The 57,671-nt window shown below is 40.4% G+C and carries 54 protein-coding genes, 3 tRNA genes and 1 pseudogene (2 of these 58 cut by a window edge); 22 read left to right on the top strand and 36 right to left on the bottom strand.

Going from position 1 to position 57,671, the window contains the following annotated elements:
- Positions 1-1,773: the 5' portion of an ABC transporter permease gene (locus F895_RS03290; protein WP_005243480.1), read on the bottom strand. The gene continues 711 nt to the left of window position 1, outside the view; 1,773 of the gene's 2,484 nt are visible here — the first part of the coding sequence; the start codon lies at positions 1,771-1,773; its stop codon lies off the left edge, out of view.
- Positions 1,770-2,474, bottom strand: coding sequence for an ABC transporter ATP-binding protein (locus F895_RS03285; RefSeq protein WP_005243481.1), 705 nt, complete (start codon positions 2,472-2,474; stop codon positions 1,770-1,772). Before F895_RS03285 ends, F895_RS03290 begins: the two co-directional genes overlap by 4 nt.
- A gap of 36 nt (positions 2,475-2,510) precedes the next feature.
- On the opposite strand from F895_RS03285, the gene F895_RS03280 reads away from it, so the two are divergent.
- Positions 2,511-3,140, top strand: coding sequence for an arylesterase (locus F895_RS03280; RefSeq protein WP_010590051.1), 630 nt, complete (start codon positions 2,511-2,513; stop codon positions 3,138-3,140).
- 23 nt (positions 3,141-3,163) lie between these two features.
- On the opposite strand, the gene aac(6')-I is transcribed toward F895_RS03280, so the two are convergent.
- Positions 3,164-3,604 carry an AAC(6')-Ighjkrstuvwx family aminoglycoside N-acetyltransferase gene (gene aac(6')-I / locus F895_RS03275; protein ID WP_005243483.1) on the bottom strand — a complete coding sequence of 147 codons (441 nt, stop codon included), beginning with the start codon at positions 3,602-3,604 and terminating at the stop codon, positions 3,164-3,166.
- A 100-nt stretch (positions 3,605-3,704) separates the two neighbouring features.
- Complete coding sequence (locus F895_RS03270; RefSeq protein ID WP_010590049.1) at positions 3,705-4,319, bottom strand: carbonic anhydrase; 615 nt, start codon at positions 4,317-4,319, stop codon at positions 3,705-3,707.
- Positions 4,320-4,552: 233 nt separating this feature from the next.
- Here F895_RS03270 and F895_RS03265 point away from each other — a divergent pair, with 233 nt between their 5' ends.
- Both F895_RS03265 and F895_RS03260 read left to right on the top strand, forming a co-directional pair.
- Entirely contained in the window at positions 4,553-5,569 is a 1,017-nt protein-coding gene (locus tag F895_RS03265; RefSeq protein ID WP_005243486.1) for an alpha/beta fold hydrolase, read from the top strand.
- 25 nt (positions 5,570-5,594) lie between these two features.
- Positions 5,595-6,599: a hypothetical protein gene (locus F895_RS03260; protein WP_005243488.1), complete on the top strand. Its 1,005-nt coding sequence runs from the start codon at positions 5,595-5,597 to the stop codon at positions 6,597-6,599.
- A gap of 34 nt (positions 6,600-6,633) precedes the next feature.
- Here F895_RS03260 and F895_RS03255 read toward each other — a convergent pair whose 3' ends face one another.
- Together F895_RS03255 and nfuA are read right to left on the bottom strand one after the other, a co-directional pair.
- Positions 6,634-8,643, bottom strand: coding sequence for a ligand-gated channel protein (locus tag F895_RS03255; protein WP_005243497.1), 2,010 nt, complete (start codon positions 8,641-8,643; stop codon positions 6,634-6,636).
- Positions 8,644-8,867: 224 nt separating this feature from the next.
- Complete coding sequence (gene nfuA, locus F895_RS03250) at positions 8,868-9,506, bottom strand: Fe-S biogenesis protein NfuA (protein WP_005243499.1); 639 nt, start codon at positions 9,504-9,506, stop codon at positions 8,868-8,870.
- Positions 9,507-9,659: 153 nt separating this feature from the next.
- On the opposite strand from nfuA, the gene F895_RS03245 reads away from it, so the two are divergent.
- From F895_RS03245 to F895_RS03230, 4 genes are all read left to right on the top strand, one after another.
- Positions 9,660-10,277 (top strand): rhomboid family intramembrane serine protease, encoded by a 618-nt coding sequence (locus F895_RS03245; protein WP_005243500.1) that lies wholly within the window; start codon positions 9,660-9,662, stop codon positions 10,275-10,277.
- A 134-nt stretch (positions 10,278-10,411) separates the two neighbouring features.
- Positions 10,412-12,094: an arylsulfatase gene (locus tag F895_RS03240; RefSeq protein WP_005243502.1), complete on the top strand. Its 1,683-nt coding sequence runs from the start codon at positions 10,412-10,414 to the stop codon at positions 12,092-12,094.
- Complete coding sequence (locus F895_RS03235) at positions 12,091-13,095, top strand: SUMF1/EgtB/PvdO family nonheme iron enzyme (RefSeq protein WP_005243504.1); 1,005 nt, start codon at positions 12,091-12,093, stop codon at positions 13,093-13,095. Before F895_RS03240 ends, F895_RS03235 begins: the two co-directional genes overlap by 4 nt.
- A 352-nt stretch (positions 13,096-13,447) precedes the next feature.
- Entirely contained in the window at positions 13,448-14,575 is a 1,128-nt protein-coding gene (locus F895_RS03230; RefSeq protein WP_005243505.1) for a helix-turn-helix transcriptional regulator, read from the top strand.
- A gap of 13 nt (positions 14,576-14,588) precedes the next feature.
- On the opposite strand, the gene epmA is transcribed toward F895_RS03230, so the two are convergent.
- Entirely contained in the window at positions 14,589-15,572 is a 984-nt protein-coding gene (gene epmA, locus F895_RS03225; RefSeq protein WP_005243507.1) for an EF-P lysine aminoacylase EpmA, read from the bottom strand.
- A complete protein-coding gene (locus F895_RS03220) occupies positions 15,569-16,636 on the bottom strand; it encodes a 4-phosphoerythronate dehydrogenase (protein WP_005243508.1) in 1,068 nt (355 codons plus the stop codon). The genes epmA and F895_RS03220 overlap by 4 nt, the downstream gene beginning before the upstream one ends.
- A 190-nt stretch (positions 16,637-16,826) precedes the next feature.
- On the opposite strand from F895_RS03220, the gene F895_RS03215 reads away from it, so the two are divergent.
- A complete protein-coding gene (locus F895_RS03215; protein WP_005243510.1) occupies positions 16,827-17,201 on the top strand; it encodes a diacylglycerol kinase in 375 nt (124 codons plus the stop codon).
- A gap of 70 nt (positions 17,202-17,271) precedes the next feature.
- Here F895_RS03215 and groL read toward each other — a convergent pair whose 3' ends face one another.
- The 4 genes from groL to F895_RS03195 form a co-directional block, all read right to left on the bottom strand.
- Positions 17,272-18,906, bottom strand: a complete 1,635-nt coding sequence (gene groL / locus F895_RS03210) for a chaperonin GroEL (protein WP_005243511.1) — start codon at positions 18,904-18,906, stop codon at positions 17,272-17,274.
- A 58-nt stretch (positions 18,907-18,964) separates the two neighbouring features.
- Positions 18,965-19,255: a co-chaperone GroES gene (locus F895_RS03205; RefSeq protein WP_005243512.1), complete on the bottom strand. Its 291-nt coding sequence runs from the start codon at positions 19,253-19,255 to the stop codon at positions 18,965-18,967.
- A gap of 175 nt (positions 19,256-19,430) precedes the next feature.
- Entirely contained in the window at positions 19,431-20,198 is a 768-nt protein-coding gene (locus F895_RS03200; RefSeq protein ID WP_005243513.1) for a metallophosphoesterase family protein, read from the bottom strand.
- The gene (locus tag F895_RS03195; protein ID WP_005243515.1) at positions 20,179-21,117 is read right to left on the bottom strand and encodes a diacylglycerol/lipid kinase family protein; all 939 of its coding nucleotides are present in this window, start codon (positions 21,115-21,117) and stop codon (positions 20,179-20,181) included. Before F895_RS03195 ends, F895_RS03200 begins: the two co-directional genes overlap by 20 nt.
- A gap of 397 nt (positions 21,118-21,514) precedes the next feature.
- Here F895_RS03195 and F895_RS03190 point away from each other — a divergent pair, with 397 nt between their 5' ends.
- The 3 genes from F895_RS03190 (at position 21,515) to F895_RS03180 (ending at position 26,570) form a co-directional block, all read left to right on the top strand.
- Positions 21,515-23,344 carry a phosphoenolpyruvate carboxykinase (GTP) gene (locus F895_RS03190; protein WP_005243517.1) on the top strand — a complete coding sequence of 610 codons (1,830 nt, stop codon included), beginning with the start codon at positions 21,515-21,517 and terminating at the stop codon, positions 23,342-23,344.
- 193 nt (positions 23,345-23,537) lie between these two features.
- The gene (locus F895_RS03185; RefSeq protein ID WP_005243519.1) at positions 23,538-24,245 is read left to right on the top strand and encodes a hypothetical protein; all 708 of its coding nucleotides are present in this window, start codon (positions 23,538-23,540) and stop codon (positions 24,243-24,245) included.
- Positions 24,246-24,407: 162 nt separating this feature from the next.
- Positions 24,408-26,570 carry a TonB-dependent siderophore receptor gene (locus F895_RS03180; RefSeq protein WP_005243520.1) on the top strand — a complete coding sequence of 721 codons (2,163 nt, stop codon included), beginning with the start codon at positions 24,408-24,410 and terminating at the stop codon, positions 26,568-26,570.
- An 80-nt stretch (positions 26,571-26,650) separates the two neighbouring features.
- Here the strand turns inward: F895_RS03180 and glpD are convergent, their stop codons facing one another.
- From glpD to glpK, 3 genes are all read right to left on the bottom strand, one after another.
- Complete coding sequence (glpD, locus tag F895_RS03175) at positions 26,651-28,171, bottom strand: glycerol-3-phosphate dehydrogenase (protein WP_005243521.1); 1,521 nt, start codon at positions 28,169-28,171, stop codon at positions 26,651-26,653.
- A gap of 262 nt (positions 28,172-28,433) precedes the next feature.
- Positions 28,434-29,192: a DeoR family transcriptional regulator gene (locus F895_RS03170; protein ID WP_005243523.1), complete on the bottom strand. Its 759-nt coding sequence runs from the start codon at positions 29,190-29,192 to the stop codon at positions 28,434-28,436.
- 52 nt (positions 29,193-29,244) lie between these two features.
- The gene (glpK, locus tag F895_RS03165) at positions 29,245-30,759 is read right to left on the bottom strand and encodes a glycerol kinase GlpK (RefSeq protein WP_005243524.1); all 1,515 of its coding nucleotides are present in this window, start codon (positions 30,757-30,759) and stop codon (positions 29,245-29,247) included.
- Between the two features lie 290 nt (positions 30,760-31,049).
- Here glpK and F895_RS03160 point away from each other — a divergent pair, with 290 nt between their 5' ends.
- Positions 31,050-31,472 carry a hypothetical protein gene (locus tag F895_RS03160; protein ID WP_005243526.1) on the top strand — a complete coding sequence of 141 codons (423 nt, stop codon included), beginning with the start codon at positions 31,050-31,052 and terminating at the stop codon, positions 31,470-31,472.
- A 56-nt stretch (positions 31,473-31,528) separates the two neighbouring features.
- On the opposite strand, the gene F895_RS03155 is transcribed toward F895_RS03160, so the two are convergent.
- The 3 genes from F895_RS03155 to folD form a co-directional block, all read right to left on the bottom strand.
- Complete coding sequence (locus F895_RS03155; RefSeq protein ID WP_005243528.1) at positions 31,529-31,813, bottom strand: GNAT family N-acetyltransferase; 285 nt, start codon at positions 31,811-31,813, stop codon at positions 31,529-31,531.
- Between the two features lie 162 nt (positions 31,814-31,975).
- Positions 31,976-32,644, bottom strand: coding sequence for a class I SAM-dependent methyltransferase (locus tag F895_RS03150; protein ID WP_005243530.1), 669 nt, complete (start codon positions 32,642-32,644; stop codon positions 31,976-31,978).
- Between the two features lie 49 nt (positions 32,645-32,693).
- Positions 32,694-33,542, bottom strand: a complete 849-nt coding sequence (gene folD / locus F895_RS03145; protein ID WP_005243532.1) for a bifunctional methylenetetrahydrofolate dehydrogenase/methenyltetrahydrofolate cyclohydrolase FolD — start codon at positions 33,540-33,542, stop codon at positions 32,694-32,696.
- Positions 33,543-33,694: 152 nt separating this feature from the next.
- Between folD and F895_RS03140 the strand changes: the two genes are divergently transcribed.
- Positions 33,695-33,768: transfer RNA gene (locus F895_RS03140), tRNA-Cys, on the top strand.
- Between the two features lie 8 nt (positions 33,769-33,776).
- Positions 33,777-33,862 (top strand) — tRNA-Leu (locus F895_RS03135).
- Positions 33,863-33,987: 125 nt separating this feature from the next.
- Here the strand turns inward: F895_RS03135 and F895_RS03130 are convergent.
- Positions 33,988-35,748 carry an alkaline phosphatase D family protein gene (locus F895_RS03130; protein WP_005243534.1) on the bottom strand — a complete coding sequence of 587 codons (1,761 nt, stop codon included), beginning with the start codon at positions 35,746-35,748 and terminating at the stop codon, positions 33,988-33,990.
- A gap of 213 nt (positions 35,749-35,961) precedes the next feature.
- Between F895_RS03130 and F895_RS03125 the strand changes: the two genes are divergently transcribed.
- Positions 35,962-36,047: transfer RNA gene (locus F895_RS03125), tRNA-Leu, on the top strand.
- A 141-nt stretch (positions 36,048-36,188) separates the two neighbouring features.
- Here the strand turns inward: F895_RS03125 and pgaD are convergent.
- The 7 genes from pgaD to F895_RS03090 all read right to left on the bottom strand — a co-directional run bounded on the left by pgaD (position 36,189) and on the right by F895_RS03090 (position 42,922).
- Positions 36,189-36,605: a poly-beta-1,6-N-acetyl-D-glucosamine biosynthesis protein PgaD gene (gene pgaD, locus F895_RS03120; protein ID WP_005243536.1), complete on the bottom strand. Its 417-nt coding sequence runs from the start codon at positions 36,603-36,605 to the stop codon at positions 36,189-36,191.
- A gap of 32 nt (positions 36,606-36,637) precedes the next feature.
- Positions 36,638-37,894 (bottom strand): poly-beta-1,6-N-acetyl-D-glucosamine synthase, encoded by a 1,257-nt coding sequence (gene pgaC / locus F895_RS03115; protein ID WP_005243538.1) that lies wholly within the window; start codon positions 37,892-37,894, stop codon positions 36,638-36,640.
- 13 nt (positions 37,895-37,907) lie between these two features.
- Positions 37,908-39,905 carry a poly-beta-1,6-N-acetyl-D-glucosamine N-deacetylase PgaB gene (gene pgaB / locus F895_RS03110; protein WP_005243539.1) on the bottom strand — a complete coding sequence of 666 codons (1,998 nt, stop codon included), beginning with the start codon at positions 39,903-39,905 and terminating at the stop codon, positions 37,908-37,910.
- 256 nt (positions 39,906-40,161) lie between these two features.
- Positions 40,162-40,563, bottom strand: coding sequence for a hypothetical protein (locus F895_RS03105; protein ID WP_005243540.1), 402 nt, complete (start codon positions 40,561-40,563; stop codon positions 40,162-40,164).
- Between the two features lie 364 nt (positions 40,564-40,927).
- Complete coding sequence (locus tag F895_RS03100; RefSeq protein WP_005243541.1) at positions 40,928-41,269, bottom strand: FKBP-type peptidyl-prolyl cis-trans isomerase; 342 nt, start codon at positions 41,267-41,269, stop codon at positions 40,928-40,930.
- A gap of 30 nt (positions 41,270-41,299) precedes the next feature.
- The gene (locus tag F895_RS03095) at positions 41,300-41,830 is read right to left on the bottom strand and encodes a YaeQ family protein (RefSeq protein ID WP_005243542.1); all 531 of its coding nucleotides are present in this window, start codon (positions 41,828-41,830) and stop codon (positions 41,300-41,302) included.
- A gap of 84 nt (positions 41,831-41,914) precedes the next feature.
- The gene (locus tag F895_RS03090) at positions 41,915-42,922 is read right to left on the bottom strand and encodes a CobW family GTP-binding protein (protein ID WP_005243543.1); all 1,008 of its coding nucleotides are present in this window, start codon (positions 42,920-42,922) and stop codon (positions 41,915-41,917) included.
- Positions 42,923-43,400: 478 nt separating this feature from the next.
- Between F895_RS03090 and F895_RS03085 the strand changes: the two genes are divergently transcribed.
- Positions 43,401-43,589 carry a hypothetical protein gene (locus F895_RS03085; RefSeq protein ID WP_005243545.1) on the top strand — a complete coding sequence of 63 codons (189 nt, stop codon included), beginning with the start codon at positions 43,401-43,403 and terminating at the stop codon, positions 43,587-43,589.
- 132 nt (positions 43,590-43,721) lie between these two features.
- Here the strand turns inward: F895_RS03085 and F895_RS03080 are convergent, their stop codons facing one another.
- Positions 43,722-44,243 (bottom strand): acyl-CoA thioesterase, encoded by a 522-nt coding sequence (locus F895_RS03080; RefSeq protein ID WP_005243546.1) that lies wholly within the window; start codon positions 44,241-44,243, stop codon positions 43,722-43,724.
- A gap of 123 nt (positions 44,244-44,366) precedes the next feature.
- On the opposite strand from F895_RS03080, the gene F895_RS19675 reads away from it, so the two are divergent.
- Positions 44,367-45,118 (top strand): IS5 family transposase gene (locus tag F895_RS19675; protein WP_111828215.1). Its coding sequence is split into 2 segments (ribosomal slippage): positions 44,367-44,703 and positions 44,703-45,118, totalling 753 coding nucleotides; the frame shifts between segments, so codons are not numbered across the junction.
- A 161-nt stretch (positions 45,119-45,279) separates the two neighbouring features.
- On the opposite strand, the gene F895_RS03065 is transcribed toward F895_RS19675, so the two are convergent.
- Complete coding sequence (locus F895_RS03065; protein ID WP_005243549.1) at positions 45,280-45,903, bottom strand: MarC family protein; 624 nt, start codon at positions 45,901-45,903, stop codon at positions 45,280-45,282.
- A 67-nt stretch (positions 45,904-45,970) separates the two neighbouring features.
- Positions 45,971-46,387 (bottom strand): J517_1871 family lipoprotein, encoded by a 417-nt coding sequence (locus F895_RS03060; RefSeq protein WP_005243552.1) that lies wholly within the window; start codon positions 46,385-46,387, stop codon positions 45,971-45,973.
- A gap of 324 nt (positions 46,388-46,711) precedes the next feature.
- On the opposite strand from F895_RS03060, the gene F895_RS03055 reads away from it, so the two are divergent.
- A complete protein-coding gene (locus F895_RS03055; protein WP_005243553.1) occupies positions 46,712-47,047 on the top strand; it encodes a hypothetical protein in 336 nt (111 codons plus the stop codon).
- Between the two features lie 168 nt (positions 47,048-47,215).
- On the opposite strand, the gene F895_RS03050 is transcribed toward F895_RS03055, so the two are convergent.
- Both F895_RS03050 and F895_RS03045 read right to left on the bottom strand, forming a co-directional pair.
- Entirely contained in the window at positions 47,216-48,103 is an 888-nt protein-coding gene (locus F895_RS03050; protein WP_005243558.1) for an ArgP/LysG family DNA-binding transcriptional regulator, read from the bottom strand.
- 243 nt (positions 48,104-48,346) lie between these two features.
- Positions 48,347-49,510: an MFS transporter gene (locus F895_RS03045; RefSeq protein WP_005243560.1), complete on the bottom strand. Its 1,164-nt coding sequence runs from the start codon at positions 49,508-49,510 to the stop codon at positions 48,347-48,349.
- A 557-nt stretch (positions 49,511-50,067) separates the two neighbouring features.
- Here F895_RS03045 and F895_RS03040 point away from each other — a divergent pair.
- The 3 genes and pseudogenes from F895_RS03040 to F895_RS03035 all read left to right on the top strand — a co-directional run bounded on the left by F895_RS03040 (position 50,068) and on the right by F895_RS03035 (position 52,531).
- Positions 50,068-50,664 carry a LysE/ArgO family amino acid transporter gene (locus F895_RS03040; protein ID WP_005243561.1) on the top strand — a complete coding sequence of 199 codons (597 nt, stop codon included), beginning with the start codon at positions 50,068-50,070 and terminating at the stop codon, positions 50,662-50,664.
- A gap of 833 nt (positions 50,665-51,497) precedes the next feature.
- A pseudogene (locus F895_RS20355) lies at positions 51,498-51,732 on the top strand (integrase); the annotation flags it as partial.
- A gap of 52 nt (positions 51,733-51,784) precedes the next feature.
- On the top strand, positions 51,785-52,531 hold the full coding sequence (locus F895_RS03035; protein WP_026040214.1) for an IS5 family transposase: 747 nt from the start codon (positions 51,785-51,787) through the stop codon (positions 52,529-52,531).
- A gap of 58 nt (positions 52,532-52,589) precedes the next feature.
- Here the strand turns inward: F895_RS03035 and F895_RS03030 are convergent, their stop codons facing one another.
- From F895_RS03030 to F895_RS03010, 5 genes are all read right to left on the bottom strand, one after another.
- Positions 52,590-53,378 (bottom strand): retron system putative HNH endonuclease, encoded by a 789-nt coding sequence (locus F895_RS03030; RefSeq protein WP_005243563.1) that lies wholly within the window; start codon positions 53,376-53,378, stop codon positions 52,590-52,592.
- Positions 53,362-54,744, bottom strand: a complete 1,383-nt coding sequence (locus tag F895_RS03025) for an AAA family ATPase (protein ID WP_010590140.1) — start codon at positions 54,742-54,744, stop codon at positions 53,362-53,364. Before F895_RS03025 ends, F895_RS03030 begins: the two co-directional genes overlap by 17 nt.
- Before the next feature lie 143 nt (positions 54,745-54,887).
- Positions 54,888-56,015, bottom strand: coding sequence for a beta family protein (locus F895_RS03020; RefSeq protein ID WP_005243567.1), 1,128 nt, complete (start codon positions 56,013-56,015; stop codon positions 54,888-54,890).
- Between the two features lie 5 nt (positions 56,016-56,020).
- Positions 56,021-57,244: an ImmA/IrrE family metallo-endopeptidase gene (locus F895_RS03015; RefSeq protein ID WP_005243569.1), complete on the bottom strand. Its 1,224-nt coding sequence runs from the start codon at positions 57,242-57,244 to the stop codon at positions 56,021-56,023.
- Positions 57,234-57,506: a type II toxin-antitoxin system HigB family toxin gene (locus F895_RS03010; protein WP_005243572.1), complete on the bottom strand. Its 273-nt coding sequence runs from the start codon at positions 57,504-57,506 to the stop codon at positions 57,234-57,236. The genes F895_RS03015 and F895_RS03010 overlap by 11 nt, the downstream gene beginning before the upstream one ends.
- A gap of 164 nt (positions 57,507-57,670) precedes the next feature.
- On the opposite strand from F895_RS03010, the gene xseA reads away from it, so the two are divergent.
- Position 57,671, top strand: partial view of an exodeoxyribonuclease VII large subunit gene (gene xseA / locus F895_RS03005; protein ID WP_005243573.1) — a 1-nt sliver only. It continues 1,259 nt past the right edge of the window; just 1 of its 1,260 coding nucleotides falls inside the window; its start codon straddles the right edge of the window (only 1 of its three bases is visible, at position 57,671); its stop codon lies beyond the right edge, outside the window.

A 57,671-nucleotide genomic window follows, 5' to 3' on the forward strand; every position in this document is an offset into this window, starting at 1 on the left:
CCCTATTTTGCTAAATTTGGCAACGCCTTGGGTAATCACATTGTCTTTAGGATAATGATCTGTTTGAGTCAAATTCAATTCACGGCGCAATGAATTGTTTTGCCTGACCAGTTCGGGTGCAAAGGCATGACCATTTTTAGCAACCAAACGCCCACGAATATTCGGATAAAGTGGCGTTGACTGCCAACCATTTTGCTCAATTTGCTGTTTAAACTGCGGCATATCAAATGGTGGCAGACCATAAACAAATTGATTCGGCGTCCCCACTGGCAATTGTTGTTGCCATCGTTGTAATAGGTCAGTTCTTAGCACACTCAAGACTGTAATCAAGCTCAAGCCTAAAGCCAATGCTGTGACCTGCAAAGCGGTTTGATGTGGAATCCTTACATAGGCAGCAAGAGGATGTTTCAGTTGTTTAATCGTCTTGAGTAGCAGCCAAATCACCACATACAAAATCACGCAAAGCAACAATATTGCGCTTAACACCAACAGGCTTAATTGTAAGTTATCACTCAACACCAAACTAAATAGAATCAAACTGACAATACCAATTGCGAACATTGCCAGATAAGACTTACGTGAACGCTCTTGTTGGCGAATCACCCGAATCGGAGGAGTATTTAACAATTCCCAAATGCTCGGCAAAATAAAGCCAATCAGCACCATCACACTGGTAAAAATTGCAATCGGTAAAGCATAAAGCAAATCAGCCAGTGCAAAGCTCAATTGCAGCTGTGGAATCAGTTGCAACATCAATTGTAGCAAACCATAGCCCAACGCAATTCCAATTAAGCTCCCCAGTACAATTGACAAGGCACTGACGATGCCAAGCAAGGCAATATACGCCCATAAAATTTGTCGCTTACTCGCACCTAAACAACGCATCAACGCAATATGATCCTGATTCTGTTGCACATAACGCTGACTGGTTAAAGCAATCGCGATACCACAGAGCAAAATGGTCAATAAATTGGCAAGCTGTAAAAAGGTATCCAGATTTTCGATCGGTTTCATCAAACGGCTATTGGATTGGCTGGCATCTCTAAGTTTCAGCGAACCCTGCTCACTCTCCAGCTGTTGATCTACTGGCTGATCAATCTCCTGTTCAAGCTTTTGAGATTGCTGAAAAGCTTTTTTAAAGGCTTGGGTTTGCTTTGGCTCTCCTGCAAGGAGCAGTCGATACTCAATTCGACTCCCGACCTGAACAGCATTGGTTTTGGCGATATCAGCCTGATGAATAATCACTGTAGGAGAAAAACCAGAGAAACCCATTTCCTGATTGGAATCACGCTCAATAATGCCTGTAACCTTAAACTGACCATCTGCGATCGCAAGCGGCTCACCTAGTTTGGTCTGCAACAGATCCATCGCCCACGGACTTAGCCAAACCTGACCTGGCTGTATCGTTCCTGCATTGGGTTGAATCTGTAATTGGCCACGTAATGGGAAATGATCATCTACCGCTTTGACATTGACCATCACAAACTGATCTTGGTTATGTGCCATCGAACTAAATACAGTCACTGCTGCATGTTGTAACTTCAGCTTATCTGCCTGTTGCAGCCAAATGAGTTGAATGGGCTCCTTATCAGATAGAACCAGATCTGCACCCAACATTTCAGCTGCTTGTAACGCAACAGCATTTTGCACTTGGGTATTACTGAACTTAAGTGCCGTGGTTGCACTGATTGCCAAAGACAGCGCAATAATCAGGAGATATAAACCACCTGTACGAAAACTTTGCTGCAGTAAAGGTTTCAGCACTGAACTCATATCCCCTCCGGCTGCTTGACGATTTCCTGAATTTGACCATCAACCAGTTTGACATGCCGTTGGCAAAGTGCAGCCAAGTTTTGATCATGAGTGACCAGGACTAAGGTCGTACCTAACTCCTGATTTAAATCAAATAACAGTTGCTCAACCTCTCCCGCAGTTTGTCCATCCAGATTGCCTGTCGGCTCATCAGCAAAAATGATTTTCGGCTCCGCAATCAAGGCACGTGCAATCGCAACACGTTGTTGCTCCCCTCCGGATAGTACTTTCGGTGTTTGCTGTGCTTGTCGAATCAGGCCCACCCGTTCCAGCCATAGCAAGGCTTTCTGTTCCGCCTGCTTGAAATTAAAATCAGGCTGCAAGCGTAGTGGCAGCATCACATTTTCCAATGCGCTTAACTGGGGTAACAGTTGGAAAGACTGAAATACAAAGCCAATATTTTCTAAACGAACACGGGCCCGTTGTTCTTCCGTTAAAGTATGCACAGCTTCCCCACACACCCATAATTCGCCCAGACTTGGTCGATCCAGTGTCGCAAGAATGCCCAATAAGGTTGATTTTCCTGAACCTGATCGACCTGTAATCGCAATCTGTTCACCTTGATAAATGTCTAAATCAATGTCTTTTAAAATGCTGAGACTTTGCTGATTGATTTGAATATTTTGTGTAACTTTTTGGGCAGAGATAATCGGTTGTGGCATGATGTCACGTATCCTTTAGGACAAATTTGAAATACGATGCAAAAATCTAAAGTTATCTGGTCAGTATCAAAAGCAATTGGGATCATCACAATGTGTTTGACCCCAACATGGGTTTCAGCAAAGACTATTTTAATTTTGGGTGATAGCCTCAGCGCAGGTTATGGCATTGATGTAAAGCAAGGCTGGGTTCAGTTATTACAACAACGCTTAGACCAACAGTATCCGAAACAGCACAAAGTGGTCAATGCAAGTGTCAGTGGTGAAACCACCAGCGGTGCATTGGCAAGACTTCCGAAACTGTTACAAACCTATAAGCCAGAAGTCGTCGTGATTGAGCTTGGAGGAAATGATGGCTTACGGGGCCAACCGCCACAAATGATTCAAAAAAACCTTGCACAATTGGTACAGCTTAGCCAAAAACAGAAGGCCAATGTTTTATTGTTTGGTATGAAAATTCCGCCGAACTATGGAACTGCCTATAACACTGCTTTTGAAAATAATTACAAAGTGGTTAGCCAACAATATCAAGTAAAGCTGTTGCCCTTCTTCTTAGAAGGCATCGCTGGGCATAAGCATTTAATTCAAAATGATCAAATTCATCCCAACGCCAAAGCGCAACCCATGCTGTTAAATTTAGCTTATCCTTATATTAAAGGCGCTTTATAAATCACGCATTGATTACTAGCGCGTCAGCCAATGTGTTTCTTGAAATAAACCACACGTTCAGTTTCATGAAAACCAAGCGCCTGATGCATCGCATGGCTAATACGATTGTCGAGGGCTGCATCCGAGGCAAATTCAGTACATCCAAACGGTTTTGCCCATGCTTCTACTTGTTGAATCAGATGTGTTGCGATGCCTGAACGTCGATAATCAGGAAGGACATAAATTCCTTCAAGAAATGCAACTGGTGAAGTTTGCGTGCCATTTACATATTCATATCGAATCGATGCTTCCAGCATGGCAATCGCTTGTTGAGTATCTGAATATGCAAGTAGCTGCAAGCTTTGTGTCTGTTGAAGTAGCTGCTGCATTTGCTGTAAATGTGCCTCGTCATGATCAGGCCAGAGCAGTTTTCTCAATCCCAACCAATCTGCCATCAGGGATTCAGATACAGGCATAATATTCATTGCAGAATGCTCTTTGGGTTGAAACATCCAGATTTTATCAATGAAGGATATAAAGCATTAATCATAAAATTATGGCGAGTTTCTCAACTCGCCATCTACTTTAAAAATCGAAGAAACTAACTTCGCCCGTTTCTAGCGAATATTCAGCTCCGACCACGATCATTTTGCCTTTCTCAATTAAACTTTCTAACACAGCAGAACCGTGACGTAGTTGATTCACTGAGGCAAATACATTGGAACGAACTGCATGGGCCGAGAGTTTTTTCAAATCGTTTTTCAATTCGGTTTGCATCAAGATTTCAACCGAAGGACGCACACGATTCACGATCGACATCAAATTCGATGACGGGGGTTGCTCTGGATGCATCAAGGTATCAATGGTCGCTTGAATCGCTCCACAATGGCTATGGCCTAAAACCACCACGACTGCACAATCATAGCGCTCTGCCGCAAACTCAACACTGCCCACCTGTGAAGGTGCAACAATATTGCCCGCAACACGGATTACAAACAGGTCACCTAAACCTTGGTCAAATACCATTTCAGCAGGTACACGTGAGTCAGAACAGCCTAAAACAATGGCAAAAGGATTTTGATCACTTGCCATTTCGGCACGTTCCTGATGAGACAATAATCTTTGTTGAACTGCCTCTCCTTTTACAAAACGGGCATTACCAGCTTTTAAACGATCTAATGATTCTTGTGCGGTGAGCATGCGTGTATCCATTTATAATTGACCTGAGCGGACAGTTTAATGTGCACCTGTTTGAAAGTCACTGACAAAAATAAAAACTCTCAGAACACTTGCTAATCTTTTAATCAGGAAAATAAAGGAAAAATGATGATTTCATTGGCAAGAATTTCCATACAGCTGTAGATTATGCAAATGACTCCTTTCGCACTTTCCCCAATAATCCATGAGTGTAAAAATAGATCAAGGATAGAGCAATGAATACAAAAAACCAATTTGCCATGCCCTTTCGCAGGACATTAACTGCGGCTTTACTGGCATGCAGTTTGACTACAATCGCGATCAGCACCACGCAGGCTGCGGAAATTGAGATGAGTTTCCAAAATCTGCTCCAACAAGAACGTACTTGGGCTGGCTTACAAAGCAAGACCTTAAAGGTAGGAGATATCACCTGGTCTTATAGTGAAGGCGGTCAAGTGGGTAAACCTATTGTCATTTTAATTCATGGCTTGGCTGGCAGTCGAGACAACTGGAATCGTGTTGCACGCGCCTTAACTGCAAACTACCATGTCATCATTCCAGACCTACCCGCCAGCGGTGAAACACAGGTTCCCAAAGATTTTGACTATTCAGTACCTAACGTAACTGAAAAATTACGTCGTTTTGTCGAAGCAGCCAATCTGACAGGGCCAGCTCATGTTGCAGGTCATTCATTAGGTGGTTCAATTGCCATGCTATATGCAGGCCAATACCCATTTGAAACCAAAAGCCTGTTCTTGATTGATGCTGCGGGGGTCTATAAATCTGCTAACACGCCTTATCTTAAAGACCCAACCCAAGTAAAAAACATGATTGTGAGTAAGAAAGGTGACTTTAACTTCTTAATGCAACAAGCCATGTTTACACCACCGTTCATTCCAAAGGAAATTGCACAAGCACAAGAGAAAATGATGATTGGTCAAGTTGAACAAACCAAGAAAATGGTCGACCAAATCATTGCTTTGAATAAGCTGTATACACCGGATTCATTTGCCTTACTGGCTCGCTCAATCGATGCACCAACCCTGATCCTATGGGGAAAGCAAGATAAGATTATTAATGTTGAAGTAGCGCCTGAGTTAAAATCGCTCCTGAAGAATGCCCAAACACCCGTAATCTTGGACAATGTAGGTCATATGCCGATCTTGGAAGCAGATCAATTGGTGGTACAGCAATACCTTCCCTTTTTAAGCAAGATTCAGGTACAAAAGCCAGCAACCTCTTCTTCACCCTAAATTTACCGTAACGATTTGAGATTTTATGTCTAAACAGCCAATGATAGAACAACTGATTGATGCACAACTTGACTTTTTAGAGCATGAGTTTGCACAAGCAGAAACCATTCAACATGAGTTTAAGCAGTTCTATCATTGGTTGCGCTTACAACAGTTAGGACATCTGTGGTCATTTGAACAAATCTTTGACCTGATTGAAAAGCAGATTTTAGCTACACCTGCCAGTCCATTTTTAGTCGAACAAATTGCTGAACATATCCGTTTTGCCTTGATTCATCCCATCAATGATCAAACTCGCATTGAAGATGTGATTCCAGTCCTCACCATTGATTCGATTGCGCAATACGTAGCCAGCAAAAGTGGACATCGCCAACGCCTGATTAAAACCATCGTCAATAACCCTGCTTTTTCTGCACTGATCACCCAACTGATTCAACACTCTATCCAAGACTATCTGGATAATTCCATGTCTAAGCGTGTGCCAGGTGTGGGACATTTTATGAAAATGGGGAAATCGGTCTTAGAAACCGTGACCGATTCAAATCTAAATGAAGCGATCGGAAACTACTTACAAAAGAATATTCAAAAAATCAGTCAAATGAGTGAAAAGGTATTAAACCAGCACTTCAATGATGACAAGCTATATCATTTTCAGGCCAATCTCTGGCATAAAATCAAAGTGATGCCTTTATCTGTATTGAAAAATTATATCGAAGTCCAAGACCTGCCGCAGACCGTGGGCATGGGACATGAGATTTGGGAACATATTCGTCAAACCCCTTACCTGAAGCAACAAGTGCATGATGGCGTCTATGCATGGTATGCCCGTAATCAGGAACGTAGCTTTGATCTTTTACTACGTGATCTGAATATCGACGAAGCGTTGATTGAAAATGAGCTCAGTCATTTGCTCAGCCCTGTTTTACAGCAAGTGATTAGCACGGGTTATTTAAGACAGCGTGCACGTGCTTATTTAGAGAAATTTTATTATTCTGAGCCAGTCAATCAAATTTTAAATAAAAAAGGATAAGGCATTTTCTGCCCTATCCTTTTGCTGCTTCGACTTAGAAACTATATGTCACGCCAAGATTGTAACGGCGGCCATCTAAGACATAGTTATAGGTATCTTTATCAATTTCTTTGTCAAATAGATTATAGATCCCTGCTGCAACTGCGATATTTTGTGTTGGCTTATAGTTTAACCCGACATCCACCATGGTATAGGCAGGTTTGCCTTTCGCCATTGCAGTGCGGCTTAAATAATCCGAAGTTTTACTGCGGTAGTTAACACGGCCCCAACTTGAGAACTGGTCATTAATTTCCCAGTCCGCAGTCGTATTGAACATATGCTTTGGCATTTCATTTAAAGGCTTGCCTTTGTTGATACCACTTTTTTGCTCGGTATCGGTGAAGGTATAATTGGCACTCAAGTTGACATTTGCTAAGACTTGCCAGCCAAAGGTCGCTTCTGCACCACGCATACTGGCTTTATCGACATTTTCACGCAAGCTGACAAAATCAAACTTCTCGCCTAACCAATCACATTTCATCTCACCAAGTTTACCCTGACAAGTTCTGACTTCAGTGATCTTGTCTTTAAATTCACTATTAAACAGAGTGAGCCCTGCGTTCAGGGTATCCAAATTATCCCAATTAAAGGAAACCTCATAGTTGACACTTTTCTCAGGTTTTAGATTTGGATTTCCAACAATTACCCCTTTACTTTGTCCACCACCCGTTGCTTGGCCCCATTCCGCAACTGTGGCACGAAGTGCTGGTGTTTTATAGCCTGTAGAAACACCACCTTTGATCACCCAATTATCATTGAGCCCCCAAACTCCATAGACTTTGGGGCTCCAGTGATCGCCAAACTTTTCATCTTTGTCTAAACGCAGCGAGGTTGTTAAGCTAAAGTCATCCACGATATTCCAGGCATTCTCAGCAAATAAGGCCCAACTATAACGATCAAGGTTCGAAACGGGTTTTGCCCCGCCCACACTTAACTGATTGCCTTTGTCATCCAACTCTTCCTTTAAGTACATTCCACCAAAGCTGAGGCTATTACGTCCTAAATTAATTTTATTGATGGTATTAACGGTGGTGTTGGTCGCTTCCATATTACGAGATGGGTTTTCATTTTCTTCACGCTGAATATAAGAATGTGTTTCAACTGCAGCAATCTTGCCACGATGGGTTAAACTATATTCAGTACGATAATAGTCAGTTAACGAATTTACAGGTCGGTTCCGTCCTGTTTGTACTGGAGAAATACTTTTCCCAACTGTTGCATCTCGATTTTGAATCGAACGCTGGTATTCAAGATCAATGCTATGATCATTGTTGGGTGTCAGACTGAATGCCGCCCCACCCGCACGAATTTTCTGTTTGCTATACCCACCGTAAATTTTATCTTCATCACGCTGAGAATACAGTCCATTGGCTTTAAAAGATAAAAGATTCGCAATTAATGGGCCTGCAATATATGCATTGCTCTGGTATTGATTTCCTGAGTCCGAGTTTTCTTGTAATGTCGTATCGACCTTAACCGAGCCAGTCCACGCGGTGGCATTCTTTTTGGTGATGATATTAATGACACCACCCATTGCATCTGAACCATATAAACCAGACATTGGGCCACGAATCACTTCAATACGCTCAATCGCCCCAATATTGGGCAACCAGCCCTGTTCAATCCCGGAGTTATCACTATTTGGTCGTACCGAGCGTGAATTTAATTTTTTCCCATCCACCATAATCACGGTATAAGCACTGCCCATACCTCGGATACTGATATCACTTGAGCTTCCCCCGCCTGTAACCACCACCCCGGGTACATCTTTCAAGGCATCGGTTATATCGCGATATGCTTTTTTGTTGATTTGTTCTTGCGTCAGTACTGAAATAGATGCTGCTGCTTTTTTAATATCCTGCTCAAATCCACTTGCCGTTACCACGATCTTGTCTAATTGCACTGCATCTTTATTGGTTTGAGTTTCTGCTGCATGTGCAATTGTCATCATACCACTCAGCACGGAAATGGTAAGCAATGATTGACGCACGATTGTATTGGACATATTCCCACCCGATTCAAAAAAATCTTAAGATCTGCTTAAAAATTGATGAAGATTCTAACAAAAAACAAATAAAACTCAATACAAATGATAATTATTATTATTTAAATATTCATTATTTTCTAATACATCTATTTATGAAATAAAGAAAAAAGCCCCCCTGTTTTGATCAAAAAATAAAAAAAGCCCTTTAACAGGCTTTTTTTATTACGGTCACTTTCAAGCAATTATTTAAAATAAGCGCCTTCAGCCTGCGTATGATCGGTTTGATCCACTACGCGCTGTAACTCAGGCACGTGTTGTCTCAACGTTGTTTCCACACCTTGTTTTAAGGTGACATCAATTGCAGAACAACCTTGGCAACCCCCACCAAATTTCAGCACTGCGGTCAGGCCATGTTCCGGGCTATCCTGTACTTCAACTAAACTACAGTTACCGCCGTGCCCTGCTAAACCTGGGTTAATTTCAGATTGCAGCACATAGGTAATACGTTCTTCAATCGATGCATCTGGCCCAACACGTGGCACTTTTGAGTTCGGTGCGCGGAACGTTAATTGACCACCAAAACGGTCTTTGTTGTAGTCAATCACCGCATCAACCAAATAGGGAATTGATGGCGCGTCGACATAAGCAGGAAAGTTAGGATAATCCTGTTTATAGTCTGTTGGCACCACTTCTTCAGGTGCGCTATATGCCATACAACATTCAGCACGTGGAGTACCCGGATTCTCTACAAAAACACGAACGCCAATCCCTGGTGTATTTTGCTTTGCTAATAAATCACCTAAATACTCTTGTGCAGAGGGAGTAATTAAAAGGTTTGGAATTTCTTCTGCGACAGCAGTGTTGGTGTTCTCAGTCGACATAACAATAATCCTCAAGCTGATGTCGTTATATTAACCGAAGATGGAGGGTAATAAAAAAAAATCAACCATTTTTGTAGGAATTCTATGCAAGATCATTGTTTATTAAGTTTTTAATGGCATTATTGCTTAGACACTGATCAATTTAAAACCTATATGTTACCTCTACCCTTTGGTCACACTGTGACTCTGATCATTATTACCGTTGCAATCTCCTTATTGGCCTTCTCCAATCAGGCGGTGATGAACCGTTTAATTTTCTGGCCTCCTGCCATGCAGCGTGGACAATATGATCGTTTTATCACGCATGGCTTTATCCATGCCGATGGTATGCACCTCCTGTTCAATATGATTACGCTGTTTTTCTTTGGCAATATCATTGAAAGCTTCTATCGTCAGTTTTTCTATGACATGGGCTTTGTTTTATTCTATTTGGGCGGACTAATTGTTGCCATTTTACCGAGCTACATAAAACATCGCGACGATGCACGATGGGCGAGCTTAGGGGCTTCTGGTGCGGTTTCAGCAGTCCTGTTTGCTTATATCCTGTTCCAACCTTGGAACTTGATCTTCGTGTTCTTTATCCCAGTTCCTGCCATTATTTTTGCCATTTTATATGTGGCTTATAGTATCTGGTCAGGTCAACGCGGCAATAGCAATATTAATCACAGTGCTCACCTGTGGGGAGCTGCCTATGGTGTGGTCGTGACCATTATTCTGGAACCAAGAGTGGTTCCGCATTTTCTCAATCAGCTCACCAAAATTCCATTTTAAAGCATTCCAGAACAAAGCCCCTCGCTCGGGGCTTTGCTTTTTTTAAGATTAACAATCAAATTTTAATTATTTTTATCATAAAAATCATCACTCTAAACTTGCCTTAATCCTTATAGAAAATTAAGTCGATTCTCATGTCTCGTAAAAGCCTCCTGAGCACGCTTTCAATTGCATTATTTAGTCTGTCAATTTCAGCTTGCAGTAATAATGATTCTGATAATTCCAACACTGTCGTTGAAACCAAAAAGCAACCTAACATTTTATTCATCATGGCCGATGACTTAGGCTATTCAGATTTAGGGGCTTTTGGTGGAGAAATTCGTACTCCAAACATTGATGCCCTGACGCGAGAAGGCCGCATTCTAACCGATTATCATACTGCACCAACCTGTTCTCCAACCCGCTCGCAATTGATTTCGGGCACAGACCATCATTTGGCTGGTATTGGTGCCATGGCTGAACTTACACCACCGCACCTAAAAGGACAGCCAGGTTATGAGGGCTATTTAAATGAACGCTCACTTTCCATCGCAGAGGTGCTCAAAGACAATGGTTATCGCACCTATATCAGTGGCAAATGGCATTTAGGCTTAACCGATGCAAGCAATGCACATGCCAAAGGTTTTGACCATTCCTTTACCTTGTTACAAGGTCTAGACCTACATTTTAAACAAGCGCCTTCGGCCTATAAACGTAATGCAACCTATACTGAAGATGGCAAACCCGTCCCAATTTCATCCTTGCCTGATAATTTTTTCTCAACCGATTATTACACCGATAAACTGATTAGCTATTTAGACTCAGGTAAAAACTCTGGAAAGCCCTTTATTGCCTACGCAGCCTATACTGCTCCACATTGGCCCTTACAGGCACCCACCGAATATCGTGACCGCTATCGTGGTGTTTATGATGTCGGCTATGATGTGATTCGAGATGCACGGATCGCCCGCCAGAAACAACTCGGACTGATCCCCGCCAACTTTACAGCTGCAGACCCTATTGCCACACAAAATGCACCACAAAAATACGGTAAATGGAATGAACTTTCACCTGAGCAAAAGGCCTTGGAAGCACGCAGAATGGAAATCTATGCGGGTATGGTCGAAAATCTGGATGCCAACATCGGTCGGGTCATTCAATATCTAAAACGCAATAATCTATATGACAATACTCTCATTTTCTTTGTGTCTGACAATGGCGCCGAAGGTTTTATCCGTGGTAATTATGGGGCTGAATCTGGGTTTGATAATAGCGTTGATAATGTCGGAACCTCAAGCTCTTACCATTATGTCGGGCCACGTTGGGCAGAAGTCAGTGCTGCACCCTTTCACCTTTGGAAAGATACGGCAGGCGAAGGCGCAACAACCGCACCTGCGATTGTAAAGCTACCTGATCAAAGCAAAGCGCAAGCAACCTATCATGGCTTTGCTTCCGTTCTGGATGTTTTCCCAACGGTTCTTGACTATGCCAACATTGCCATTCCACAAGGCCAATACAAAGGTCGCCAAATTAATACACCAAGTGGCTATTCTTGGAAAGCCATACTTGAAAATAAGGCTCAAGCAATTCGCCCTGTGAACTTTAGTTTTGCTGATGAATTACATGGCAGTAAATATGCACGTCAAGGAGACTGGAAAATCGCCCTACAAGGAACATCTGGACTTGGGACGGGTACATGGGAGCTCTACAACCTCAAAAATGATCGAGGAGAAACTCGAAATCTTGCGCAGGAGAACCCAGCCAAGCTGCAAGAGTTGGTGGATGTCTATAATAAATACACCCAACAAAATGGCGTCAAGGAATACTTCCTTAAATGAAACTCTCGCCCATTTTAATCTCACTCTGCAGCCTGTCCCTTGTGGCAGGCTGCAGCAAAGTTGCCCCAGACACCACAACGTCCCATCGCCAAACGGCGACCGCCACAGCATCCCTTGGCTCATTGCCGCAATGCCAACAGTATTCCGGCTTACCCCATGCTTGGCAACACAGTAAAACTGCGGGCATGGTTTGGATTCCGAAAGGAACATTTCAACTCGGTTCCAATTTAGCCTACCCTGATGAGCTGAATTTTGGCAAACCACAACGCCAAGTTGAAGGGTTCTGGATTGACCAAACGGAGGTGACCGTGGCCCAATTTGCCAGTTTTGTCAAAGCAACAGGCTATGTCACCGATGCGGAAAAACAAAAACAGGCCGCTGTATTTTCCCCTGATGTCAATCATCCGAATCAATGGTGGCAACTGAAAAGCGATTACTCTTGGAAAACCCCCAACGGCGCTGCAGGTCAAGCTCCTCTTCCCTCCGAACCTGTGCGTTATGTCACCAAAAATGATGCAGAACATTATGCGGTCTGGTTAGGGCGAGATTTACCTTCCGAACAAGAATGGGAGTATGCCGCCAAAGCTGGATCAACAACAGATACCCCTTTACACCAAGCACCTCAAGATACGCATCAACATCCCCAAGCCAATTACTGGCAAGGTGAATTCCCACTTAACAATACAGCGGAAGATCACTTCGACGGTGTAGCGCCAGTCGGATGCTATCCCGCCAATGCCTTTCGATTATTCGATATGATTGGCAATGTCTGGGAGTGGACGTCTTCTGTCTATCACGGCGCACATGATCAACACATGGGCAATTATGCGGAACTGCGACAACAAAACAGCACTGCAACGCAATATGTATTGAAAGGCGGTTCTTTTTTATGTGCTTCTAACTTTTGTGCTCGTTATCGAAATAGTAGTCGTTACCCACAAGAATTTGATTTAGCTGCAACCCATGTCGGGTTTAGAACCATCTTACGCACGCAATCCTGATATCGACTGCTGTTCAGCATTTTTGACGACCTATGCGTAAGAAATTCAATATCGCGTTCAAAGTGAATAAAAAAATAATGCATCAAATTTCTGGTGCATTCTCTTTTGCACTCGTTCTGTTCAAGCTGATTGTTTAGTGATGAAATTGAACCTTTCCCATTACAAAGTAATTATGAATCCAGCTTAAGTTTTTATAGGTTTAGGTATCTTATCGCCTTTTTATTTATACCAAATAATCCACTTCATCCGATAATTGCATAATAAATCACATTTTTTCCAATTAGTAATTTCATTTATTAACAACCGATATAAACTACAAGGATATATTTTATTCTTCTGATGGAATTTTTAGATGAATCTAATCCAACATGGCGCTGTCCTCAAAATATTGAACAAGGTTCAGCATGCTGATGATTGGATGATTTTTCTCGAACAGTTGAACCATTACTTTGATCTGCAGGCATCCCAACTGCTTGCTGTTGACCTAGAGGTACAAGCGCTTTCTTTCAGTGTTCATCACGGCATCAATTTTGATGCCAATCAACTTGAACAAGCCGCACTAACCCAAATCCGCTTGGCCATAGATGATGACCCGCGTTTAAAGAAAATGCTTTTAGGGCCAATGAAGGGATGGATGCATTGCACTCAACATTTTCAAGAACATGAAATTATTCAAACTCAAGTCTATCAACGTGTACTGCAACCGCTGAATCTACGCTTCTGCTCAGCCATTCAGGTGATTTATGATCACAAAGTTTGTGTCATTCTAGCCTTTCTCACCAGTCCTGATCGTGGTGCTTTAAACTGCACTGAGTTAGAACCCGTGTACGAGATTTTGCCGATGCTGCGGCAAAAGATTCAGCAATATCGGCATCATTTTGAATATTCCAGCATGACCTTACTCGGATCACAACTGATTCAAAAAATGAATCAGCCGATCGCAATTATTAATCTGAATGGCGATATCCTTGAAATTAATACTGAGGCAGAACAATTATTAGCATCGAATGAACAGATCCAGATTAAGCAACGCCGCTTTCTGTTAAGTGAGAATAAGCAACAACAATTCGATCAGAACTTGATTGAATTAGAACGTCTTTATAAAAATCATCACGATCTGGCACATGCAGAACGCAGCAAAGTCATGATGCTAGATCAACATTTATTCCTAACACTGGATTTACTCAGCCCGGAAAAAACATATAAGATTTTTGGTTTACGCCCAGTCTTACTGGCAACATTCTCAGGGCTTAAGCCTAAGCCCAAATACCAGAAAGACATTTGTACGCAACTTTTTATGTTTACCCCTGTTGAGCACAAAATCTGCGAGCAACTGCTTGAAGGTAAAACCACCAAAGAAATTGCCCTGATCCATGACATTCAAGCGGATACCGTGAAAAAACATTTACAATCGATTTTCAAGAAAACCAACACGCACCGACAAAGTGAATTGATTCAATTGTTGATGCAGTTGGTATAATCTCGAATCCCCCTTATGCAATCTCGGCGGGGAAGGCAATCACCTGATCAATGTTGAGCTGGTTCATGACCACCATCAACAACCGATCCACACCTAAAGCAATACCTGAACATTCTGGCATATTCGGTAGGGCTGCTAACAAATGCTGATCTGTTGGAATGACAGGTAATCCCTGCTGGGCACGCTCTGTATTATCTGCCTGAAAACGAGAAGCCAAAACCTCGGCATCCAAAAGCTCATCATAGGCATTGGCTAGCTCCAAGCCTTCGATATACACCTCAAACCGTGCTGCAACCAGTTCACCGTCTGCATCCTGTTTCACTTTTGCCAGCGAAGCCATTTCAGGCGGAAAATCCGTTAAAAATACAGGAGTATCAAAGCCTAAGCTAGGTTCTACAACATGAGAAAATAACAGATCCATATAGCCCAAACGGTCATCACCCAAATCAAGATTCAGGCCAACCCGATTGGCCGTGTCTTTAAGCTGTTTCAGACTTGCCTGTAAAGGATTAATTTCCAAACGATCCTGAAACGCATGTTTATAACTGAGAACAACAGGACGGATCTCGCCAAAGCGATGCGCCAAACAGCTTTCTAACAGATCAGCAGTTTCATGCATTAATCCTTTCAAATCGAGCCCAGGTCGATACCATTCCAGCATGGTAAATTCACTATTGTGCTTACGACCATGCTCATCATCGCGGAAAACTTTACAGATTTGATAGATCGGCCCACTGCCACTGGCCAATAAACGCTTCATTGGAAATTCGGGAGAGGTCTGTAAATACTGGGTATTTAATTTGCCATGAATATGGCGTTGCACCTGTACTGAAGCCAAATGCACATCGGTTACTCCCGCCTGCGACAAGACTGGCGTTTCCACCTCAAGCACTTGACGCTCGGCGAAAAACTGGCGAATCTTACGATACATTTCTGCACGTGCTTTTAAAGCATCGATTGAACAGGTCGGTTGGTAGGTTTTCATTACTTGACTCATGCTTTTGGCCCACCGTGTGCAGCCCACTCACGGCGCAAAGGATAGTTTTTACGAAGTAAATCAAATGCTTTTTGCTCAACCTTTCCATTTTGAACACAGGCACGAAGTTGCTGATCATCCGCAGCGATATCATAAATCTGCGTCAAATACTGCTTAAGTACCACTTTTAAATCCTGCTGCTCAAAATATTGTTCTACTGGTGGCAATTGACTTTCAAAATGCTTCGAGATGTCATATTTAAAACTATGGCAAAAGGCTTCATAAATCATTTGCGTGCCTCTGGCCTTACCTTCCAAGCTATAACCTGCAATATGCGGGGTCGCCAAAGCCAGCATGTCTAAAAGTGTTTGCGAAATCTCTGGCTCAAATTCAAAGACATCCAGCACCACTTGGCGTTTTGTCTTTGCAATATCATCCATTAACGCAGTTTGCTGAATCACAGGACCACGTGCACTATTGATTAAAATCGCCGTTGCTTTCATCTCAGCAAATGTGACCGCATTAAATAAATGCTGTGTTGGATAATCACCCGATACAGTTAAAGGTACATGAATTGAAATGGCATCGGCACGCTTTAACAACTCAGCAAAACTTATATTTTCAATGCCAGCCAATTGCACATAAGGATCATAGCCAATCACATTCCAGCCCAGTAATTGAGCCATCACAGCCAGACGACTTCCGACATTGCCTAGCCCCACGATGGCTAAAGTAAACGCCTTATTCTGTTCTAAAAGATCGCAATCTAAATGGAGTAAAGCGGTAATGACATATTCTGCGACTGCCTGAGCATTACAGCCGGGTGCGTTACTCCAAGCAATATGTTGTTGTTCTAATGCTTGCAGATCAAGATGATCTGTTCCAATGGTGGCACTGCCCACAAATTTTATTTTGCTCTGATCAATCAACGCATGATTCACTTTAGTCACCGACCGAACCAAAAGTGCATCCGCATCCTGCACATCACTGTTTGTCAGCGTTCGTCCTGCACGATGCTGTATTTCTGCAAATTCCGCAAAGAAATAATCGGTAAATGCCAAATTTTCATCTGCGATAATTTTCATACAGAAGCTTCCATCAATAAATCTCTGCCTATTATCCTTAGCAGGCTTCTAATTGACAATTCATAAATACAACTCTGCAGCGATTAAATGACCGAAAAATGCTGCTCTTGCTACACGCATGCGACATATTGCCAATTTACTGCAACATCTTTGCTCTTATACTAGGACTTTCCCTAATTCCTCCATCGTAATGACGCAATACTCTCCTTATAAAGGCAAAAATGGCATTAAACGGATTCTCAATGCCACAGGCTATTCAGTTGCTGGTTTTAAAGCTGCTTTTCGCTATGAAGCTGCTTTCCGACAAATTTTATTGCTCAATGTAATTCTGGTCCCGCTCAGTTTCTTCTTGAATGTCACCGCAGTTGAGCAAGCCCTAATGGTCGCTGTCTGCTTACTGGCGATTATTGTGGAACTATTTAACTCAGCCATTGAAGCCGTCGTTGATCGCGTTTCCCTGGAAAAAAATCCACTGTCTAAAAATGCCAAAGATATGGGCAGTGCTGCGCAATTTGTCTCTTTAGCGATTATCTTTTTTACATGGATGATTATCCTATTTCGATAGAAATTTGATCTTTTTACATAAAAAAAATCCCTGCATCTGCAGGGATTTTTCTGATCTAGACGAAGATGTATTACATCATGCCGCCCATACCACCCATACCGCCCATATCTGGAGCAGCTGGTTTATCTTCTGGGATATCAGTAATCATACATTCAGTTGTCAACATCAAACCAGCAACAGAAGCTGCGTGCTCAAGTGCAGAACGCGTTACTTTCGCTGGATCAAGAATACCCATTTCCAACATATCGCCATATTCGCCAGTAGCAGCGTTATAACCGAAGTTACCTTCGCCCGCTTTAACGGCATTGATCACAACTGAAGGCTCATCACCTGCATTCGAAACGATTTGACGAAGAGGCGCTTCGATTGCACGACGTAAAATGTTAATACCCGCAGTTTGATCTTCGTTAGCACCTTTTAAGTTATCTAACACATTCACTGCGCGTACCAGTGCAACACCACCACCTGCAACAACACCTTCTTCAACTGCAGCACGCGTTGCGTGAAGTGCATCATCTACACGGTCTTTCTTCTCTTTCATTTCAACTTCAGTTGCTGCACCAATTTTGATGACTGCAACGCCGCCAGCTAATTTAGCAACACGTTCTTGAAGTTTTTCTTTGTCATATTCAGACGTTGATTCTTCAATTTGTGCACGGATCTGTTGAACACGTTCAGCGATTTGCGCTGCATTACCAGCACCATCGACAATCACAGTGTTCTCTTTAGAAACAGTGATCTTATGTGCAGTACCTAAATCTTGAAGAGAAGCCTGTTCTAAAGACATACCCACTTCTTCAGAAATCACAGTCGCGCCAGTCAAGATCGCGATGTCTTGAAGCATTGCTTTACGACGGTCACCAAAACCAGGTGCTTTGACCGCACATACTTTGATAATACCGCGCATGTTGTTCACAACAAGTGTTGCAAGCGCTTCACCTTCAACATCTTCAGCGATAATAAGAAGTGGTTTACCTGTTTTAGCAACAGCTTCTAATACAGTGATCAATTCACGGATATTGCTGATTTTTTTGTCAACAAGAAGGATGAATGGATTTTCAAGTTCAGCAGTCAATGTATCTTGCTTGTTCGCGAAGTATGGAGAAATATAACCACGGTCGAACTGCATACCTTCTACAACGTCTAAAGCGTCTTCGAAGCCAGAACCTTCTTCTACAGTGATTACACCTTCTTTACCCACTTTTTCCATTGCTTGCGCAATCAACTTACCAACAGTAGTGTCAGAGTTTGCAGAGATCGAACCGACTTGTTCAATTGCCTTAAAGTCATCTGCAGGTTTTGCATTCGCACGGATATTCTCAACAACCGTTTTCACTGCAATGTCGATACCACGTTTTAAATCCATTGGATTCATACCTGCAGTTACAGATTTGATCCCTTCATTTAAGATTGCTTGAGCAAGTACAGTTGCCGTTGTTGTACCGTCACCTGCGATGTCATTGGTTTTAGAAGAAACTTCACGAACAAGTTGAGCACCCATGTTTTCAAACTTGTCTTTTAAAGAAATTTCTTTCGCAACAGTTACACCATCTTTAGTAATGTGTGGTGCACCGAAAGAACGATCAATCACAACATTACGACCTTTAGGGCCTAAAGTGACTTTCACCGCATCTGCAAGTACGTTTACGCCTGCAATCATTTTTGAGCGCGCTGAATCACCAAATTTTACGTCTTTAGCTGACATGTTAAACTCCGAATCTTTTTAAATTACTGTATCTGATAATTTTTGAGTTATGTTTGGATTAACCTTCAAGTACCGCTAAGATATCCGACTCTTTCATGATCAAGAGCTCTTCACCACTTACTTTTACTGTTGTACCGGCATAAGTACCGAACAATACTTTATCGCCAACTTTAACGTCTAAAGCACGAACGCCACTGTCAGTAATCTGACCATTACCTACTGCGATTACTTCACCTTGAGATGGTTTTTCAGCAGCAGAACCTGGAAGTAAGATACCACCAGCCGTTTTAGTTTCTTCTTCTACGCGACGAATCACAACACGATCATGTAATGGACGAATGTTGCTCATAGTTAACTCCATCAGACTTAGTCTTTTTGATTAATGTGTACCGCCAGTTCTTGGCAATACATAAAATTTTGATATGCCACTTTTGTGGGGTTGAAAAAAATGGCTTCAAGGGGGAAATGAAAAAAAAATCTATTTATAGATGTTTTTTTAATCACAACAGTATGGCGCTGCTGAATTAAACAACATTTTCTGATTTCAAAAAGGCTTGCTGTGTTTCATCTAACCAATAATGTTCCACTGTTCCATCATTCAAAATCACATTAAAACTATTGGTTAACCCAAAGCGTAATCGATTCGAAGTTGCTGTACCGGCATGAATATCTAAAATTGGATGATCAAATCCCAACTGGAAAATCTGATTTAAATCATGCACAGCCACGTTATGTAGATGTCCATGCAATAAACCCAATAAGCCTCGTTCCCCCCAACGCTCTAATGCAATTTTCGCGAGCACAGGACAGTCCTTATCCCCATGCTGATTGGGAAAAGTATAAAAAGGCTGATGGAAGGTCACCAACTTAAGTTTATTCAACGGCGCATGCTTTAGCTTTTCGTCAGTTTCGTGGATTTGCTCCAGCGAAATATGTCCACGCGTATGGTATCTACGGCGAATGCTGTTCATCCCTACAATATAAAAATGCTCTGTTTCCAATGTGGTTTCCAAGCGACCAAAAAACGCCTGATAACGAACAAAAGGCGAGAAAAAACGGTTCCAGATATGGAAGAGTGGAATATCATGATTGCCAGGAACCACCAGATAAGGAATCGACAATGCATCTAAAAATTGACGACATGCATAGAATTGCTTAAAACGTGCACGCTGGGTGAGGTCACCACTGACAACCACTGCTTCTGGTTGATGCTCTAAACAAAACCGCTTGATCGCCTGAATACAAACTTCACGTTCCGTTCCAAAATGTAGATCAGACAGATGTAGTAGCATTAGGAACCATCACTTTTAATGCAGATTTTTCAACTGAAAATTTTAACGGGGTTTGCATTTCCATAAGCTCTCCATCCACAGCTACGGTTAATTTTGGCTTTTTACAGTCAACCTGTATATGCTCGGCACAAAATGAATACACATCAGCAGCTTGATCAATTTTGCCCTGAATGAGTTTCCATAACATTTTCAATAAACTGAGACGATCACTTTTCGCAACGACAACACCTGCCAACTTGCCATCTGCAGCACATTTCGCAATTCTTAATTTCATATCACTAAGCTGCAGTTGATTATTACCAAAGAAAATCAATGGGGTCGCAACTGGATATTTTTGACCATCTACAGTGACAGCTAATTTCAATGACTTATATTCACGCATCAATACATCTAAACCCGATGTATAGGCATTTAAGGGAAAACGCCCTAACCGTTGATTATAAAGTTCACGTTTCTTAATAAATAAAGGATAGAGCCCCAAACTCGCATTATTCAAATAAATCTGGTCATTGATCGCTGCCACATGAACATCTTGTATTTTTCCTGTTGCAATTACTTCTGCCGCTTGAGCAACATCAATTGGAATATTTAATGCCCGAGCCACATAGTTAAACGTTCCCAACGGTATAATTCCCATCGGGATATCGGTATGAATTAGCTTCTTGGCAACCGCATTCAGAGTCCCATCCCCACCTGCAGCAACCACTACACCACGAAAATCAGCCTGTCGATGCCGAAGTAAAACATCTTGCATCATCTCATCAAAGTTGACCTGCTGATTTAATTCAAATACCTGGATTTCGAATCCATATTGCGTCCAGAAGGTCATGAGACGCTCATATTCTTCATCCTGTTGCGCTGCATGAAAACCTGATTTTTGATTATAAATAATAGATAAAGGCTGTAAATTCTGAGTCATTAACATCAACCTTAAGGGCGAGAATAATCATATTTTTGTTTACAAAATCAACAAATAAAAGCTTGTTTATGTAAATTTTGAATGAGCTTCATTCATATAATCAATAACAATTCTCAAAAAAGCAAAAAATAAATTAAACCATTGTTTTAAAACATGATTTATAACAAAAATAATATATATAAATAAACAAAATACTAAAATATAAAATAATAAAGTTGTTTAAAAACAATAAAATAAAAATAATTATCCCTAAGTACCTTAATCCCCCCACCTATTCTTTAGTCTTATATTTTTTATGATTTTATGCTTTAATACAGCCACTTTTTTACTTCCTCTGTCTTACTGCCATCCAGTAGATAGAACTTGTACGTTGTACACACTTTAAAAAGGCATCACCATGACCCAAGTGAACGCACCAGAATTCGTTCGTCACCCTAAGCTAATTGCATGGGTGGAAGAAATTGCAAAATTAACCAAACCAGCAAAAATCGAATGGTGTGACGGCAGCGAAGAAGAATATCAACGTCTGATGGACTTGATGATCGCTAACGGCACCATGCAAAAACTTAACCAAGAAAAACATCCTGGTTCTTATCTTGCAAATTCTGACCCTTCTGACGTTGCTCGTGTTGAAGATCGCACTTATATCTGCTCTCAAAATCAAGAAGATGCTGGCGCAACCAATAACTGGGTTGCTCCTGCTGAGATGCGTGCAAAATTAAATGGATTATTTGACGGTGCAATGGAAGGCCGTACCATGTATGTGGTTCCCTTCTCGATGGGTCCTTTAGGAAGCCACATTGCTCATATTGGTATTGAGTTAACAGATTCTCCTTACGTTGCTGTCAGCATGACAAAAATGGCACGTATGGGCAAAGCAGTTTATGACGTGTTAGGCACAGATGGCGAGTTTATCCCATGTGTACACACTGTTGCTGCACCGCTTAAAGATGGCGAGAAAGATGTTGCTTGGCCATGTAATAATGAAAAATATATCGTTCACTACCCAGAAACACGTGAAATCTGGTCTTACGGTTCTGGCTACGGCGGTAATGCACTACTAGGCAAAAAATGCTTGGCATTACGTATTGCGTCTGCAATGGGTCGTGAGCAAGGCTGGTTAGCTGAACACATGCTTATTTTAGGCGTGACCAACCCACAAGGTGAAAAACACTACATCGCAGCAGCATTCCCTTCTGCTTGTGGTAAAACCAACTTTGCAATGTTGATTCCACCAGCGGGCTATGAAGGTTGGAAGATCGAGACTGTAGGTGACGATATTGCTTGGATCAAACCAGGTGAAGATGGTCGCTTATATGCCATCAACCCAGAAGCTGGTTTCTTCGGTGTTGCGCCGGGTACAAATACCAAGACTAACCCGAACTGTATCGCAACGATGCATAAAGATGTGATTTATACCAACGTTGCAGTGACCAAAGACGGCGAAGTATGGTGGGAAGGTCTAACTAAAGAAGTTCCAGCAGACCTGATTACTTGGAAAGGTCAACCTTACGTTGAAGGCGAAAAAGCAGCGCATCCAAACTCACGCTTTACTGTTTCTGCAGGTCAATGCCCTTCGATTGACGCTGACTGGGAAAATCCAGCAGGTGTACCAATCTCTGCATTCATCTTTGGCGGTCGTCGTGCAGACACAGTACCTTTAGTTTCTGAAGCATTTGACTGGGTTGATGGCGTTTACAAAGCAGCAACCATGGGTTCTGAAACCACTGCCGCAGCTGTTGGTCAACAAGGTATCGTACGTCGTGACCCATTCGCAATGCTTCCATTTGCGGGTTATAACATGGCTGATTACTTCGGTCACTGGTTAGACATGGGCAAAAAAGTCGGCGCGAAAGCTGAAGCTGCGGGTAACAAACTACCAAAAATCTTCAACGTAAACTGGTTCCGTCGTGATGCCGAAGGTAACTTCGTATGGCCTGGTTTTGGTCAAAACATGCGTGTTCTTGAGTGGATCATTGATCGTTGTGAAGGTCGTGCAGAAGCGACTGAAACACCGATTGGCTATGTTCCAACTTACGAACAATTGAACTGGACTGGTCTTGATTTCTCTAAAGAGCAATTCAACACTGTTACCGCTCAAGACAAAGATCAATGGATCAAAGAGCTTGAAAGCCACACTGAGCTATTTACTAAACTTGGTGCTCGCTTACCTCAAGCGCTTAAAGATCGTCAAAATGAATTATTAGCAGCGGTTAAATCTGCTTAATCATCATTGACATAAAAAGGTCGCTTCGGCGGCCTTTTTTGTCATTTTAAGCTGACAAACTATAATATACTAACAGCCTTAAACGTGATTTTCACCCATCGAAGATGAACAAATTAAGACTTTAATGTGCAAGCAAAAGTCAGTTTAAAAATATAAAGAGATCTGTATCTCATCGATTTAAACAGGAAAAGTTATGCAACAAGACATTACAACTGCACAAGATTTTTTAAAATTACTCCCAGACTCAGACACTGTCTTTGCAGCCAGAGACTCCTTTCTCACAAAACATTTACTCCCCCTCATTTCGATTAACCTTGCCCAGATCAATCCTGAATGGCAAGGCTGGATTCATTTAGTCAATCCCATTGAACCTTATGAATGCTACATCGGCTCAGAAACAACGGAGTTCCACAATGAATTTGCGCATGAAAATTGGTTTATTTTACAACTAGATGAACAATCTCAATATCATTGGCTAGCTGATCAGCACTATTTTATTCTAGAAAATAACAATCACGCTTCATATACTGACGTTTTTAATCATAGCCAAGAAATGCATGCGGATTTTCAACAGGTCAAACAACGTTTCTTAGAACAAAAAAGAGTAATTAGCACCTCTGATGTCAAGTATCAGAATAAGAAACCCGCCATCTTACTCAATCAATTGGGTGGTGATGCAAGTTATGGCAACTGGTGCTATCCCATCGAAGAACAACTTAAATTGAAAAATATTGAACAAGATGACAATTGTTTTGTACAGATCTTTGATCAACATGAACGACGTTATTATTTTATTGCTTCCGCATCGGGTTGGGAATATTGCAATCACGGTGCCGACAATATCTTGATGTTTTATCAACCCGAAACTCGACGCGTCTTATTTACCTTTGACTGGACATAACTGATCACAGGTCGCTTCGGCGGCCTTTTTTATTGTCGCCTCTTCGAAAAATTCTATTAAATTCGCCTATCAATACAACTATTCCCATTAACCTAACAATGAAATAAATTGCAAAATTAATAAATATTAACAATAATTATAATAATAATATTTCTCATTTACATGGTTGTAGACATGAGCCTCTCCCCTTTTTTTAAGCGTACACCTCTCTTTTTAGCCATCTCAGGATTTATCTCCATTAGTTCATACAGCCATGCGCTAGATGAAGGGGCACAACAACTCCCAAGCATCAAAGTGCAAGCGATTCAAGATGATGATAATAGTGAAAAAACTCAGGCATACACGATTAAAAACAGCGCTAGCGCTACTAAACTCAATATTGAAGCCAAAGAAATCCCTCAAACCATTAATGTGGTGACACGTCAACAAATTGAAGATTTTGGATTAACCAGCTCTAGAGATATTTTAAATAACACACCAGGCATTATCGTCAACTCCTCCGAAACTGACCGCTCAGTGTATATGGCACGGGGGTTCGAAATTTCAAATATTCTGGTCGATGGAGTCGGATTTCCCGCGAGTGGCTGGAACTATAATGACACCAATCCAGATAGTTACTTCTATGACCGCATAGAAGTCATCAAAGGTGCAGATGCACTGACCAATGCATTTGGCGATCCAAGTGCGACCATCAACTATATTCGCAAACGCCCAACCAAAGAATTCCAAGCCAATGCAGGTTTAAGCTATGGTTCATGGGATACTCAACGCTACGAAGCTGATGTTTCTGGTAGCCTTTCTTCAAATATTCGTGGTCGTCTGTCTGGATTCGAGCAAACGGGTCATTCCTATTTAGACCGTTATTCATCTGAGAAAAATGGGATTGCAGGGGTTATAGAAGCGGATATTACAGACCAGACGTTATTGACTATCGGTGCCAGTCAAGAAAAAAACAAGCCGAATGCCAACAATTGGGGCGCGCTCCCTTTGATGGATGCTTCAGGCAAACAAATTAGTTATAACCGCTCTTATAACCCGAATCCAGATTGGGCTTACTGGGACAACACATCACGCAAGGCCTTCATTGAGTTAAAGCAAAAATTCTTAGAAACATGGTCTGCCAATCTAAGCTATAACTATAACGAAAAAGATCGCCAAAGCCAGCTACTCTACTATTATGGCTACCCTAAAGCAGACGGTTCAGGCATTTCACTCACTCCAAGTGGCTTTCTGGAAAACAATAAACTACATACTGCCGATTTTAATTTGCAAGGTAAATTCGACCTATTCAATCGTGAACATGAAGCCATTGTTGGTTATACCTTCTCCAAAAGTCATCAAAATGACCATGAGAAAAAAGGAACACTTCTGGATAGCAATATCAGCTATGTTGACAATAGCCCCTATACAACCGATTGGGCGAGTTGGACACCCAGTAGTGTAAGTTGGTCTAATTTTTCTCAAACAGCTGACTATACGCAACGCAACCAATCGGTTTATGCTGCCACACGCCTTCATCTGAATGACGACCTCAAATTAACCTTAGGCGCAAACTATGTTCAGGCCAAAAGTGAAGGCTCAAGCTATAATGCACCAATGAATTATAATGAAAGTAAAGTTTCACCTTATGCAGGCCTTAGCTATAACTTCACACCTGAATATACAGGCTATATGAGTTATACCTCTATTTTTAGACCACAGACCTCAGTTAATGAAGCGACGGGGAAAGTCGCAGATCCAATCAAAGGACAAAGTTACGAACTTGGATTCAAAAGCTCATGGCTAGATGACAAGTTAACGGGAACACTGGCCATTTTCCGAACGGAAGAAAATAACTATCCGCTACGCGCTACGGATGGCAATCCACTTAATCGTAAAGTCGCAATCAGCGACCTACGCTCACAGGGTGTAGAAGTTGGTTTGGCTGGTCAGTTGACCGATCAAGTCAATATTTCTCTGGGTTACACTCAATTTAGCTTACAAGATTTAAAAAATGGTGGTGCAGCCAGAACCTACAACCCGACACAAAGCTTTAACCTCCTCACCACCTACTCTCCAACACAGTTACCAAAACTGAAAGTTGGTGCCGGTTTAAAATGGCAAAGTAAAATCAGTCGTTTAGACCCTACCTATGCCACTTACCTTCAACAAAGCGATTATGCACTGATCAATTTAATGGCAAGCTATGAAGTTAACCCGCGTTTCAGCATTCAAGCCAATGCCGACAATGTGACCAATAAAAAATATCTAAATAGCTTTACCGATGGTCAATCCTTTTATGGTGAGCCAGCGAACTACACCGTTGCACTCAAGTTTAAATACTAAACCGTAAAGGTTCAGCCCAAACAAAAAATAAAAAAGCCCCTTGTCCATGCATGAACAAGGGGCTTTTTTATCAATAACTTTTAAGCAGCAACCGTGGTGTTTGGTTTATTTGCCAAATAAGCATCTAGGTTTTCAATTTCATTTGCTGTGAAGTTCAAACCGAGTTTAGAACGTCTCCACAAGATATCCTGACTGTTCGTTACCCATTCAGAACCACACAAATAGTCGACTTCTTTTGCATATAAGCCTTGGCCAAAATACTGCCCCAGCTGTTCAACCGAGGTTGCTTCGCCCAAAATACTCCAGATACGTGAGCCATAAGCAGATGCCCAACGTTTCGCTAAAGCTTCTGAAGCATCTGTGACTTGTGCGCGAATTTCTTTTGCCAGCTGCTCAGCCGACTCCATATTTTCACCGCCAGGCAATGCTTCTGTTGCAGTCCAGCTCCCCTTCATTTCAGGGAAGAATGGCTTTAATTGCTGCATTGCAGATTCTGCCAGCTTGCGATACGTGGTTAACTTACCACCAAAAACCGAAAGTAACGGCGCTTGCTCATCACCCTCTTTAGACAATGCCAAAGTATAGTCACGCGTAATCGCCGATGGATTATCTGACTCATCATCACACAGTGGACGCACGCCTGCAAAAGTCGAAATAATATCCGCTTGCGTCAATTGATTCTTAAAGTGTGCATTACTCACTTCAATTAAGTAATCAATTTCTTCTTGTGTAATTTTCACTTGTGCTGGATCACCTTGGTATTCACGATCCGTCGTACCAATCATGGTGTATTGGTCTAAATACGGAATTGCGAACACAATACGACGGTCATCATTCTGCATAATAAAGGCTTTATCACCTTCATACAGCTTCGGCACAATAATATGGCTACCTTGAATCAAGCGAATGCCATAGGGTGATTTAAGCTGCAAATCTTGCTTAATAAACTGTGCAACCCATGGACCCGCCGCATTCACCAAAGCCTTGGCTTTAATCTGGAACTGGCCTTGTGCATTTTCCAAGTCAACAACCCAGTACTGCCCTTCGCGTTGTGCCGATAAACAACGGGTACGCGTCACAATGTCAGCACCCTTTTCACGGGCATGCATTGCATTGAGCACCACTAAACGAGAGTCATCAACAGCACAATCTGAGTATTCAAAACCACGCGTAATCGCTGAGTTTAATGGGCTGTCTTCTTTAAAATAGACATTATTTGAACCCAATAACTTTTCACGTTTACCCAAATGATCGTAGAAGAACAATCCTGTCCGAATTAGCCAAGCTGGACGCAAGTGTGGACGATGCGGCATGATAAAACGCATTGGTCGAATAATATGCGGTGCTTTTGCCAATAACACTTCACGCTCGGCCAAGGCTTCGCGTACAAGACGGAACTCTTTATGTTCAAGATAACGTAAACCACCATGAATCAACTTACTGCTTGCAGAAGAGGTATGGCTGGCTAGATCATCTTTTTCACATAGGAATACAGATAAGCCTCGACCCGAAGCATCTGCGGCAATACCAACACCATTGATACCACCACCAATCACAGCTAGGTCGTAAATTTTGTCATTTGACTGAGGAGAAGTTTGCATAAGTCACCGCAAATTTTCATTATTGTTCAATAACGAACATTAAAACATGCAAAATGAAAATAAACAACAAAAAATAGTCAAAAAAATGCCAATTTATAGGCATTTTTAGATAAATAATCAAAACTGAAAATAGATGTATACAAAAAGATCACGATTGAGCAATGCAAAGACCGCTCGGGCTTACAACATTCTTCTTATTTAAATAAACCTGAGCCAGAGACACTCGGCTCAAGAAAAGTAACAATTTTTCGAAAGTGAAGATCTATTCGGCAACAACCAGAGCAACATCTAGCTCACGGATTGTTTTCATAAATTCTTCGCTTGGTTGTTGATCGGTAAAAATACAATCCACCTGCTTTAGCGACCCCAAACGAATCATGGCATTACGGCCAAATTTACTGCTATCTGCCGCAAGAAATACCTGACGTGCACTAGATACAATTTCCTGAGACACACACACTTCCTGAAAATCAAAATCGAGTAACGTACCATCTTCCTCAATCCCACTAATCCCGACCAGCGCATAATCTGCTTTAAATTGTTTAAAGAAGTCTGCCGTCGCCTGACCAATGACTCCACCATCTGGACGAACACGCCCACTGGCAATCAAAACTTCAAAATCTTCTTTGGTACTAAGGATTTTGGCGACATTAAGATTATTGGTAATAATCCTTAAACCCGTGTGATTCAACAAAGCATGTGCAATGGCTTCTGTTGTGGTTCCAATATTAATAAATAAAGAGGCATAATCAGGAACAGCTGCAGCCACTGCGGCTGCAATCATTCTTTTTTGTTCCAGCATGTGCCCAACACGCATTGTGTATTCAGTGTTTTCTACACTCGAATCATGCGCCGCCCCACCATGATAGCGACGGAGCAAACCTTCATCTGCCAATTGATTGATATCACGACGAATCGTCTGTGGGGTAACATCAAAATGTTGAGCAAGTTCTTCAATACTGATATAGCCACGTTCTCTCACTAACTCGAGGGTTTTCTGTTGGCGTAGTATCAAGCTCATGCTCATCCATCCTGTGTTGTTTTAAGTCCGCTTAAATTGGAGCTATTTTAGCTTAATCTTCCGCCCAATCACGAGTGCGTCCGACTGCTTTTAACCAACCTTTATAAAGTTTCTCAGTCACATCTTGACTGCACTCTGGCACAAAGGTGTTTTCGATCGTCATTCTACTCTTCAATTCATTCAAATCCGACCAGAAACCGACTGCCAAACCAGCCAAGAATGCCGCCCCCATCCCCGTGGTTTCTTTCATTGCAGGACGTTCTACTGAAGTTCCCATAATGTCAGCTTGGAATTGCATCAAGAAATTATTGGCAGTAACACCACCATCAACACGTAAGGTACGTAACTTTTCACCCGAATCCTGCTGCATGGCATCCAGAACATCACGGGTTTGATAAGCAATCGACTCGAGCGTTGCACGAATAATGTGTTCGATGCTCACACCGCGGGTAATCCCCAAGATTGCACCACGTGCGGTAGGATCCCAGTATGGCGCACCTAAACCAGTAAATGCAGGGACCACATAGACACCATTGCTGTCTTTGACCTTGGTTGCATAGTATTCAGAATCATGCGAATCATTAATCGCCTTGAGTTCATCACGCAACCACTGCACACAAGAACCACCATTGAATACCGCACCTTCCAATGCATAGTTCACTTCACCGCGCGGACCACACGCGATTGTGGTCAATAAACCATGATCAGACTGAACAATACGTTTGCCCGTGTTCATCAGCAAGAAGCAACCCGTACCATAGGTATTTTTTGCTTGCCCCACTTCCACACACATTTGTCCAAATAACGCAGCTTGTTGATCACCTGCAATACCTGCAATCGGAATTCCAATCTCTTGTCCGCTAATGGTATGGGTATAACCATAAATTTCGGAAGAACTACGGACTTCAGGCAACATTGCTTTTGGAATGTTTAACGCTTCAAGAAGTTTGTCATCCCATTGCAAAGTCTCGATATTGAATAACATCGTACGTGAAGCATTGGTATAGTCTGTGACATGCACTTGACCGTTGGTCAATTTCCAAAGTAACCAGGTATCAATCGTACCAAATAGCAACTCACCACGTTCTGCACGTTCACGGCTGCCTTCAACGCGATCCAGAATCCACTTAATTTTAGTTGCCGAGAAATACGGATCAAGTACCAGACCTGTTACTTTGTGGACATAATCCTGCCAACCGTCTTGGCGCAGTTGATTACAAATTTCATTGCTTTGACGACTTTGCCATACAATTGCATTATAAATAGGCTTGCCGGTCTGCTTATCCCAAATCACCGTGGTTTCACGTTGATTGGTGATCCCAATCGCTGCAATTTGCTCGCTAGAAATACCTGCTTGCGCTAAAGCTTCAACCCATACGGCGCTTTGAGTCGCCCAGATTTCCATTGGATCGTGCTCAACCCAACCTGGCTGCGGGTAAATTTGCGTAAACTCACGCTGAGCAATACTGATGACATTCGCATCGTGATCCAACACGATCGCACGTGAACTCGTTGTACCTTGGTCAAATGCAACCACGTATTTCTTTTGACTATCTGTAGAGATCATGACATACCTATCCAGACTTGCTTAATTGAGGGCTAAGTCAAATTTCAACAAACCCTATCTTGCAATAAATTAAATGCCCGTTAAAAAACGGGCTCCAATACTGCAAAAAAGCAATGACTTCTGTATTAAATAAAAAACTTGGCAGATTATATGCAAAATTGTTCGAAAACGAAAATTCTTTCTTTAAATTTGAAGCTAAAAAACGATGAATAGCCTGTATTTTAAAGATTCCTCACAATAAAAAACTTATTTTATGCGATACTAAAAGCAGAAATAACGGGATCATTGATATGAAAAAAACGAATTTATTGTTAATTGTGAGCGGTGCTCTTGTTCTTGCAGCCTGTCAAAGTAGCCCACATCAATATAATGGTATGACAGGATACCAAATCGAAAATAAAACAACGTCTTCTGCAACAATTTCTTATACGCTTGCGGCCCGTAGCAATCGCGATGTGGATGAGAAAAAATTACAACATGCGTGCAAACAAGTTCTTGGTGTAGAAAAAAACTACAAAATTTCAGTACTGAGTGTTAACGAAATCATGAATCCTGCTCAACAGGAACAATATGGTGTAAAACTGGGCAACAGTCGCACAACTTTTGGCCTGTCGAACTCACCCGATTTAAATAATAGTGAAGGTTATGCAACCCGCCAAGCACTTGAGGCACGTCCAACGACACTTAAAGTGGTTCGTTATACTTGTTCTTGATGGTTTTGTTCAATCCAAGTGGATGTGTTCAAAACTGAATACATCCATACTTATTTTTATACTTTTAACACATCACGAATCGATGGATCCTTATCAAATACAGATTTTGCAAAAGGACATAAGGGAATTACTTTCACCTCACGCTCACGCACAAAAGCGATCAATTCATCAAGAAGCTTACGTCCCACTCCCTGACCGCGAAAATCCACATTCACATCGGTGTGATCAATAATCAACATCTCACCTCCAGCCCAAGTATAGGCCATTTCACCTGCCAACACTTCACCTTCAAATAACTGAAATGTGCCGTGCTTACCATCATCAGACTGCTGAATCGCCATATCATGCTCCTTTTGCTTTTCGCCGTTGATTCACTCAATAAAGTTGAAACTTATCGTGTCGCTCTTTCACTCAATGTTTTAACATGGTGTTTCAGACTGTTTTGTTAAGATTTTTATTGCTTCACCCAGCGATTTTCATCTTGCTCATTGGTTGGACGTGGTTTATTTAGTCCGATAAAAACTGACATTTCGGAACTCTTTGGCTTCATCCAAATCAGGCCAAGTCGTTGCACTACGCTCATCAATTTTGAGATATTGTGGATGACTAAAGTTTTTGACACGGCTATCCGCCACCCATACCTCAGGTGCAAACTTTAAAAACTCATCAAGAAAGAAACGATTGGACTGGTCATATAGTACATCTGCCGCCAATAACACATCGACTGGCTCGGACTGATACAAATCATCCAGATATTCAAGTTCAACATCGTTTAACAATGCATTTTCACGACATGATGCAAGACTGGCTGGATCAATATCACAGCAAATCACCCGCTTGGCACCCGCCATTTTTGCGGCAATTGCCACCACACCAGAACCCGCCCCAAAATCCAGCACCACTTTATCTTTAACATGATGCGGTTCTGCCAACAGCCATTGTGCCATCGCCAAACCTGAGGCCCAGCAAAAGATCCAGTATGGCGTTTCATTCCAGATTCTTCGAATGACTTCATCATCCAAGCGATCGGTTGGGAAGACAGGTGGAATCAACCAGAGTGAAATCGGCGTTTCAGGTAACTGTTGCGCCAGCAAATCGGTGTTTGGAATCACCTCATGCAATGCTTTAAGCAATTGCTCAGGTGCTTTTGCAAATTGAAAAGTACAGCTCATATTTGTTTAGTTCTAAAAAACCCCTCTTCGCGAGGGGTTATTAATCATTTTACGCTAATGCTTTTTCAGCAGCTTCTACAGTTTGACGAATCAAGGTGGTGATCGTCATTGGACCTACACCACCTGGAACAGGCGTATAAGCAGAAGCAACCGCTTCGATACCAACTAATTGGATATCACCAACGCCACCGCCATCACGTGGATGGAAACCTGCATCAACCACAACCGCACCTTGCTTGATCCAGTCTTTTTGAATCAATTCAGCCTTACCCACTGCGCCAACAATGATATCAGCTTGTTTTACGAAATCAGCAAGGTTTTTAGTCCGTGAATGGCAAATCGTGACGGTTGCATTGGCTTGCAACAACATCATCGCCATCGGTTTACCCAGAATTGCTGAACGACCCACAACAACAGCATGCTTACCTGCAATTTCAATCTTGTTTTCTTGCAAGATGGTCATAATACCTGCTGGCGTTGCAGAGCCATAAGCAGCTTCGCCCATCGCCATACGACCAAAACCTAAACAAGTCACACCATCTACATCTTTTTCCAGTGCAATCGCATCAAAACATGCTCTTTCATCAATTTGTTCAGGTACTGGATGTTGCAGCAAAATGCCATGCACATCTGGATTGGCATTTAATTTTTCAATTTCAGCCAATAACTGCTCAGTTGTGGTTTCTTTTGGCAACTCAACTTTCAGCGAGTCCATGCCAACACGGCGACACGCATTGCCTTTCATACGCACATACGTTGCAGATGCACCGTCATCACCCACCAAGATCGTTGCCAAGATTGGGGTACGCCCCGATTTTGCTTTTAAAGCTTCTACACGTACCAACAAATCCGTTTCAATTTGTTTTGCTAATGCACGACCGTCTAAAACCAATGCCACAGCGCATCTCCAAAGTGGGTATGAATCAATTGCGTAAATAATACATGATAATTTGAGCAATATTCTTTTAGATGTTGTTTTTATGTGCATATTCGCGAAAAACACTATTGTTTTTTTTTTAAAGATTGCTAATATGTGCATCACCAAGAGATGGCGGGGTGGCAGAGTGGTCATGCAGCGGACTGCAACTCCGTGTACGCCGGTTCGATTCCGACCTCCGCCTCCATTGGTAAAGCCCGAGTGGTGAAATCGGTAGACACAGGGGATTTAAAATCCCCCGCCCACAAAGCGTGCCAGTTCGAGTCTGGCCTCGGGCACCATGTTTCAGCTACTGAAATATGGTGCAAATAAAAATCCAGCGCAGGCTGGTTTTTTTATGCCTAAAATTTAGCTCAGAATAAAAAAGCCAAGTACATTGACTTGGCCTTCCCTCGCTTTTTTAACTTTAAGCCACTTGCTGCCCTGTTTTTACTGGCAGTAAGTTTTTATCTAAAACCAACTGATAACCACGGCTTGTATCAATCACATATTCAGGTTTTTTGATCGAATCGACATAAATCCATTGTGATTGCACTTGTGCAGTATCAAATTGAACAATCAAATAGCCTCTCTGATTTAAGTTGCAGTAATTCAACTCATCAATCAAGGTCGTGAATGCAAATTCAAACTGCTGTAATTGTGCAAGTGGAATATTTAAATACTTTTCCAGACCTGGTGAAGACACTGAACTGGTTGCCAACTCCACCCCAACAAATGCCCCATCTTTGCTGTATAAGTTTGACGACCAAGCATTATGAGTATCCCCCGCCAGCACCACCACCTTTTTCTTTAATTGTGCCAAAGCACCATACACAATCTCACGCTCAGCAAAATAGCCATCCCACGCATCCAGATTATAAGGTGCAACAGTTAACACACGCGCTTTTTCTTGTGCTGTTAAAGTTGGATCACCTTTTTGCAGGCGAATCTTTAAAGTCACCAATTCAGTAATTTGCGCATTCATTTTATTTAAGGTGTCCGCACTCGGATTACCTGCAGTAATTTCAGCCAAAGCCAGTAGTAATTCCGCTGGAACCAACATCTTGGTCATCAGAATCTGCTGACCGAGTACATTCCATGCTGCATTGGACTGCTGTAACTTACCAATTAACCAGTCACGTTGGGTATAGCCCATTAGAGTACGTGCCGGGTTAGTTAGATCAGCCTGAAATCTGGCAATATCCAAACCTGTAGCCGTCATATAATTGGCATAGTTCAACTGCTCATCACGCGCAATAATACGGGTATCCAGCATGGTCAATTGAACCAGATTACCGAAATCGAATTGGCGATAAATCTTGGTGTGTTGTTCATCCACAGGACGGATTGGCATCCATTCAAAATAAGCCTGTAAAGCCGCGAGCTTACGATCAAGGAATGGCCCTTCGTTTGGCTGATGGTTTTCAGCCCCATCGCGCCATGCATCGTTCGCAAGTTCATGATCATCCCAAATCACAATAAATGGGTGACGATGATGTAGTGCCTGTAAATCTTTGTCTTTACGATACAGCGCATAACGTTTGCGATAATCCTCTAGTTTGATAATTTCCTTATTGTTGTCTGCTGCAAGTGTCCGCCCCAATTTCGCTGCATCTTCTGCTGCATAGCCATCTGCACCATATTCATAAATATAGTCCCCCAGATGAATAACCACATCAACATTTTGCTTAGCCATTTCACGATACACATAGAAATAGCCTGCTGGATAGTTGGAACATGAACATACCGCAAAACTTACCTTTGAGGTACTGGTTGGTAAGGTCTTGGTTTGTCCAATCGGTGAAAACTTATCGCCAAAGCTAAAGCGATAGAAATAACTTTGATCTGGTTTTAAACCTGTCGCATCTACTTTCACAGTAAAATCTTGGGCTGCTGCAGTCGTGACTTTATCAGTTTTAATAATTTGCTTGAATTTCAAGTCTAGTGCAATTTCCCAAGTCACTTGTAAACGCGCACTACTGTCACTTGGTGTTAAACGTGTCCATAAGATCACTCGATCTTGCAAAGGATCCCCACTAGCCACTCCGTGTTCAAAGTTCACTTGTAATACTGCTGTTTCTTTATCCGAACTGTCATTACAACCGGTAAATCCCGCAGATAAAGATAATGCCCCGAAACCGAATAGACTTTTTTGAATGAGTTCCCGTCGTGAAATTTTTGCTGTCATTTGGATAGCTACCTTAACTTTTATCACTATAAATAAATGACTTAAATTAACTCGCGTAGATGAAACTTTGATCTCAGTTTGATGAAAGAATCATGAAAGTTATATGACAGTGCTTAATTTTCATCAGATAAACACATGAATTGATTGAAAAGAAAGCAAATCGTCTGTTTTACTCTTGCCAAGCTTTAATGTGTCCTCTATTATTGCGCACATGCCCGAGTGGTGAAATCGGTAGACACAGGGGATTTAAAATCCCCCGCCCACAAAGCGTGCCAGTTCGAGTCTGGCCTCGGGCACCATGTTTCAGCTAGTGAAATATGGTGCAAATAAAAATCCAGCGTAAGCTGGTTTTTTTATGCCTAAAATTTAATAATCATGCATAAAAAATGCCTTAATAAAAATATTAAGGCATTCGATATTTTTGATTTTAATCAGTCAACTTATTCTACGCGAATAATCTTACCATTCTCATCATGATGCACGATGCTGACTTTCTGCTGACGCCCTACCTGAATCTCTTGCTCAGGCAATTCAAAATAACGTGCATAATCTGGCAAGGTCTTTTCTACCGCATGCTTTTGGTGTATACGTTTTGAAGGCAAAAAGCTCCATAATAATAATGCAATTGCACACATAAATAGTGCTGTAACACCATGCTCAATCCCATCACCAAAGGCCGTCATTAAACGCTGTGCGATATGCGTTTTTTGTAACTCAACCAACACCCACACCAAAATAAATGGACGCCACAACAGCAACCACCCCGCCCACATCATTGCGGTTGTTGTCGTTGAAAAATAACGTTTATGCCATGGCAACTGGCGACGTACATCAATAATCAAACTGTCTGCTTTCATTGCTTTTTACTCAGCAAAATAAATCTTTAGACTCAACGAATTCCACGATCTGGGCTAATCCAACGGGCACGCTTCCCATCATTACGCAACAGTACCTTTGGAAAGGCGACGATTGTAGCAGTAATCGTGATCAACCAAAACACAAAAGGATACCAAATCATCCAATAATAATTTTTCCCAAGGTTTGGTTCATAACGACTATCCATCCATTTGCTTAAAGCAAACTGAATTAAACAGGTCGCACCTAATAAAATTCCACTACCATATGGTAAAAATGGTGAACTCACCACAGCCAGAGCTGGAATCGCAAAGATAAAATGCAGTAACCAGATCACGGCCATTATAAGCATTAAATATGACCAAACGAGTGTTAAACATAACTCAAACATCAATGGCCATAAAAAATTAAGTTTGGGTTTAAGGAAAACATCAATATTCTTAATCAGTACCTGTGCCCCACCCATAGCCCAGCGCAAACGCTGTTTCCACAAACCATTTAAGGTTTCAGGCATTAAGATCCACACCAAGGCATTTGGTTCAAAGCGTACATCCCAACCTGCACGTTGTAGCTTCCAGGTAATATCAATGTCTTCGGTCAACATATTTGGTGACCAGTAATCAACCTGATGCACGGCGCTTTTACGGAAGGCCGTAATTACGCCAGAAACTGTAAATAGACGACCAAAGGTTCGTTGAGCACGCTTAATCATGCCGACAATTGAAGAAAATTCCCCAACCTGAATTCGCCCCAATAGGGTCGAACGCGTACGGATACGTGGATTACCCGTGACTGCCGCGACTGTTGGGTCTTCCAAGAAGTGGCGCACCATCCATTTAGCCGCATAGGGATCCAGTAACGCATCCCCATCAATTCCAATCAAAAATTCAGCATCGGTCATCAAGCTACCCGCTTGTAGTCCCATCGCCTTACCCTGGTTTTGCGCCAAATGAACGACTCGTAATTTTTCATATTGAGTAGCCAAGCGATCTAGCACCTCACCAGTATTGTCAGAACTGCCATCATTAATCGCAATCACTTCAAAATTTGGATAATCCAGCTTAAGTGCATGACTAATGGTTTCCTCTGCATTATCACCTTCATTAAAACACGGTACCAATACCGCAACTTTCGGATATTCAGGCAAAGCGGCAGGTTGCTGATATGGTGGATCTTGGCGCTCTTTCCAATAAAAAATGATTGCCCCGACCATCCATAAATACGACATAAATAATGGATAGTAAAAAACAAACTTAATGGCGTATGACCACAATAAAGCAATCCAACTCATCTACATTACTCGACTATGGTACTAATTGAGATGATTTTAGACTAAAAGCCTTATGCATGGTTTCGACATCTGGATGTCCTTTGATCGGATCATCTGGATAATACGCCACATGCATTGCACCCTGCTCATATAAAGACTTGATCGTCGCTGCCATTTCTTCAGATGGAACTTTTTGATCATTACGCCAGTTTACTGCCTGCAACTCCATCACGGTCTTTTTAATGCCGTTCGGATATTGCTTCACACGATTGAGAATATCCGTATAAAACTTGGTTGGATTATCCGATTTTTCCATATATGGCATTGCCATAATTGCAGTAAAATCATAACGATTTAAGGATTGCTCCAAAGATTGAGCATACCAGTTTTCAGCATAGGCATTTAAAGCCACCTGTGCATACAGATTACGAGCTGTCACAAGGAAGGGTTGATATTGACGCACCTCCGCTGCAAGCTCCATCGCAAAGTCATCTAGATAACGGGTTTTATATGCTGTCCATTTCTGTAAATCTGCATCATTGTCACGAATCTTAGCTAAATCTGTTGGTAAACCTTGTTTTGCATAGGCCGCCAAGGCTTCTGGACTCGCATCTTCATAATCGGACAATGTCACATCATCATGGAACAACAAACCATCGAATGGTGTCGATTTCGCTAAGTCCTGATAAATCTCTTTAATGGTTTGACGCGCTTCTGGCGAGAATGGGCTGAGACGAATATAGCCCATATTCAGATGCTCACCTGCTTTAGCCTGCTGAGTTTCGACCAAATCTTTTGATACAGGATCCGATTTTGGTAGTTCCCATGCCAACAGCGGCATCCAGGCATATAAACGCTGTACAGGTGTCCGTGTCTGAATCTGCCAAGCGACACGGTTAAATAAGTCTGCACGCATTGGAATATGGCGATTTGGGAAGTAAACCATATCTGCAGAACCATTGGCATCAGGATCGGAGAAGGCTTGCAAATAAACAGTATTCACCCCCATACCATTAATACGATCAATTAAATGATCTAGATTACGTTCTTGCTGTTTGGCATCTGGGTCATAGATATAATCTAAATCGACATGCATGATTTTTTGCGGTCGATTATTGTCATTTAGATTCAATTCCCGATTTTTAATCTCTTGTGCCAAGGTACTGGTCGACATATTCCCTTGAATTAAGATACGACTCATATTTTGCAGCGATTGCTTGGCATGGTCTGCCCCATCATCCAAAGTAATGGTAATCGGCATCCCTAACTGTTTAGATATCTGCACCAGCTGCATATTATAGCGACCATACGGCCAAACCATCACACGTGGTGAGCGTAAACCATGTGACTTTAATAACTCATTATTTTTTTTAAGATCCTTGAAAACTCGTGCCTGATAAGCGGCATCACTTTCATAACTCTTGGTTTTAGGATCATAAATACGGGTGATCGCAGCAGGCTCTGAATTTCCCTGCGGATTACCATTTACCCCTTGATGTAAATGATAACTATGACTGGCGATTTCAACCAGACCACTGCTTTGCATTTCCTTAAGCTCATCCCAACTCAGAATTTTATTTCGCTCAATCAGTTCGCCACCAAAATCGACTTTCTGTCCTGCTTTGGGTTCCAGCCACGAACCAACCACAGCCAAAACCACAGGGATCTTTTTCGCCCGAATAACTGGATAAGCATTTTGATAAAAAGACTGATAACCATCATCCACTGTCAATAACACGGGCTTAGTTGGCAACTTATATTTACCTTGGTGAGCCTTGATTAGTTGATCCACATTGATAAAGTGATAACCATTCTTTTGCAACCAATCAATATGCTCATCAAACTGTTTTGCTGTAACCGCGTAACTTGGGATCAAGGCATCTTTTCGATCCGTGATTTCATGATATCCAATGACGGTTAATGTGGTTGCATCAATTTGCGAATTCGCCGCAACAGTTGTGGAGCAGGCAACTACTCCAAATACGAGACCAAGAAAAACTTTTAAGGTCGGAGACACGAAACGTGTTGTCATAGAGATATCGTCTCAAAATTGGAATTCAATGATCGCAGATCATGCCTTTATCATCTTACAGTTTAATGGACTGATAAGATATTTTTGAATGGTCAGCAAGAACTAAGGATTGTATTTATAATTTTAAAAACTGAAAATAAACTTAAATATATTTTTTATGAAATCAATCACACTTTAACTGAATATATTTTAACGAGAAGAACAGCCTCAAATCTATTTGATCAAGATTAGAGGCAAACTAAGACAGTTATCTATGTTAATACTGAATTGACTGAAAGTTCGGATGATCGGCGAGCTGCTGTAAATAATGACGCTCTTTCTGATAAAAATACTTATTCAAACGATTCACCCACTCTCCTCGACGAAAAGTCTGGATTCTTTTATGCACCCCATCATAGTCCAATAACACGACATTCGTATCATTCTCACCCAAAGCCAAACGAGTGATTTTATAGTCATGGGGAGCATATTGATGTGATGGTTGCAATGACCTGAGAATTTCAACTTTATAATTCCCATCCATCCAATAATGTTTATCAGTCAGTGCTTTTTCGTTGACCCAAAAGCCTGTTTGCGCACCGTCATGGGTATCTATCAGAAAAAAATGATCCAACTCTCTTAATAATTCCGATGCCGTGATATCCAGATAATCATTCATATCAGCCTCTACTCACTCAATTTTTATCTTATTTATGTTACATTTTTATAATCGGTTGCTATCAAGGGATTCACCCCAATCCACTTCTAGCCACCCAGAGAGCAAAGTTTCAAACACTTGAAAAGCACATTGCTATTCAAAATTAAAGCTGATCAAAAAATTGCCCTTTCAACTCAAAGATATACAGGACTGTATGTAGAAGCAATATTTTTTTCATAGCCTGTAATAAAATTCAGATAAAAGAAATAGTTTTAAAATCAGAATCTTATTATAAAATCGACAGTACCAACTTATACATATGATTTTCAAGTGATTTTGTTGAAAAACCTAACCCAATCACTTGAATTTCAGTACGTGCGAAATGTTATTCGTCGCGTGTTTTTACATCAAAAAGCTCAATTTCAAAAGTCAAATTGGCATTGGCTGGAATAATTTTACCGATTTTACGAGAACCATAAGCCAAGTGAGCTGGTACAATCAGTTTACGCTTTCCACCCACACGCATGCCCATAATGCCTTGATCCCAACCTTTGATCACACGACCCGTTCCAATCACGGTCTCAAAATAGCTGCCACGATCAAGTGACGAATCAAACTTGGTACCATCCTCAAGCCAGCCAGTGTAATGTGTCGTAATTAAAGCACCTCTCACTGCTTCTTTACCCTCACCCACTTTTAAATCAATGATTTCTAATTCTGTGCTCATTAATATCTCTCCAGATCACTCAAACTAAAATTATTGCAATTGCTGCCACTGGATGTCGACTTGACCTTGATCACTTAACAAGGTCCATTCACCATCCATAATATTGAGCTGTAACTGCATGGTTCGCTCACATAAGCCTTCAAGTGCTTGCGTAGTTTGGGGTGCCAACCGCCATACTTCCACATTGCTCAGGGTTTTAATTTTGGTGTTTTTCTGCCACCAATCATCGGCTTGAGAGCCATAGGTCACCACTGCAACCTGTTTACAGCGTGCACTGGCTTTTTTCACTTTATCTTCAGACGGACAACCAACTTCAATCCACTTTTCTAATAATCCCGTCAAATCTTTTTGCCATAATGCGGGTTCGTCTGTTTCGAATAAATCTTTGGTAAATTCTAAACGTTCATCAGCATAACGTGCATAAGCCAGAATACGAACCATCAAACGCTCAATGGTTTCAGATGGATGTAAAGCCAGTGTCAGTTGATAATCGGCATAGATATGCTCATCCATATTGGCAATATTCAGATCTGCCTTATATATTGTTGCTTTTAACGCCATAAACGATACTCTTCAATACGGTGTACTCAAATTTGGCGCTAAGCATACTCTATTTTTTCAACAAAAATATGTGCTTTGATCATCTTAGCCATTAATCTGATCAATCCGACAACTCAATAATTGTGTTTCAAATAACAGCCAATCCTGTGCCGATTGGCCAATAATCTCAATTCGGTTATCAATACTCTCTTCAGCAGATTGATAGTTAAATTGCTGTGGATTAAAGTTAAAACTTTTCCACCCCTGATCGGTATTAAATATACCTTTGATTCGTAGCCAATCCTGCTGAGCACACAGCAGATCTAACAGATCATAAAAGCTGAATTGCCAACGCTTAGGCAACTTCCAACCTGCTACCGTATAGCCTTGAGCCATTTCAACATAATGATAGGGAAGCTGCTTTATTTGTGGCAGTTGCTCAGCAGCGAGCTGTGCTTGTTGCAACTTGAGTAAAGGTTGAATCTTGCGTTGCAACGGTTGCTGCACAACATCAATCTGCTGCATCTGCACTTGCCCATGTTCAGCTTCAATCCAGTGTTGGACATACGTTTCATATTCTTGTTTTAAGGCTGTATAGGCCTGATGGTCTGCTGTTGTCATGCAGTCCGTATGCGACAACACCACTATTTGTGCAGCTTTTAATTGATCACGATATAAATTCTGCTCGACCCAGTCCTGATCATGTAAGCGACTGCCATCGACCACAATCACCAATGCCCGCATGGCCAAGCTATTTTGCCAATGTGGTTCAGTGAGTTGTTCTAATAATTGTGCAGGATGCCCTAAACCTGTTGGTTCAATAAACAAACGATCAGGCTTACTTTCACTAAGCAAACGAGCCAATGCGATTTGCATGGGCAACTGACTACTGCAACATAAGCACCCACCTAATAACTCTTTCACTGCATAACCGGATTGCTGTGTAATCAGTTGTTGATCCACTCCAATTTGCCCAAACTCGTTCATCAGGATTGCCCAGACTTCCTGCTCTGGTTTTTGGGTCAATAAATGCTGCAACAATGTGGTTTTACCTGCTCCTAAAAAGCCAGAAATAATATGGGTGGGAACTGTTTTGGGAGCAACAAATTTCACGGCCAACTCGTCTTAAGAATTTATTTCATTCTAAAGAGAAAAATGAATGAAATAAAATAAACTCTAAAATAGTGCAAGCAATCCAACCCAAACAACACTAAATAAAAATAAAGAGACATCTATCACAAAGTAAATCTAAAAATCTTATTTACATTCTAAATATAAGTGATTTATCCAATTATTCGTTTTTAATAAAACTTAATCGAATGTTTAAACGCGTAAAAAACAAGGTTAATTTTTAATCAAAAAAACATATTTTCATACATTTTCATCCTTAATTTCTTCATGATGTTTTACATAGAAACTACATAAGGAGATTCAATATTTCATATTGTTAAGATTGACGTAATAGATTGTTAAGAATATTGCCGCATCAGCGTTTGGCACATAGCATGAACCTCATGCCGAATAAGCGATTTAGATGCCCTAAATCATTTTATTGAGGCTGTTATTTTAAATGAAATAAAGGATGCCAAACATGAAACTTATCAAAACACTTCTTGCGACGACGCTTACACTTGCAGCAGCATCGACATTTGCAGCACCTGTAGAGGCTCAAACTGAAGATAAAGTCGTTGTTTCAACTCAAGAACAACCAGAAACTCAAGCAGCAACTGATGCAACTGCGACTGAAGCACCAGCATCGACTCCAGCACCAACAAACTAAACCGATCTGAAGGTTCCTCCAGACCTTTAGACCCACATTTGTAATGACTTAACGCTTATCTCATTACAAATGTAAAAAAAGATCGAACCATGCTGCGGTTCGATCTTTATTTTTTAAAGCATGGATAATGATTTAACATTGCGTCGATTTTTTAAACACACTACATGAAGGTTGATGAACTTCCTGCAAACGTGTTGCCTTACGTTGCTCCGCTGCTTCAAAACGACAACGTTTCCATTCAGTATCCAGATTTAATGCTGGAACTTCTTTCGGCTTACGTTGCTCATCAACAGCAACCATGGTGAAATAACAGGTGTTGGTGTGTCGTATGGTTCTTTTTTGAATATTTTGCGCTTCTACACGGATGCCAATTTCCATTGAGGTACGCCCAACATGATTCACGCTGGCAAGGAAAGTAACCAGTTCGCCCACATAAATGGGTTCTTTAAAATTGACACGATCAACAGATAAAGTTACGACGTAGCTACCCGAGTATCTGCTTGCACAGGCATAAGCGACTTGATCAAGCAACTTCAAAATCGTTCCACCATGAACATTACCTGAAAAATTAGCCATGTCAGGTGTCATCAAAACAGTCATCGTCAACGCTGACTGATCGTCAGGTGCTTGGTTAGCTTGATCTAATTGATACATGGAGAGAACTCATAGAGACTGTAACGTGATTATTATCCTTTATTCACGCCTATAAAAATATGCGTAAAGTGCTAGGGCTTGTTGAGAATTAACAAAGGGTACTGATTAATTTATAATAGTACTATGGATAGATACATACTTACTGATGCCCAATGGGCAAAAATGGAACCTTTTTGCCTAGGTAAAGTGACTGATCGAGGTCGTAGTGGAAAAGATAATCGATTATTTTTAGAAGCAGTCCTATGGATTGCCCGTACAGGCAGTCCATGGCGTGATCTACCTGCTCATTTTGGTAAATGGAATACCGTCTTTAAAAGATACCGTGATTGGGTGAAAGCTGGTGTATTTGAAGCTATTTTTGCATCTGTAAATGAAGATGTTGATTTGGAATACGCCATGATTGATGGAACGATTGTTAAAGTTCATCGACATGGCCAAGGTGCAAAAGGGGGACTTTCAAACAGTCTATAGGTAAATCTCGAGGTGGAATGAGCTGTAAAATTCTTGCCTTAGTGGATAGTCTAGGCAACCTCATTAAGTTTCGATTAATGCCTGGTCAATATCACGATTTAGTAGAAACCAAACCTTTAATCGAAGATGTTGATTTTCAAGCATTACTAGCGGATAAAGCATTTGATGCAGATTGGCTCATCCAAGAACTCAATGAACGTAAAGTGAAAGTGGTGATCCCACCTAAATCTAATCGAAAAGTAATGAGAGCATTTGATACGATTATGTATAAATGGCGTCATCTCATTGAAAACTATTTCTGTAAGTTAAAAGAATTTAAACGTATAGCGATGCGTAGTTGTAAAACAGATACGAGTTTTGAAGCCATGATTCAATTGTGCGCGAGTTTAATTAACTCTCGGTAATTCTCAACAGACCCTAAAACATCATCAATTATTTTTATGATCTTTCTATGATTTTATTCAAAATAATGACATTGAAGCGCTTTTATCTAATAGAAATGCCATGAACGTGCAAATCAAATAAAAGCTGCTCCAATCTCCTCAGTGCAACTCGAAAACATTCCTTAACCAAGATTAGCAGAGCGAATCAAGCCGACAATACCATTCACAATCATATCAATGGCAATGGTACCAATCAGCAGCGCCGATAACCGCCCAACAATATCAAAATAGCGGTCAATATATTTTGCATGTTTATAGCGCAAATGATCATGACCAAATTTCATCAAAATCAAAATACTGCAAGTCAAAATCAAGGTCAGTGCAATAACCGCCATTGCGCCAGTAAAAGGTACACTCACCCCAGTCACAACAGCTGCACTGATGGTACCAGGACCAATCATAAAAGGCATGGCAATAGTACCAGCTAAATGCTCAGGCGCGCCGCGCATCTCACCAATCGTTTCAGCACCTTGGAACACATAGCGGTAACCAATGACTAAGAAAATGAGACCACCAAAAATCTGGAAAGATTCAAAACGCACATTCAAATAGCGACTGAAAATATTCTCCCCACCCCAAGCAAACAGAATAAACACCCCGAAAGCGATCAGACTCCCTTGAATCAAGGCCTTACTAAATATCTTCGCATCTGTATTACGAATCATCCCCACCATATAGACGCTCATAAGGAAAGGATTTAAAAGTGAGAAAAATAATGCAAATGCATGAATATAAGGAGAAAACATAGCACTCTCTTGATCAGCGGAAAACATGAAATGCCGTCATGACATGGAATAAGATCTAGCGATAGATTTATGATCCACTCAAAACTTGCTTACAACGTACTGTTACATGCTTCAATTGATCATCTTTGTTTAAGTCAAAGGTTCCCCCCAAGCCCAACAGACTCATGTGAATCTTGGCGTTGTTATTGTTTAACTCTTTCACGTTAAACTTTATCCCTTGATCGGTGTATAGCACACTATCGACCAACTTTACCTTATACGACATCAGCTCTTTACCATCATCGACACAGAACATCCCACTGCCCTGACGATTCAAGCTTAGAACGGTAGAAGAAGGCCCCACCACACCCGCCCAACTTCCTGCAAAAGGAATCTGAGTAGTTGTTAATTGATTAAATTGAGCAGGAGACATCGTGGTAATTGAAGTACAGCCCACCAAACTAAAAGCGAAAATTACGGGTAATAAAATGTTTTTCACAACCATCACCTAAAATGATAAAAATCAAATAATTCTTATTATTTTCCCATATTCATACTTTTTTTAATTGGTATTGCCTGTATATCACAAGTATGGAAAATGTAAAAATACTTTAAAAATTCATCTCTGTATTTTTATCAATATTCAAATTTCATACAACTTGATTTAACCACAGCATCATATTACCCCTTTCCCATGATTCAATTAAAATTCATATCAGCCATAACCTAATATGAATGATCAGACATTAAAGCGCACCATAAATAAAAAATTATCCCTTGATTTTTAGTTCAATCATCTGTAGATTTTCTTTTTGAGCGAGTAATTCAAATGACTTTCCAAGCGATCTTTGAAACGTTTCAAACTCTTCCAAATGGAACGGATGCCTACCAACAATTAAAAAATGAATGTGAACAAGCCATTATCAGGGCAGAAAATCCACTCGAACATTGTTCATTATTTCTTATTTATGGTTTTGCAAAAAATTACGTCTTACTTTATGAAGATCAAGCTGTCACGCCAGTTTTCGCAGACAAAGTGAAAGCACAAATTGTAACGTATATGCATGAGCTGAATGAAGCATTAAGCACGAAAGATACTAGCCGTATATTAACCGCCTTAAATAATGTCTCCAAACAATATGTTGGAAGCTCTAGAATTTTCTAAGCATTGTCGTCCAATATAATATTTAGGCTTGTTTTAGTTTTGACATTACTTCTAAACATTTATTAGGTTTCATTTCGCCGATTAACCGTTTTAGAAGTAATGTTAGCTCATGCATTTAAAATCTTACTCTATACATGATATAATATTTTTTATTGTTACTCTCTCATCTCAGGCCAAAATTAATCGAGCATGATTTACAATATGTTCAGTAAGAAGCTGCAAAGGTTTCGATTGTTGAGTCCAGTGATGCCAATATAATGGAATTTCGATTTTTGCTTCAGGCAATAATTCCTCTAGTCCATCTTCTTTATTTTCAGCATTCAGCTGCAATTCAGGCACCATGCCATAGCCGAGTCCAAACTTAATCGCCGTAACAAAAGACTCTGATGATGGAATCAAATGACAAGGATAGGTTCCTTTCATCAAACCATATCTTTTTTCCAAGATATCGAAATGCATACGGTCTTTGTCATTAAAGATAATGGCTGGCGTCATCCGAAGGTTCTCTCTATGCACCCCTTCGGCAAACCATTTTTTTCGAAAGTGTTTAGTCGAAACCATTCTATAACGCATCACACCGAGATATTCAGCATTGCAGCCCCGCATCGGTTTATCCTCAATCGAAATACAGGCACTGACCGTTCCCCTCTCCAATAATGAATAAGTATGAGACTGATCATCGGTTCTAAGCTCAATTACAATTTTTTCTTTCAATAAAACTTCTTTTAGTGCTGGAAGTAACCATGTTGCTAAAGAATCTTCATTTGAACCAATCACCGTCTTAAAAAAATTCGACTCGGCACTCCCCGTCAAACCGTGTAATAAATTTTGTTCCAAACGTCTTATATGCTGCAAATGTTCAAACAATTGCTGCCCCGCTTGCGTGAGTACACAGGGACGACCACGAATCAGCAATAATTGCCCCAATTCCTTTTCAAGCGCCTGCACCCGCAAGGTTACGGCTGAAGCAGTAATATAGAGTTTCACACCAGCCTGTTCGAAGCTTCCATTTTCTGCGACCGCAAAAAAGGCCTCACATTGTTTATTATCCAGCATATAAACCTTAGAAAAATTTAGGAAATCCCCGGTATCTTTAATTTTACTAAATTTCAAAAATAAAAAAAGATAACCGTAACAGTTAAAGTTTCTATCTGAAAAATTTCCCATTCCTTCGACAAGGGTTCTAGCTACTTTCAGCTCGAATTCTGGTCTACCTTGGCGTCACTCATTTTTCCAAGATCGTTGCCGGTTCCCCCGAATCCTGACCAGCACAAAGGACTTAGTCCTGATTGATGTAGATCAGCCCAATCGCTTTCTCAAATAAATAATACTGAGTAAGGCAAATGCCAAACCTATAAACGACGGCGCATAACCAAAAGGTGTGGCTAGCAACCCAACAATGACCGCACCTGCGACCGCGCCGCCATAATTAAAAATATTCACACGCGCAATAATTTCATCTCGTCGGTTTTCATCTAAACGGCCAACAGCAGAATAGGTCAGTGGAATCAATGCGCCTACAGCAACACCGGCCAGTGCAAAACCTAAAATAACGGTCATTAATGAATGGCTTATACCAGCTAATACACAACCCAATGCGCCGATCAGGAGTGTGACCAAAGCAACCCAGGTCGCTGTTTTAAATTGCAGCAGATAATCGAGGCTTAAGCGTGTGAGTAAAATCCCTATTTGATACGCTGCATAACCTAAAGGAGCAATCGTTGCAGAGCTGGCTAAAACATCTTTGAGATAAATTGAACTCCATGTACTGATTGCGGAATCGACCGTAAATACAATCAGAATAATCACCCCAAAAATGAGAAGTTGCTGATATGGAATTGCCGGTTTCTCTTGCGGATGTAATTCTGAACCTTGTTTCTGCTGAAATAACCAGCGTCTAGAGAGTTGCGAGGTGAGCAATGCAATCAATACCGCAATGCATAATGCTGTCGTTGCTCCCAATGAAGTTGAAACAGTGGCTGACATCATTAATGCACCTAAGAATGCAGCCGCTGTATAGCAAGCAAAGAATCCACCAAATACACTTTTACCAAGCCGCTGTTCCATCATAACAGCTTGCATATTTAGTGCTGCATCTAAGCAGCCGAGTCCAAGCCCATAAAGTAAAAAGCTAGCAATCATCAGGATCACATTGGGACTCAATGCAGCAATTGCGATTCCGATGGCTTCAAAAATAAAACCCGTCACAACAGCAGCTCGTGATCCAAGTTTGACTGCTATCCGATCAGCTAAAATTGAACCGAGTGCCGCTGCAATGCATACTCCCAGAATAATCAGCGATAACTGATCATCCGAAAGCTTGAATCGGCCTTTTATCGTAGGCAGTGCTGTCATCACGGTAGCGTAGCCAAGACCTTGTGTTGCAAAACCGAGCGCAATCACTTTTCGTGTTTTGATGAGCATTAGATTGTTTACACTCTGGATATTATGACTAAGGTCCATGCCTGACTCACTGACTTATTTTTTTTAAATGTTTGCTTGGTTATTGCCTCGAACACTTCCTGTGTCGACTGTTTTTAATTTTTATTTAAAATGATTCCAAAAATAAGGGGGAATAATGGAAAAATAAGGGGGGAAATTCGGACAACACTATTTTAAGTCGTTTTGTTACACAAAGCTGTTCCTATACGCTGCTTATTCAGCAATATAAATTTCAGATAAGTAAACCTGTAAGCACAATCTATCGCACACGACATAGGCTTTGTTACAACGTCAAAACACCTCCTCTTCAGCGACCACAAAAGAATACCTCACATTGTTTTCTTATTCAGGATATAAACCTTAAAAAAATTTAGCCAAACTCAAACAATCTTAATTTTACTGACTTTTAAAAATAAAAAAAGATAATAGCCAAGAGTAAATTTCAACAGGAAAAGCCTCTAACACTTGATCCAAGCGTTAGACGGAGTGCTTTTGCCTAAATTCATCTGTAAATGACACTGTGATTCTTTTCAATCCAAAGCCAGTACAGACTACCGACATGATTGAGGAGCTAAAATATGACTGCATTTTTCTATGGGCTTGGCATCGGCTTTTCTTTAATTTTAGCGATCGGGGCACAAAATGCTTTTGTCCTGAAACAGGGCTTGAAGCAGCAACATGTTTTCTGGGTCTGCTTAATCTGCGCACTTTCGGATTCTATTTTGATTTATCTCGGGGTCACGGGTTTTTCTAAAATCGTGATCGACTTTCCTTTGATTGTCACAATTGCCAAATATTTCGGCGCTGCTTTTTTATTTTTCTATGGACTTAGAAATTTTTATTCAGCCATAAAAAATAGTTCGGCACTCAACCCGAGTGATATTGAAAAAGATTCACTGCTTAAAATTATCGGGATGTGTCTTGCCTTTACTTGGCTCAATCCACATGTCTATTTAGATACTGTGATTCTGGTCGGCTCGATTTCGGTACAGTTTGTGGATCAGCTCTATTTATTTGCGGCAGGTACAATCCTCGCCTCATGGATTTTCTTTTTTGCACTCGGCTATGGTGCAAGAGTTTTGTTGCCTTTGTTTAAAAAGGCCAGCTCGTGGAGAGTTTTAGATGTGTTGGTTGGCATGATGATGTGGGCGATTGCAACCAAATTAATTATCTAACCCATCCAAGCATAAAAAGCCCTTATTTCAACAAGGGCTTTTTATGCTTTATATCAATATGTTAGATCATTGACTAGTCTTATTGCATATCACGATTCATATACTGAGTGACGAGCTATCCTTGTAATATACTCCATATTTGTTTGGTGTCATTGCAACAATTGACTGAAACCAGATAATAAAAGTGCACTTCCAAAAAAATCAAAAAACCTAGAAATATAGGTCACTCTTTACGTCTAGCGCTCTAAACATTTTGCAAGAGCGACTCTCACTTCCTGTAAAATTGAACCAGAGTTACGTCCTTCTGCACCTAACCTTCTTATTAAGGTTCTAACGGTTATATCCATGTCTTTTGTGGCTATGTGTCTAGAAAATGGAGTTTTTTCAAGCTGTATGGATATTAAAGCTACTATGCAGGTTTGAAAATACCTAGACTGTTTCTTGTTATTCTTGATTAAAAAACACAGGACATTCAAAAAATTTGCATGGTGTTCTTGCACTTCAAAATTACGATCCCGATGCTCAAGAATTAACTGTTTTATATAGCCATATCAATACATGAACAAGCCAAGCTAACTTAATTCAATCCAACTTTTTATGTGGGGTAGATTGAAGGATAAATATATAAAAAATAAGCCCTTGCAAAAACAAGGGCTTATTTAGATATTTGGCGGAAGCGGTGTTAGTCACATTGAAAACTCAAACTATTGATTAATAAATATAAAATATTTTAAATTTAATTTTTTACTGCTATTTTTACTACAAAAAGTCAGTTACCGTGAAATACTTCTAACATATCTTTGACTATGCTGATCGACATCAATTCATCATAGAATTACTTAGGCTATATTGATTCTAAACAAAGTCGAGTCATTACTACACATGCATTTTAGTCTACTTTTCGTGATTGGTCAGCTGACAAAACCAATTACCCTCGTGAAGTCTGTGAGCATGTACTCGCTCACAAGCTACCTGACGAAGTTGAAGCTGCTTATTTACGTGGAGCTTATCTAGGATAAACGTAAAGTATTGATGGCTGATTGGGGTCTGTTGACATTTGCTGTATAAAAAAATAGCGAGAAAGTACAATTCAATCGCCAAACTAAATCTACTTCTCGCTATACCTCGTACAATGCTGACTGATCAACACTGGTCAAAGCTGAAATCTATTGTCCATAATTTTGGTATCTATCTCAAACATAATCTCAGAAATTTTATTGAAGCAATTCTCTATAGAATTAGAACAGGTTGCCCTTGGCGAGATTTACCAAAGTCCTTTGGTAAATCTAATACGATCTTTAAACGGTTCACCCGATGGTCTAAAGATAATAAGCTTTTAAAAATATTTAAGTTATTGTCAAAATATGCTGATCTAGAATGGGTATTTATTGATACTAGCCATATTCGGGCACATCAACATGCCACAGGACTCAAGGATCAAGCTATTTCAAGAAGCATTGGTGGAAACAGCTCTAAAATCCATTTAGCTGTAGATTCAAATGGGAATCCAATTCAATTTCTTATTCATGATGGCACAACCCATGATATGAAAGTTGCTCCTGCATTGGTTAATAAAATAGACTTAACAGATACCGATGTTCTTAGTGCTGATAAGGGATATGACTCGAAAGCATTGAGAGAACAGATAGCAGAAACAGCAACCAAGGCCAATATTCCAAAGAAATCCAACACACGATCGAACAATAATTACATGGATTGGTACTTATATAAAATCAGACACTTGGTTGAGAACACATTTGCAAGACTCAAGCAATTTAGAGGAATTGCTACACGCTATGACAAGCTAAAGCAGAACTACGAAAATTCAGTTGCTTTAGCTTGTATATTTATTTGGCTACCATTATGAAATGTCAACAGCCCCTAATATTATAAGAAAAAGTAATACTTCCATAAGTTATTATCAATTATAGGCCGTACCCATTTTCTTTTAAATATTTTTCCGCTCTTACTCCTAATAAACAGCGCCTCACAGTAAAAAATGATGGCCACTTTTTCTGAAACCACTGTTGAGGTAACTGTTCAAGAAGCTGAGGATTTTTATTTATTCTAGCATTTTTAAGAAGACGATTATATTCATGTAACACCGTAAGTCTTTTTTGAGCAAGGCGATCACAATTCAGGTTTAAAATATCAATCGTATTTTGGACCAGCTCTGCAAAACTTCTATAATTATTTGGAGTATAAGAATGCAAAGTTTGACAAATATCAAGATTCGGATTTAAAAAACCTGTGGCTTTATCAAAAGTAAAGAGAAGATCATATGGAATCTCCAAAGGATTTAGATACTCTCCCTCCATGCTGGCAGACTTTTTTGATTTATTTTTAATATGATTTTTATGACCATCACAACTTAGATTCCTAGGTAATGCATGGGCTTCTTTTTCATCTACCCCCGCATTACAAACACCGAAAACATTATTCCAATCTAATGCCCAGTTAGTTATCGTTAAGTCTTTATCAGATTTATCATGGAAATGTTCTATTTGAGTCTTGCTTTTATCAATATTTATTACTGAATCCTCACAATACCCACATAAAAACCCCTGATCCTGAAAAATTATCTCTTTAAGCTGATCATAACTTTTAGCTTTTAAATGCAGCCTAAAATCCTCCCAATCCAAATGCTTATGTTCAGAAACTGAATAGAAAACGGTTAATGGGTTCGGAGGTAAGGATTTATTGATTTTTTTCAAACTCTAACTCCCACTCCCTATTTTCAATGTATAAATCTAATTCACTTAACAAGGGCTCCTCATCACCAAATGCCTCATCTAATTCTATTCTTAACGCCAAAGCTTCTTGTAAATTCCACTTATCATCATATACATACTTAGCATAGGTCTCTAATTTATTTGTAATTTCTAAATTATCAGGACGCGTATTCACATTGAATATTCGCTTTAACAATCGCGATGACTCTGCACCACGACTGCCTTTTGGAGCATCATACTTTTGACCATCTTCAATTATACAAATACTTGCAGAACTAACCGTAGTTAAAACTTGAGGGCTATGAGTGGTCACAATAAATTGTATATTCTGAAAGGCTTTTTCCAATGAAGAAATTACAACTTGCTGCCATTGAGGATGAAGATGCATATCAATTTCATCAATCATAACTAGTCCTTTTGAAAGACGAGCAGCATCTTTACCTAAATGCCCATTAAGCAAGACACAACGATAAGCAATATCAGCAATCATACCTATCATATTTTTAATACCATCACTCAGCTGAGACATTTTCATAATCCCATGTAAATTATGCTCTAGTACTAATGATTCATATTGTTGACTATAAGCCAAGTTTTCCCATCCAACTGTTTCCAAAATAATATTTACAGCTTCTCTAACAACTAAAATTGTATCATTTACTTTCGGTAAATTTGTGGCGCCTCTCTCTACAGCTATCATCCTTTTATCAAAATCATGTTTATATTCAGCAATGAACCAATCTTCAAATTGTTTAAAACTTGAAGCAGGGTCCAAACAATCGATATATGCTGAAGTTCTAATTCTAGTATTAATAATATTAGTACGAGAATCCCTCTTACTTTCCACTAATCGTTTTTCTTTCCAGAGTCGCCCTGTACCATAATACCCAAAAACAGGTAAGTCCCTTGATTCTTGTCCAAAATCTCGAATTCTAGCTTGTAATTGTGTTGCGTAATCCTTTAATTTTTTAGTATCACTATCATCTTTTGTTTGTGAACGTTTTGCTTCACTATCACGAGTACGTTTCCAAGAAAACTTATTTTCTTTAAAATCACAAGTAACAGATATAGAGGAAGGTAATTTTCTTGCCATTTCCAATTGTGATGAATCATTTTTTTTGATGGTACGTACATCATCAATCGTAATTGTGTTAGCTGGGTCTGCAAATTTAGTTTTGGCTAGATCAAATCGACTAATATAAGGCCATAGAGCTATTCGGATAGCATCAAGAATTGTAGTTTTACCTTGACCATTTATAGCAACTAATACTGTCGTTCTCTCTCTAAAATCAATTTCTAAACTTTCATAACAACGAAAATTTTCGAGAGTCATTTTTTGTAAAAGCATATAAAAGCCCATAACCCAAAAGTTTGTATAACTTTTGGATTGTCTCATAGAAAATAGAAAATAGAAAAACTAGATTCTTAATAATTCATAAATTAGACAAAATGCAGAACGCTTGAGTGGTCCACATTGCAACTAATTTAAAGTTATCGCTGATAAGCAATTTCAAAAGATTTAACCTCTTCTAAAACATACCTAATATGGTGACTTGTATCTATTGCAACCCATTGAGTTGGATTACCTATAAAATCTTTAATGCCATGAGCACACTCAAAAATTTTTTGATCACCCCAACTAAAATCAGCACCCTCGTAATTAGTAGAATTAATCAAACGCTCTGCTAATTGCTTTCTATGAGCATGACTACCGCCGTCTCTTGAAAAAGGATGTCCACGTACAACATAGTAATTCAGATCAGTTGTATAAATAATCTTGCCATTAGTATGTTTATTACGAATTTCCTTTTCTGGAGCTGGGTGTCTAGCTCCATGATCACCAAACGTTAATTTAACATTTGGGAACATTTTTCTTAAAGTTTGCCATACCACCATTTCTTTTCGTAGAACAGGCCCATCTGTATCATGATCATCAATTGCCTCTGCGACACTTGAAGGATACGAAGCCCCACTAATCGCAATGTATTTAAAATTATAGTCTGACAATATTTCTAAAAAGTTTGTTGACTTCGCTAACATTTGTTCAATTGTTATACGATTGACACTCACATCCCCAAAATCCAATAAAATAGAACAATTAGTTTCTACTAATTTTAAATCGGAGATTATTGACTCTATATGCTCTTTAAAGAAATCAGGCTCATCAATATCATACATTGCATCCCCATCCAATCTAATACAAAAATAGGGAGCATTAGGATAATTTATACCTCTCATTGTTTGGTTATAAAGATTGCTTCCTTGGTCAAACCAACGGTCATATCCAATCACAGGGACTACCTTTACTCCCAATGCAAACAATTTATTATAGGTATATGTAAGAAAATGCTCACCATTTTCCAATAATGCTTCAGATGGTTTCCAAAAGTAACCATCTACTAAAGCTATATTCCCATTCCACAAGCTAGCTATTTTCTCACAGCGTTTTGTAACATCAGCAAGCCTTGATGCTCCTTCTTCATACACATTTGGCATCTCAAACAAAGGATGGAAAACAGGTTGTATTTTATACTCTAACTGTTCTAACCTAATGGGATTTAAGGCATCAAACTCACCTTTTTTTGCTTTCATAATTGGAACATATTCTGGTACTGTCATCGTCTCTATTCCTCAACATTTATTAAATGAGAATTGGTTAATAATGTTTTGACCTGATACTGAACAATCAAATCTGAAAACAAAGTATAATTTCCCAACTCTTTTCGAATACGTCCTGCAATGATTGCTGGATGAATCCTTAATTCTTTAGCTAATTTTTCAATAGATTCTTTGCTTGGTGAGATAAATGCTTCTGTTCGCCTCAAAACTCCTCTAGGTATAAATGCCTCTCTTGCTAGTCGATTAGCTTCCGCCTCTCTCCGATCTTCTGAAGTTGACGCATCCAGATCATCAAGAAATGCTTCTGTTTCATCTACATGCTTCCAAATATGAGCGCATTCATGTAATAACGTAAACCAAAAATTATCCAAACGATCATATCGTAGGCTCATCCCAATAATAGGTGTACCATCACTATCTTTTAAAGCGGCACCATCAAGATGCGTTCCTTTCAAATGTGGTTCAATAATCACAGCTATGCCATGTTTTTCTAAATATTCAATTGCTAATATTGGTCCGTGCTCAAACCAACTTAATTGTGCTAATTCTCTTAAAAAGCCATTATTAATTAGGTTCGGATCATATTTGCCTAAAATATCTTTTTTCTCTCTAGCCTGTAGTATTACTCTAGCCAACCATGCATACAGGGCATACATTGTATTTGGGGTTTGAGCATCACCTGATAGCTTCCTTTTAAAAGAGGCTGCTCCAATTTGTAGTCCTGACTGAGCAATGTATTTTTGAATAATGCTCTCAGTTGAATCAGTCGTATTTGAGAGTAATGTTTTTAGCCATCCTCTATTCTTCATCTCTTTAACAGGAAACTTTGACCAATCAATATTGTTTTTATCCAATGTATTTTTTGAATTAGACAAACCAATTAATGTCTCTACTGATAATCCCAAACCTATGGATAAGGCACGAATCATATCAACTGTTAAAGCTCTTTTCCGATTAAGAACTTCAGATACCCTACTCGTAGTTCCAAAATAAGGTGCTAAATCAGCTTGTTTTAATCCTTTTTCATGCATTCTAAATAAAATTGCATCAATAGGGTCTGGCGCTTCTATTGGATACTGCTTATTTTCATAATCCTCAATAAGAACTGATAACAGTTCTAATTGATCACTTTCAGGACTACCGATAGTAGGATTGAGCATAATTAAAGAATGCACTTCGTCAAGATAAGCTTGATACTGCTCTCTTGTACGAATAACTTTAAATTCCATTGATAGCATCCTTAATATTTACATCTTTAATAACCGCAATCCCCTGAGCGAACGCGATTTGTAGACAAATAACCCAATTGGAGTTATGTATCGAAAATACAAAACAATGATTTTCCAAAAGAGACACCCTTGGAAATTGTTTCACAATATCTTCAGCATGCCGCCAATGGGCATCACGTATTTCAGAGATCCAGCTTATGAGCCACTTTTTAGCAATCTCACATTCAATCACTGATATTTTATCAAGGCCTAAAAGTTTCATTTAAAATATTCCCAATTTGGTAACAAACTACACCAATAATAAAAACAATTCAATTCCCAGTTTGGTAATTTTTAAAATAATATTGACTTTCTCTACATCTCATTAGTTTGTTAAAGATTGTTCTTCTTTGCTACTATAAAAGTAACCACTTACAGTCTGATTAAA

The organism is Acinetobacter sp. CIP 64.2 (assembly GCF_000369645.1).
GTDB lineage: Bacteria > Pseudomonadota > Gammaproteobacteria > Pseudomonadales > Moraxellaceae > Acinetobacter.

Excerpts from the sequence above, each read along its gene's own strand:
- F895_RS03285 (WP_005243481.1), bottom strand. The coding sequence starts at position 2,474 with ATGCCACAACCGATTATCTCTGCCCAAAAAGTTACACAAAATATTCAA.
- F895_RS03280 (WP_010590051.1), top strand. The coding sequence starts at position 2,511 with ATGCAAAAATCTAAAGTTATCTGGTCAGTATCAAAAGCAATTGGGATC.
- F895_RS03270 (WP_010590049.1), bottom strand. The coding sequence starts at position 4,319 with ATGCTCACCGCACAAGAATCATTAGATCGTTTAAAAGCTGGTAATGCC.
- F895_RS03265 (WP_005243486.1), top strand. The coding sequence starts at position 4,553 with ATGAATACAAAAAACCAATTTGCCATGCCCTTTCGCAGGACATTAACT.
- F895_RS03260 (WP_005243488.1), top strand. The coding sequence starts at position 5,595 with ATGTCTAAACAGCCAATGATAGAACAACTGATTGATGCACAACTTGAC.
- F895_RS03255 (WP_005243497.1), bottom strand. The coding sequence starts at position 8,643 with ATGTCCAATACAATCGTGCGTCAATCATTGCTTACCATTTCCGTGCTG.
- nfuA (WP_005243499.1), bottom strand. The coding sequence starts at position 9,506 with ATGTCGACTGAGAACACCAACACTGCTGTCGCAGAAGAAATTCCAAAC.
- F895_RS03245 (WP_005243500.1), top strand. The coding sequence starts at position 9,660 with ATGTTACCTCTACCCTTTGGTCACACTGTGACTCTGATCATTATTACC.
- F895_RS03240 (WP_005243502.1), top strand. The coding sequence starts at position 10,412 with ATGTCTCGTAAAAGCCTCCTGAGCACGCTTTCAATTGCATTATTTAGT.
- F895_RS03235 (WP_005243504.1), top strand. The coding sequence starts at position 12,091 with ATGAAACTCTCGCCCATTTTAATCTCACTCTGCAGCCTGTCCCTTGTG.
- F895_RS03230 (WP_005243505.1), top strand. The coding sequence starts at position 13,448 with ATGAATCTAATCCAACATGGCGCTGTCCTCAAAATATTGAACAAGGTT.
- epmA (WP_005243507.1), bottom strand. The coding sequence starts at position 15,572 with ATGAGTCAAGTAATGAAAACCTACCAACCGACCTGTTCAATCGATGCT.
- F895_RS03220 (WP_005243508.1), bottom strand. The coding sequence starts at position 16,636 with ATGAAAATTATCGCAGATGAAAATTTGGCATTTACCGATTATTTCTTT.
- F895_RS03215 (WP_005243510.1), top strand. The coding sequence starts at position 16,827 with ATGACGCAATACTCTCCTTATAAAGGCAAAAATGGCATTAAACGGATT.
- groL (WP_005243511.1), bottom strand. The coding sequence starts at position 18,906 with ATGTCAGCTAAAGACGTAAAATTTGGTGATTCAGCGCGCTCAAAAATG.
- F895_RS03205 (WP_005243512.1), bottom strand. The coding sequence starts at position 19,255 with ATGAGCAACATTCGTCCATTACATGATCGTGTTGTGATTCGTCGCGTA.
- F895_RS03200 (WP_005243513.1), bottom strand. The coding sequence starts at position 20,198 with ATGCTACTACATCTGTCTGATCTACATTTTGGAACGGAACGTGAAGTT.
- F895_RS03195 (WP_005243515.1), bottom strand. The coding sequence starts at position 21,117 with ATGACTCAGAATTTACAGCCTTTATCTATTATTTATAATCAAAAATCA.
- F895_RS03190 (WP_005243517.1), top strand. The coding sequence starts at position 21,515 with ATGACCCAAGTGAACGCACCAGAATTCGTTCGTCACCCTAAGCTAATT.
- F895_RS03185 (WP_005243519.1), top strand. The coding sequence starts at position 23,538 with ATGCAACAAGACATTACAACTGCACAAGATTTTTTAAAATTACTCCCA.
- F895_RS03180 (WP_005243520.1), top strand. The coding sequence starts at position 24,408 with ATGGTTGTAGACATGAGCCTCTCCCCTTTTTTTAAGCGTACACCTCTC.
- glpD (WP_005243521.1), bottom strand. The coding sequence starts at position 28,171 with ATGCAAACTTCTCCTCAGTCAAATGACAAAATTTACGACCTAGCTGTG.
- F895_RS03170 (WP_005243523.1), bottom strand. The coding sequence starts at position 29,192 with ATGAGCTTGATACTACGCCAACAGAAAACCCTCGAGTTAGTGAGAGAA.
- glpK (WP_005243524.1), bottom strand. The coding sequence starts at position 30,759 with ATGATCTCTACAGATAGTCAAAAGAAATACGTGGTTGCATTTGACCAA.
- F895_RS03160 (WP_005243526.1), top strand. The coding sequence starts at position 31,050 with ATGAAAAAAACGAATTTATTGTTAATTGTGAGCGGTGCTCTTGTTCTT.
- F895_RS03155 (WP_005243528.1), bottom strand. The coding sequence starts at position 31,813 with ATGGCGATTCAGCAGTCTGATGATGGTAAGCACGGCACATTTCAGTTA.
- F895_RS03150 (WP_005243530.1), bottom strand. The coding sequence starts at position 32,644 with ATGAGCTGTACTTTTCAATTTGCAAAAGCACCTGAGCAATTGCTTAAA.
- F895_RS03130 (WP_005243534.1), bottom strand. The coding sequence starts at position 35,748 with ATGACAGCAAAAATTTCACGACGGGAACTCATTCAAAAAAGTCTATTC.
- pgaD (WP_005243536.1), bottom strand. The coding sequence starts at position 36,605 with ATGAAAGCAGACAGTTTGATTATTGATGTACGTCGCCAGTTGCCATGG.
- pgaC (WP_005243538.1), bottom strand. The coding sequence starts at position 37,894 with ATGAGTTGGATTGCTTTATTGTGGTCATACGCCATTAAGTTTGTTTTT.
- pgaB (WP_005243539.1), bottom strand. The coding sequence starts at position 39,905 with ATGACAACACGTTTCGTGTCTCCGACCTTAAAAGTTTTTCTTGGTCTC.
- F895_RS03105 (WP_005243540.1), bottom strand. The coding sequence starts at position 40,563 with ATGAATGATTATCTGGATATCACGGCATCGGAATTATTAAGAGAGTTG.
- F895_RS03100 (WP_005243541.1), bottom strand. The coding sequence starts at position 41,269 with ATGAGCACAGAATTAGAAATCATTGATTTAAAAGTGGGTGAGGGTAAA.
- F895_RS03095 (WP_005243542.1), bottom strand. The coding sequence starts at position 41,830 with ATGGCGTTAAAAGCAACAATATATAAGGCAGATCTGAATATTGCCAAT.
- F895_RS03085 (WP_005243545.1), top strand. The coding sequence starts at position 43,401 with ATGAAACTTATCAAAACACTTCTTGCGACGACGCTTACACTTGCAGCA.
- F895_RS03080 (WP_005243546.1), bottom strand. The coding sequence starts at position 44,243 with ATGTATCAATTAGATCAAGCTAACCAAGCACCTGACGATCAGTCAGCG.
- F895_RS03065 (WP_005243549.1), bottom strand. The coding sequence starts at position 45,903 with ATGTTTTCTCCTTATATTCATGCATTTGCATTATTTTTCTCACTTTTA.
- F895_RS03060 (WP_005243552.1), bottom strand. The coding sequence starts at position 46,387 with ATGGTTGTGAAAAACATTTTATTACCCGTAATTTTCGCTTTTAGTTTG.
- F895_RS03055 (WP_005243553.1), top strand. The coding sequence starts at position 46,712 with ATGACTTTCCAAGCGATCTTTGAAACGTTTCAAACTCTTCCAAATGGA.
- F895_RS03050 (WP_005243558.1), bottom strand. The coding sequence starts at position 48,103 with ATGCTGGATAATAAACAATGTGAGGCCTTTTTTGCGGTCGCAGAAAAT.
- F895_RS03045 (WP_005243560.1), bottom strand. The coding sequence starts at position 49,510 with ATGGACCTTAGTCATAATATCCAGAGTGTAAACAATCTAATGCTCATC.
- F895_RS03040 (WP_005243561.1), top strand. The coding sequence starts at position 50,068 with ATGACTGCATTTTTCTATGGGCTTGGCATCGGCTTTTCTTTAATTTTA.
- F895_RS03025 (WP_010590140.1), bottom strand. The coding sequence starts at position 54,744 with ATGCTTTTACAAAAAATGACTCTCGAAAATTTTCGTTGTTATGAAAGT.
- F895_RS03020 (WP_005243567.1), bottom strand. The coding sequence starts at position 56,015 with ATGACAGTACCAGAATATGTTCCAATTATGAAAGCAAAAAAAGGTGAG.
- F895_RS03015 (WP_005243569.1), bottom strand. The coding sequence starts at position 57,244 with ATGGAATTTAAAGTTATTCGTACAAGAGAGCAGTATCAAGCTTATCTT.
- F895_RS03010 (WP_005243572.1), bottom strand. The coding sequence starts at position 57,506 with ATGAAACTTTTAGGCCTTGATAAAATATCAGTGATTGAATGTGAGATT.